The following is a 57,671-nucleotide window of genomic DNA, read 5'->3' as shown; positions in this document are numbered from 1 at the left end:
TGCGCGGCGAAGGTTTTGCTAAGCCAAATCCACAGCCCATGTTCCCGAATCCGCCTGGCCTGCTGCGGCCTGAGCCGCTCTCTGAAGGCCTGCGCGACCGCATCTGGTGGGGATCCGGCTCTAACGCCACCGCAGAATGGGCGGCAAAAATGGGTATGAACCTGCAAAGTTCAACCCTGAAAGATGATGAAACCGGCGAGCCGTTCCACATTCAGCAGGCTAAACAGATCCGCGCCTACCGTGAGGCCTGGAAAGCAGCGGGACATCAGCATGCGCCACGCGTCTCGGTCAGTCGCAGCATCTTTGCGCTGGTGAATGATATGGACCGCGCATACTTTGGCCGCAGCGGTAACGACCAGGATTCCGTCGGCTTTCTCGATGAGAAAACCCGCGCTATCTTTGGCCGCAGCTATGCCGCAGAGCCAGAGGCGTTAATTAAGCAGCTTGCGCAGGATGAGGCGATTGCCGAAGCCGACACCCTGCTGCTCACCGTGCCTAACCAGCTTGGTGTTGCCTATAATGCCCATGTGATTGAGGCGATCCTGAAGTATGTCGCCCCGGAACTCGGCTGGCGTTAAGTGACAGAGCGCCCTGAAGAGCAGGGCGCTGTGAGATCCACGGCAGGCGCAGATGACAAAGCGCCTGCCGTGATCCTGCTGTAAACGCGCTTCAACACTTCCCGTCTTTTCTGCTTTATCCTCCCTGAACTTCTCTCTGGCGTTTATTCGACTGACCCACCCGGTGTTCTGGGGAACGCTGGCCTTTATCCTGATTGATGGCACCCTGGTTTTCCTGCCCGAAATAGACGCTATCTGGTTCCGCATCCGCCTGCCGGGCAGCAAAACGGCAGTTGTGAAACCGGCGCTGCCGGAATAGTCTCAGGGTGACGGTTGCCGCTTCGCTACTCTTTGCAGCCCAACGGCAATCATCGATCCATTGTTTTAAGCTTTTGAAGAAGGTGTATAAAAAGGTAAAAGCTATCAAACAGATAGGATGAGACAGGTGTGCGTTCCTGAAAATCCTCTATAGAGTAGCGATGAAAATACAAAAAAGAGGTGTGACCATGAGCAATTCCATTGATGAAGATGCAAAAGATGCAAAGCCTATTGTCGAAGCCGATCGCGAAGCGCCCGAAGGCAAATGTCCTTTTCATGCGGGCAAGCCTTCTCAGGAAAATCAGGCGCCGGGCGGCGGAACAACCAACCGCGACTGGTGGCCTAATCAGCTTCGGGTTGACCTGCTGAACCAGCACTCATCGCGTTCGAACCCGCTTGATGAATCCTTCGATTACCGTAAAGAATTTGCCAAATTAGATTACTCAGCGCTGAAAGCTGACATCAAAGGGTTGCTCACCGAGTCACAAGCCTGGTGGCCCGCTGACTGGGGCAGCTACATCGGCCTGTTTATTCGTATGGCCTGGCACAGCGCCGGAACCTATCGCTCCGTGGACGGACGCGGTGGTTCAGGTCGTGGTCAGCAACGCTTCGCCCCCCTAAACTCCTGGCCAGACAACGTCAGTCTGGATAAAGCGCGCCGCTTACTGTGGCCGGTTAAACAGAAGTATGGTCAGAAGATCTCCTGGGCCGACCTCTACATTCTGGCGGGCAACGTCGCGCTGGAGAATTCCGGCTTCCGTACCTTTGGCTTTGGTGCCGGACGTGACGATGTCTGGGAACCGGATATGGATGTGAACTGGGGCGAAGAAGCCGCCTGGCTGGAACACCGTCATCCGGAATCCCTGGCGCAGTCGCCACTGGGCGCTACCGAAATGGGTCTGATCTACGTGAACCCGGAAGGGCCGGAACACAGCGGCGATCCTGCCTCTGCGGCCCCGGCTATTCGCGCCACTTTCGGCAACATGGGCATGAACGACGAAGAGATCGTGGCATTGATTGCTGGTGGACATACGCTGGGTAAAACCCACGGTGCCGCACCAGCCAGCCACGTCGGAGTTGATCCTGAAACCGCACCGATTGAAGCGCAGGGCCTCGGCTGGGTCAACAACCATGGCACGGGCGTTGGCGCAGATGCGATTACCTCCGGTCTGGAAGTGATCTGGTCTCAGACGCCAACCCAGTGGAGTAACTACTTCTTCGAGAACCTGTTCAAATATGAGTGGGTTCAGACGCGCAGCCCGGCGGGTGCCATCCAGTTCGTGGCAGCCGATGCCCCGGACATTATCCCGGATGCGTTTGACGCTGAGAAGAAACACAAACCGACCATGCTGGTCACCGACCTGACGCTGCGTTTTGACCCGGAATTTGAAAAAATTTCGCGTCGTTTCCACAATGATCCGCAGGCGTTCAATGAAGCCTTTGCCCGTGCCTGGTTTAAGCTGACTCACCGTGATATGGGGCCAAAAGCACGTTACATCGGGCCTGAAGTCCCGCAGGAAGATCTGATCTGGCAGGATCCGCTGCCTGCACCGGTTTATCACCCAACCGTGGCGGATATCGCGCAGCTGAAAGAGAAGATTGCAGCATCCGGCCTCAGCGTCAGCGAGCTGGTTTCCGTTGCCTGGGCGTCGGCTTCGACCTTCCGTGGCGGCGACAAACGCGGTGGTGCCAACGGTGCCCGCCTGGCGATGCTGCCGCAGCGTGAGTGGGACGTCAATGCCGTCGCAGCACGCGTGTTGCCGACGCTGGAAGCGGTGCAGCGCGAAGCGCACAAGGCTTCACTGGCAGATGTGATCGTGCTGGCGGGTGTGGTCGGCGTTGAGCAGGCGGCGAAAGCAGCTGGCGTTGAAATTGAGGTGCCATTTACTCCGGGCCGTGTTGATGCGCGTCAGGATCAGACGGACATCGGGTCGTTCGAACTGCTGAAACCGCGTGCAGATGGTTTCCGTAATTACGGTACTGGCTTCGGCAAAACCACCACCGAAAATCTGCTGATCGATAAAGCGCAGCAGCTGACCCTGACCGTACCGGAATTAACGGTGCTGGTTGGCGGAATGCGTGCGCTGGGTGCTAACTTTGATGGCAGCCAGCACGGTGTCTTCACGCACCACACAGGGACGCTGAACACAGACTTCTTCGTGAATCTGCTGGATATGCGCACCGAGTGGAAAGCCGCCGATTCGACCAATGAGAAATTTATTGGACGGGATCGCGTCACTGGCGAAACCCGTTTCACCGCCACACGCGCCGATCTGGTGTTTGGCTCCAATGCGGTGTTACGCGCCTCGGCGGAAGTCTACGCCAGCAGTGACGCCCGTGAAAAATTCGTCAAAGACTTTGTTGCCGCCTGGACCAAAGTGATGAATCTGGATCGGTTTGAACTCTGATTGCTGTTGACGTTGTAAAACCTGAAACCCGCTGATATTAGCGGGTTTTTTTATGGGGGCCGGTGAGTTATTCGACCGCTTAACTATCCTTTTACAACCCAGGCACAACAGGTTAATGGCATCATTTAAATTTCGGTCACTGCCAGTAACGTGATTCTTCGGGCCACGTAGTCAAGTACGGCTTCCCGCTGCGATTCAGGCATATGACTTTCATTATAAGTATCGATAATAAGCTGATGATGACTCACCACCTCGGAAAGCCATTTTCGTGCCAGTGTCGGATTAATATCCATACCCTGGGCAAGCAGGATAAAGTCTGTACCCAGATATTCTCCGTACTCTGAATTCATCCCCGGTGCGTTTCCTGCATCATTTTCTTCACGTTCCAGCAGGGGCAAAGCTAAATACTCTCCAAACGCTGCAGGGTAGGGCACAACGCTGATAAAGTCATATACCGGGGCCAGCCAGGGTGAACCCTGCGGAGGCAGCATAATCCCGATATTGCGCAGATGAAAATCATTGTTTCCCAGCACATAGGCATACACGATGCGCAAAAAGAGGTCACGTTTACTCTTTAAACTGCTGTTCACTCTGGTATTCAGGAATTTAGCGGCTTTCTCGTAACTGATGGCTTTATGATTATCAATCCTGCCATATTTATCGCCGAGACCCATCGCGCCATCCAGCTGTTCCTGATGTAATCTCGCGTTATCTGACGCTGTCCGGTCATACCTTTTAATGACAAACGCCAGTTCATCTGGCCGATTTTCATCGTGTCTGAATGGCATCAGCCCGAAAGGGGGAACGTCAAATTTCAGACGCTGCATAACGCACATAGTGGCATGCTCGTTTTCTGCCAGATGTGGGTATTCTTCCGGAGAGGGTTTCAGGATATAGGTACCATCATTGCTGACGACCTCCAGTTCTCCCTTTGCCAGGCGAAGCGACAGTTTGGGTTGATAGCCTGAAATGCTCATGCCTTTCTGACGTTCAGGCAGTTCCTGAATAAACTGACTGCGCGTAAACGGCAGGCTAAGAGCCACATTCAGACTACCCAGCAGATGCCGGATGCCTTTTGTTGAGTAGCCGGTTTTTAGCTCAGATTCTTTAAGCCGTTTTAATGTGATCAGGCAGCGTTCTGAATTCATGATGTTTTCTCTTTAAAGACGACTGCCCCAAGCAAATCGTTGCCATTTTCCATCAGTAAGCCGAACAGATCTTTATCATCAATTTTTTGAATTTCAGAATAGCGTTTTCGCAACCAGCCTTCCGGCGCTAAACCTTTAAAGAAGGGATGTAGCTCTTCACTTAAATAGGGCTCAGGTCTTACCGGCATGCTGAGAGATATTGCACAGCCGACATAAGTGGGCAGGTAGCAGAAAGTATAACCGCTTTGCCCTTCACTCAGCGTTCCTGCCAGCGTGTTGTAAAGCCACACCTCTATTTTTCGAGCCATACTTTTATACCCAGTTCTCTAAGCAAGGCGTGAAGATTTATTGCCTTTGCAGAAGATGGTTTAACAATCAGTCGTTTAAATGTTGAGAGTGATACACCAATCTGAATTGCCATCTCTTCATAGGTGATGTTTTGTCGTTTGAGTTCATTGGCCAGTAGTTGTGGCAGTGTCGGAAACGTCAGAGCACTCAGCACCGATCGGGTGTCCGGTTCGTCCGCTTCTGTTATGGCTTCTCTACTCAAAGCGAACCCCGCCAAAACCTTTCGACGATCTGACTCAGAAAGGTTTATCAGCGAAGATTTAATCTCATCAAGGTTCATTTTTGACCTTTTCTGCAATTTCAGTACGTTTTTGAAGCGATATGATCCGACTATAGTGCTAATAGGGTCATTTTTGAACCTATTAACGGCATCATCTTCTCATCTTACAGCCAGAATGCGAAATATGCTGATGAAAGGTCATTTATGACACTTTAAGTCACTGTTAATACATTCGTTAAAGAGAACAGGAGATGTAGGGTCAGAAATGAACCTTTAAGGCAGGGCGGAACCGAATGTGTAAGTATCAGGCAATAACGAAAAGAACCGGGAATTTGAAGAGGAAACAGACTTAGTAAGACGCAGAAATTCTATCAGAAGTATGAAAAGCAAAAAGCCCGCTTAGTTTCCTAAGCAGGCTTTTCTGATTTGGCTCCTCTGACTGGACTCGAACCAGTGACATACGGATTAACAGTCCGCCGTTCTACCGACTGAACTACAGAGGAATCGTTTGAACGGGGCGCATAGTAACGGCCACGCCGGGCCATGTCAAAGCTCTTTTTCATAAATTAGCACGACTGCTGAAATAGTCGCCACTATGGCGTTTTAAGCACTGAAAGAGCGGCCTGTGCGGCTGACTCATCCGGCAAAACGCCACGTGTAAAACTGAGGTGTTTATGAGGTGTTCTGGCGCTGTATTGTCCTTGTCAGGCGGCCGGGCGCGTGATTTAACCGGATAGTTTTTTACGGGCGTCACAAAGTCTCCATTCTGGCTTTGTCAGCAATAAAAACGAAACGTAGATTCCATTTCAACCCTGAACTGAATCTGTGGAGCGGAAATGAACAAAGTCAGAATCGGCATGATTGGCAGCGGCTATATCGGACGCTGCCACGCGATTGCTTATGCGCAGGCGCCCACCGTATTTTCGCTGAAAGGCGAAATCGTGCGGGAGATGCTGGCTGAAGTGAACCCGGAGCTCGCCGCCCGTCAGGCGGCGACCTTTGGTTTCGCCCGATCGACGGGTGACTGGCGCGCGCTGGTCAGCGACCCGGCGATTGATGTCGTGGATATCTGCGCCCCCAACTTCCTGCATAAAGAGATGGCGCTGGAGGCGATACGCCACGGCAAACACGTCTATTCAGAAAAGCCGCTGTCGTTAAGCGTGGCGGATGCGCAGGAGATGGTGGCAGCAGCCGATGCGGCAGGGGTCAAAACGCTGGTGGGCTTCAACTATATGAAAAACCCCACCAGCCAGTTAGCGAAAGAGATCATTGCCAATGGTGAGATAGGCGACGTGGTGCATTTCTACGGCACCCATAACGAGGATTATCTCGCCAGACCGGAAACGCCACTCGACTGGCACTGTCAGAAAGCGCTGGCAGGTCTTGGTGCGCTGGGCGATCTGGCGGCGCATATCGTTAATATGGCGCACTACCTGGTTGGTGACATTGCTGAGGTCAGCGGCGACATGATGACGGTGATCGCCTCCCGGCCCGACCCGAAAGCGCCTGCGCGGCAGTTACCGGTCGAAAACGAAGATCAGGCCAGCGCGCTGCTGCGCTTCCATAACGGCGCGCATGGCGTGATTGAAACCTCACGCATCGCCTGTGGCGCAAAAATGGGCCTGACTTACGTTGTCACCGGCACTAAAGGCACACTGCGCTACACCCAGGAGCGCATGGCGGAGCTGGAGCTTTATCTGCATGACGAACCAGCCGGGCGTCAGGGATTTAAAACTATCCTGACCGGACCCGCGCACCCTGATTACGCGAACTTCTGTGTTTCTGCCGGACACGGTATCGGCTTTAACGACCAGAAAACGGTGGAGATTCGCGACCTGATCAACGGCATCGCGGCGGGCGATCGCATGTGGCCCGATTTTGCAGAGGGATTGCAGGTTCAGAAGGTGCTGGAAGCGATTGCGCACTCAGCAGTGCAACGCCGCTGGATTGAGGTTTAGTGCCGGACGGAGGCAGTTGAAAGGGATACGATGTGAAAGACTACGGCTGATTAACCCAGGCGGGCAGGGCGGAAAACGTTGGCTTCCCGCCCACAGCCAATCAGATCAGACCGCTTTTTTCCCACCACAATTTATCCAGCGCATAAAAGCGATCGCGCTGACTCTCGGGCTGGCTGAGATCGCGTTTCCACGGTTTTGCCAGAATATAGTGCAGGTTCTTCACCTCTTCGCCACGCCAGAGACCGCTATGCTGAAACGGCAGCGTTTTCAAGGCATTGTAGATGTAAGAGAGCGGCTTCCAGCGATCGGCAAACACTTCATTCAGCAGATCCTGCTCGGAGAAGGGATAGTTACTGAGATCATCAATGGCGGCAATACGCTTTTCCAGGACGTCGAACACCGCATTATCGGGTTTCAGCACCAGAAAACCGCCGTTCAGGTAAAGATCCACACTCTCTGGCGCCTTTTCACCGCGCGCCTGCCAGGTATAGTGGCACTGCTCTGGCTGCCACTCTGCCGGATAAGAGGCAATCTGGTTGGGATTACAGCGACAGGCGTGGCAGGCGGCGAGCGGGTTGTCGCCCAGTTCCAGGGTAAACAGCTCATCCATGTTTTGAAGGACCAGCATATCGGCATCCAGAAACACGACGCGCTCATAATCGGTGAGCTGCCAGGCGCGCAGCTTGGTCCAGACTTCGCCGAACTGCGCCGAAGCGTAGTGCTGATCCAGATCGTCGCGCGGATAGAGGGGCTCGACCGGTTTAATCACACAGCCTTCATCCTGCAAAATCTGACAGTCAGACGCTGAAATCGCTGGCGTGGTCATCACCACCAGCGGCCACTGGCTGTGGCTCTTTTGCAGCGAACGGTGCAGCGCTTTCACGCCCACCAGATAATCGGGTTGTGTTAACAGCGTTACCCAGGCAAACATAGCTTTCCTCAATCAGTCAAAAAGTGGCGTGATGTAGTCGTTACCCAGTCGGCCCTGCGGGTCGAGCTGGCTGCGCAGGGCGCGGAAGGCGTCCCACTGCGGATAGATCTCACGCCAGTTGTAGCGTTCTTCATCGTAATATTTGCCCCAGTGCGGGCGTCCGCCCTCTTCGGCCAGCAGTTTTTCCACTTCAGTCAGGAAGTGCAGTCCTTCCTGTGACAGCGAGCCATCGTCGGCGTAATAGACCACGAAGCCGAAAAAGCAGGTTGGCTGGTCAGCGGCCGGACTGAGCCAGGCCGATGATGCACCGGTGCAGCGCAGGATAATCGGGTAGTGCATATGCGGACGATTCGTGGCATACCACTGCTTAATGCGGCGAATGATGGCCGGGGTTTTTGCCAGCGGCACGCCGATTTCCACATTGATCTGCGGCACCGCAATGCCGCGGCAGAAGAGCTGGTAAATGTCACCGGTAACATCGGTGAAATCGCGAAAACGGGTGACGGTGCGAAACTGTTTTCCCCCTTTGCCCTCAATCTGCGTATCGCGGTGCATATGCGCCAGCGTCTGGTCGATGGTGTCGTTGAGGCTTTCATCAACTTCGCCCTCATGTTCCACCACCTGACGACCCTGCGCTTCGTAGCGCTGACGCTCTTCGCCACTCGCCTCATGGGCATTCCAGACATGCACCAGATTGTCATCGACAAACCACCAGGCTTTGCTCAGCGGATAGTCGTTGTTCCAGCGCAGCAGATCCTCTTCAAGGGTATCGGCGGAGACGGCATTTTTGTGGCAGGTGAAGATGCTAAACGGCTGGGTACGCAGGGTTACCGCGGTGACAATCCCTAATGCCCCCAGTGAGACCTGCGCTGCCGGGAAGTCAGTGTCGCCACGAACAAATTCGCGCACGCTGCCATCGGCCAGCACCATCCGGATGGCCAGCGCTTCGTCGGCAATCGAACTCTGCTGCAATCCCTGGCCGTGCGTTCCGGTCGCCATCGCGCCCGCCAGCGTCTGAATCGCAATCACGCCTGGCGATGAAGCCAGCATGCGGTTCATTTCGGTCAGGCTGCGATAAACCTGCTCAAGCGGGGTCGCGCCACCAAAGGTCACGCTCTGTTCATCACTGGCAAGCTGGCCGCTCAGTGCGCTGAGATCGAGCAGCACATCGTTATCACTGACATGCAGCATACGACCAGGCGACAGCTTGCTGCCGATCACCCGAATCTGGCCGTGTGACTCCCGGATAAGTCTCTGTAATTCCGCTTCACTGGCGGGACGCTGAACCTGGTGACGGCTGCCGATTTGCGCATTCTGCGCCCAGTTCCACAGCGCATCATCATTGGGTTCAACATGGGTGTGGCGAAGCGGATAGAGGCGTGCGTCTCTGCTCACAACAGCATTCCTTATTATTGCATTTTAATGACAAGTGTTAGTAAGCGTAGACTATCGCTAAGCGGAGCCCGATCTGCGGGCATTTATTTGCGGATATAGCGTAACGTTGCGGTTACAGCCAGTTGACGATTGCGGCGAATACTCTCTGCTTCGCTGTTGTCCGGGCTGAACAGGGCGTTGAAGGTGTAGCGGTTTGAGACGTGATGAACGCAGATACTGCTGATCAGGCGATGGACATCGATGGTCTGCACATCGGCAGTGAACACGCCCTGTTGCTGACCGCGTGCCAGGATGTCATCCAGCAGATCCAGCGCGCTGCGGTTAAGGGCTTTAATCTGCGGCGACTGAGTGATGTAGCGCCCGCGCAACAGGTTCTCACTGCAGACCAGCCGGATAAAATCGGGATGTTCGACATGGTAATCAAAACTGGCTTCTACCAGGCGGGTCATGGCCAGTTCCGGCTCCATCGCTGCCAGATTCAGGCCGGTTTCATGCTGACGTATCTGCTGATAAACCTGCTCCAGCACGTGGATATAAAGCTGCTCTTTATTGCCAAAGTGATAGACCACCATACGTTTAGTGGTTTGCGCATGCTCAGCAATCTGCTCCAGCCGGGCACCCTGCATACCAAACTCCGCGAAGGTTTTCAGTGCGCCTGCGATGATGCGTTTTTTCAGCCCTTCAGGATCGTTTTTACGTTTTGTTAGCTCTGACATGGTGCTCAATAAGGTAATTATGACCGGGGAATGTTATCACAGTGTTGAGAGGCTGCCCGCAATCACGGGCACGGCAGATGCGGCAACCTGGCACAGCCAGGACGATTACAGGTATAATCCCGGACATTATTTCACAGGTTCAGAGACGACAATGACAAAACTCACCTTGCAAGAGCAGATGCTGAAAGCGGGATTAGTCTCCAGCAAAAAAATGGACAAGGTTCAGCGGACAGCGAAGAAATCCAGGGTTCAGGCACGCGAAGCCAGAGCGGCGGTGGAAGATAACAAAAAAGCGCAGCTTGAGCGCGATAAGCAGCTTAACGAGCAGCAGAAGCTGGCTGTGCTGTCGAAAGAGTACAAAGCGCAGGTCAAACAGCTGATCGAAATGAACAAAATTGACGTGGCAAGAGGCAACATCAGCTTCAACTTTACCGACAACAACCTGATCAAAAAGATTATGGTGGATAAACTGACGCAGACTCAGCTGATCAATGGGCGTCTCGCCATTGCCCGCCTGGCGGCTGATAATAATGGCGAGAGCCAGTACGCCATCATCCCGGCCAGCGTAGCGGATAAAATCGCCCAGCGTGATGCCAGTGCCATCGTATTAAACAGTGCATTAAGCGAAGAAGCACAGGACGAAGATGATCCTTATGCTGATTTCAAAGTGCCTGATGATTTGATGTGGTAACAGCGCGCTGACGCATTCAGAACGGGCTGGCGGCAGAGAGCTGCATCGTGCGGCCGCTGACAGGATGAACAAACGTCAGTCCGCTGGCGTGCAGCATCAGTCTCTTTATCTGCTCTGCGCCAGGCAGCAACAGCCCGCCATAGAGATCACAGCCCAGAATCGGGTGCTCCAGCTGCTGACAGTGAATGCGCAGCTGATGGGTGCGCCCGGTTTCGGGCATCAGTTCAACCCGCGTGACCGGCAATCCCTTTCCCTCTTTTTCCTGATAATAACATTCCTGATAATAACCGCGTTCCATGACCCGGTAGCGTGAGCGCGCGGGTTTCCCCTGGATCGGGCAAATCACCATCCGGGGGAACTGCGCCGGATCTTTCGCTATCGCGGCATCAATAACGCCTTCGTCATCGGCAAGGTGCCCGCACAGTAGTGCCTGATAAGTTTTACGCACGCTGCGCTGGCTGAATTGCTGGCAGAGGGCCGCGTTAATCGTTTTGCTGCGTGCGACGACCATCAGCCCGGAGGTGCCAAAATCGAGCCGATGAACCAGCGTGCAGCCAGGAAATAGCTTCACCAGCCGATGATGCACCGAATCGAGGTTTTGCGGATTTTTACCTGACAGGCTCAGCAAGCCGCTGGGTTTATTGATCACCAGCAGATGTTCATCCTGAAAGAGGAGGGTTATCTCATCAAAGCAGGGCGGGGCGATAAACGTATCAATAATGGCAGACATCGGGCAACCGGCAGGTAAGTGGCAACGGATCATAACCGATTGGCCGGTCACTGACGATGCCGCGCACAGCCCTTATTCTTCGCTGATCGTTTCCCCGCTTTGCGTGAAGAGTGACTGACCAGCCTGCTGCGTTTCAAATTTGCCATGGGCAGCAAATACGGAGCAGACCGTCGCAGCCAGCAGCGTGAGGAGAATGGAAAGTTTCATGGTGGCATCCCATCGTGAATTTAAATGCAAGCCTGACAGGAAGGGTGGCAGAGACAAACAGAACAATCCGGAAAAAAACATTTAGTATTTTCTATTAGCAAGTTACGCAGTTTTTAGTGATAAATTCGGGCAGTTCTCTCTTTTACGACTACAGTCTCTGGTGAGGTTGTCATCAATTCGTATCTAATGGAGGATTTTCTGTGTTATTTCAAAACAACGAGAAAGGCCACGTCATTATTGGCGAAGCGGCACTAAGCCTTGCCCTGGGGGAAAAAGAAATCAGTATCGCAACACTCTTTACTCAACTGGGTTATATGGCGAAATCTGAAAGCAACGCTGATCGGCTGACGAAAATCGCTGAAGCCAGAAGCTGGCTGAGTAGTTTTAAGTCACCGGCGATTGCACAACAGCAGGTGCCGTACCTGCAGACGCTTGCAAGCCTGAACGAAGGGCTGAACTAGCAGTAACTGAACTGATGCCAGTGGACGTAGCCCGGCTCCGGCCGGAAAACGACGAAGCGGACGACCTCATCGGTTGCGCGAAAGCGTATACCGGCCGGAGAAGCTGTCAGGGACGACAACCCTCTCGCCAACGCGTTCTGTACAGACCGATCGTGATTCTTTTCTCTCCTCATTTCAAAACCAGTCGAAATATAAAGCAGGATAATCAGGCGCGAGCCAGCTCGTTTCAACTGTCATGGCCGATAATATTATCTTCCTTCTGTTTACGGATGCTCGTCTGACAATGTCATTCCCGCGTTAACCGTTGCGGCTTTATATCTTCTGATTAATCAGATCACGTATTTGTCTGAAGAGGCGGTTATTTTAGCCAGCCTCAATCAATTAAGGCTGGCTCTGTTCACGTTCAGACAGAATTACAGACTCGCTAACCGTTAAAAGCTTTCCCAGCTTGAGTCTGCGGATGCCGTCACAGGCATCGCGGGCACTAAACGTGGCGCAGGGACAGGTGCGGTCCGGCTGACGCTGTTTTGCCCGGGAGAGAGACGGAATACGGCCACTGCTTTCTCCAGTTCGTCTGCCTGAGATTCCAGTGAGCTGGCTGCGGCGGAGGACTCTTCAACCAGCGCGGCGTTCTGTTGCGTCGTGGTATCCATCTCGGCCATTGCCGTGGCGATCTGCGAAATGCCGCGGTTTTGCTCGTCAGATGCGGCAGCAATTTCACCCATGATGTCTTTAACCTGACTGACAGAGCGGACGATGTCATCCATGGTGTTACCAGCGCGTTCCACAAACTCAGAACCATCATGAACCCGATCAAGTGACTCGCGTATCAGCGTTTCAATCTCTTTGGCGGCCAGTGAACTGCGCTGGGCCAGATTTCTGACTTCACCGGCAACCACCGCAAATCCGCGACCCTGCTCACCGGCTCGTGCCGCTTCAACTGCGGCATTAAGGGCCAGGATATTGGTCTGGAAGGAGATGCTGTTGATGACGTGAATGATCTCGCCGATTTTGCCTGAACTCTGGCTGATGTTGTTCATGGTTTTGATAACGTCACGGATAATCTCACCGCCGCGTCCGGCATTCACCGACGCGTCTGTCGCCAGCTGACTCGCATGGTGAGCGTTTTCCGCATTCTGTTTCACCGTTGAAGAGAGCTCTTCCATGCTGGCCGCGGTCTGAACCACTGCGGCAGATTGCTGTTCTGTGCGGGATGAAAGATCGGTATTACCTGCTGCGATTTCCGCCGAGGCACGCGCCACGCTGCTGACGCCATCACGCACGTTGGTGATGATGCTCTGCAGGCTGATGTTCATTGCATCTACCGCCTGCATCAGCTGACCTAACTCATCACCCCGTGTGGTTTTCAGTGAGGTTGTTAAATCACCCGCGGCAATACGTTGCGCTGCGTTCAGCGTCTCTTTTAATGGCAGCGTAATGTTGCGGGTGATCCGCCAGGCAATCAGCAGACTCAGAACAACACAAATCAGCGCCGCAAAAGCAATGCGCCACTCCGCCTGTTTGATAAATTCAGAGGATAGCTGGGACTGATAGGCAAAGGTATCGGATACCGCCGCATTAAGCCGCTCTGCGGTGGTGGTCAGGCCCGCCGATTCGCTCTTTTCTTTCTCTGTCGCATCGACATAGCGCGTTAAAGCCTGACGTTGCTGCGCCAGGGTGCTGAGCACATTTCGTGTTACGTCATTAATATTCTGCTGGGCGAAAATATCCAGTTGCTCGCTCAGGGTGTTGATCGCGGTGTATTCTTCTATAATCGCCTTTCTGCTGGCCTCAGACGGCTTATCGAGAAACGCTTTTTCCACATTGGCTGCATCAAACAGCGCTGCGGCCAGGTGCATAACCGGCAGCGCCGCGTCGGGTGTCAGGGCCATATCGAGTGATTCAAACTGATGCGCAAGCGCAATCAGGGCACCCGGTTTAATGGCATCAAAGGCGTCGTTTGTCACCTGCGCAGCAGTCACAAATGTCTGGCGCTGATTCTGATATTCGTTAAGTAACTCTCCCATCAGCGTGACTTTCTGCTGGCCCATCTCATCCCATTTAAATCCATCCAGCCGTTTATAAAGGGCATCTAACTCCTTCAGGGCCTGAACGTTCTGCGTGGCAAATTTGGGATCTTTGGTGTACTGGTAGAGAGTGCGGTTAAGGCGTGCCTTGCTTAACGTGTTTACCATCTCCACGGTAATCGTGCGCCGGGCAGAGTTATCTTTAATACTGCGAAAACAATCGAAAGCGATAAAGGTAATGGCGAGGGAGGCAGCAATGACGACGATAAAACCGACGCCCAGTTTTTTCCCAATTTTAATATCGGAGATGCGTTGAGCAAGGCCCATAAGGTTCACCTTTAGTGAGATATCAGAAGCAGAGAAGAGGCTGTTAAATATTTCAAAGATGATCTTCTTATCGTCAGTTTCAGGTGAAGCTTTAATATTATTTATGAGTAACTGAGAGACTAATTAATTAGATGTATACTGTTTTTTTGCGAAATTATCTGGCTGCTAATCGTTTTTAATTTTATTATTAACGTCATGAATAACGATGATATTTTATGATTTTTGCTTTTTTTTATAACATTAATCATATTTTTTTGATGTTGATCACAATGGTAATGGTGACAGCGTGAGTGGATGTGGCTGATTATTTTTAAAGTGATGTTTATTGGTGTGATTCATATTCAGATGATGAATAAATCTGTAAGGCTAATTAATTGCCTGCACTAAACGCTGAGCGTGAGGTTTGATGCTAAACGCTCGCCTAAGATCTGCTTTTAGCGTCAAAATTTCATGAAAATGATATTCAGATTAAGAAAAATAGCGCGAGGAAAACCGGCCAGCGCGCGCTTGTAACCCGGTAGCCTGCCCAGCGTTATCTGCATCGCGCCAGAAAATCTCAACGTGACCAGAAAGCAGGCATCACTTATAAAATTTTTCGGCCTTATCACTACTTACGATCTTCGCCAGCATCCGCTAGAGTAGAAACCCGCCTCTTAATTGAGAGTACAGTCAATGCCCGATTACTGTTTCTACACCCACGGCAAGCAAATCGTTGTTCTGGAAAGATCAGAGGTAAACCGCGCCCTTGACCTGATGGTGCAGGGTTATAAGAAAGAGATCGAGGAAGTCCATGCCATTGATGAAAAGCAGGCCATTGGGCGCTTTGCAGATATCAGAAAGAACAATGATATTGATCGACACAACTTTCTGGCAGGTGCAAGTGTGATGCCGCTGATCGGCGTGCTAACAGCGATGGCGGCGTTTCTCTTCTGGCGTAAAAAATAGTTCTGCGTCTATTCAGGTATTCAGAAAATCATTCACTGACTTACTGACTTCAACATCGCAGCGCACTAACACCGGAAGCTATGCCCGGGCATGACCCTAAAAGGATTTAAATGAAAAAGCGCATCCTTATACTACTTACTATCGCTTTAGCCGGTTGTGCGCCTCTCACACCACACGAATGCATTAAAAAAAGCGCACTCGAAACCTGCAGCTATAACCGTTCCGGAAAAGTCGGGGACAACGATATCTATGGTCAGCAGGCATCTGGCATTAAAAAAGCGCTGGATGCTGCACTATCAGAGCCGCACGCCTGGAAGGGGAAACGCTGTAATGCGCATCTGGATTTCAAAATTGATGGCACCCTGGATAATTTTATTATCAAAGGGGGCGATAAGGATTATTGCAACGCGCTTAACGTGGCGGCAAAACGCGCCAGATTTCCGGCGTTTACCGACCAGCATGTTTTCGATGTGATGGGATCAGCGCGCTGGAATATGGAAGGACAGCCCTGACACGCATCACGCCTGTTAAATCAGCACACCAGACAGCCCGCAATCGCGGGCTGTCTGGCCTCCCAGCACCACCATTATCAGAACTGATAAGAAACGCTGACATTCAGGTTACGTGGCTCACCGTAAACGTAGCTGTTCATATAGCTGTAATATTCACGGTCGAAGAGATTATCGACGTTGGCCTGTACGGCAACCTGCTTATTCACCTGATAGCGGGCAAACAACGAGGCCAGCGGGTAGCTGCCCTGATATACCCGTACGCTGTCGCCGCTGGCATTGGTCACATCTTTAAACACCCGGTTCTGCCAGTTAATTCCGCCACCAACGGTGAGCTCGGGGATCGTGGCTAACTGATAACGGGTGAAAAGCTTGAATGAGGTTTGCGGCTGATAGCTGTTGAACCGGCCACTTTTATCGCGTGCCACATAGCGGGTTGCGCCAAAGGTCAGCTGCAGATTATCGGTCAGCGCGCCATTCAGCTCGAACTCGGCACCTTTACTCACTGCACCTTTGGCGGCGTCATAGGCCTGCTCATTGCCGCTCAGATAAATGCCATCAATCGCCTGTCCAACGTTATCCTGCTCGATGCGGAAAATCGCCACGCTGGCGGTCAGCAGGCCATCGTTCCAGGCGGATTTCAGACCGGTCTCGTAACTTTTACCGGTCACTGGTGAGAGGTAACTGCCGTGAGTATCGCGATAAGTCTGCGGCAGGAAAATGGCGGTGTAGCTGCCATAGGCGGACCAGGTGTCATTAATGTCATACACCAGCCCTGCATAAGGCGTGGTGTTATTTTTAGTCATCTCTCCGCTGCTGCCATGGGTGCTCCACTGGGTATAGCGAGCGCCAATAATCAGCGACAGCGGATCGGCCAGCGACAGACGTGCAGCGCTATAGACCGATTTATGACGAACAATGTCATCATCGTTGAGATACCAGCCCTGCCATTCAGGTTCCGCTACGTTACCGGTCCAGCGATTATTGAAAATCCCCATATCGGCGGCAGTGATTTCACCGGCCTGCGCATCGCTGAATCCATCCTGACTGTAGGCGGCATTATGCTGGCGGCTGTAGCTTGTTCCGGCCATCAACAGGTGCTGACGTCCCAGCAGTTCAAACGGGCCGCTGGCAAAGCCATCGATTGAATCCATTTTACGCTTGCCGCGATCCATACTGCCGTAACCGGTGGTGCCGTCACCGCTCTCCTGATCGGGATTGCCCATCACATAGAGCAGCTTATCGCTGAAGGTATTCTCAGCATGCGTGCCGTTGATATGAATATTCCAGCCGTTATCGAAATTATGGTCGATATCCGCAAAAACTTTGCGCGAGTGAGTGTTGTAACGCGTCCAGTTAGCTGACGAATTCAGGCTGCGGTCGTAATGTGTCGTGGCGTTGTTACTGTAAAACATCGGCAGGCCACCCCAGGTTGGATTGCCGGTGTTGTCATCTTCATAGTCGTAGCCCAGTGATAGCGTCGTCTTCTCGGTAAGGTCCGCATCAATCACGCCATAGATGAACTTTTTGGTTTTTTGATAGCGATCCAGCCAGCTCTCCTGATCGGTATAACCGGTCACCACGCGGCCGCGCAGGCTGCCATCGCTGTTAAGTGGGGCAGAGAGATCCGCCACGTAGCGCTGCTTGTTCCAGCTGCCATAACTGGCACTCAGCGTACCGGTCGCGGTTTTGCTATCAGCATGTTTACGCACCATATTGATCGAGGCCGAAGGGCTGCCCGCTCCGGTCATCAGACCGGTCGCACCGCGCACGATTTCAATACGGTCATAGATTGCCGTGTCGGACGCCGCATCACCGTAATTCCAGCTATCGTTAACCGAGGTCGGAATGCCATCGAAAGTGAAGTTGCTGACTTTGAAGCCGCGTGAATAGTACTCGGAGCGTTCACTGTCGATCAGATTGGTTGAGATACCGGTGGCGTTGGTCAGCACATCATTAACCGATTGCAGATCCTGATCCTGCATTCGCTGCTGCGTCACCACGCTGAGTGACTGAGGCACATCTCGCGGTGTCAGCATTAATTTGGTGCCCGCGCGGGTGGTCTGCACCGCGTAATTCTGCTCACCGCTGTCACTGGTTTCGTCAGTCGTGGCGCTGACCACCATATCCTGCGATGTCTCCTCTGCCGCCATGGCGGGGTGGAAAAGGGCGTGTATCGCCAGCGTCAGTAATGAGACGTTGAAGCTGTTTCTGAAACCTGATTCCCTGCCACTACGAGCCATAAAATTTTCCATTAAAAATTGGTATTGAGTTAAACCGTTGTGTCTCTGATTGTTATTTTTTATCTACTCATATTCTGGAGAAAGACGCCCAGCCAGCCATGAGAACGCCAATGATAATCATTTGCTTTATAGATTCCGCAAAGGATTCAATCGAAAATGTAACTTTATGTTAATTATTTATAATTCAATGTGATAAGCAGATATAAAGCCTTTTAGTTGCTGATGTTTACGTAATTTCAAAGCAGAAAAAGGGCATTCAGGCGGTAAAAAACGGGGCAGTTAAGCGGTTTAACGCGGGTTAAATGACCGGACAGGCATGGATAGCAGCATCGTCATTTGATTACTGGCTGTTAATGCGTATGATTCTCATTCTTTATTCCCTGACGGAGTTCAGCATGAAATCGTTAAGCCCGCGCAAAGCCGCTGTTGCCATGGCAGTTGCCGCTGCCTTTAGCCTGACAGCGTGTCAGGCACCAGCTAAAAAAGCCGATGCGCCTGCCGCTGAAGCCCCAAAACCGGTTAATACCGCAGTGACACAACGCGCTCTGGGTGATGGTCTGTACGAAATGGCTTACTCCCCTGCGTCAAAAGCGTTGTTTGTCGCCAGCGCGCAGGCGTTTAAGGATGTGAACGGCGGCATGATCTATCGTCTCGATCCGGCCACGCTGACGACCAAAGGCGAAACGCATACCGACATGAAAAACTTCGGTACCGCTATCGATGAAAACGGTCAGGTGTTCTACACCACCAACTCACTGGATGGCGCGATCTCCAAAGTGGACGCCCGGAGTGGCAAAGTGCTGCAGCGTCTGGTATTCCCGGGCAAGATCAGTAAAGAGGGCTATCCGGCTGGTGCGCGTGAAGTCCTGTGGCACGGCAACGAGCTTTATGTCGGTCGCGTAGCCGAACCGGGGTATATCTCCGTCGTGGATACCCGAACCTTTAAGCTGAAAACCGAGATTAAAAACGCCGGGAAATGGGTCACCGGTATCATCTATTCCCCGCTGACTGAGCGCATCTATGCGGCCAATGGCTCGGGTGAAGTTCTGGTGATCAATCCACGCAGCCATAAAATCGAGAAGCGCTGGACCGCAGGCGATGGCAAAGAGTATCTGTTCCTGAACATGGCGGAAGATCCTGCGACCGGTCGCCTGTTTGTTACTGACGACTCCAAAGGCAAAGCCACGCTGATCTTTGATGAGCGCACCGGCAAAGTGATCAAGCGAATCGAAGGCGATGCGATGGGCATCAAGTTCAACGCTAAACGCAATGAGCTTTACATCAGCCAGCGCGAATCGAAGAAAGTGCTGCAACTGGATGCCACCACCTACGTGGTGAAAAACAGCTGGTCGTTTGACAAGAATCCAAACAGCCTGTTGATTGGCCCGGACAACAATACGCTCTATGTCACCCTGAAGGCGGAATTTAACAAAGACTCCTCCACCAAAGGCACTGACGAGATTGCCCGTATCGCGCTGCCGTAATCACGCGCTAATAGCGTCACTCTGCCCTGGCAGGGAAGCGATGCGAACAAAATTAAAGCCCGCTCCGGGAAGCCTGAGCGGGCTTTCTTATTGATAACAACGCCTCACATCCTCTCACCCCATAACCAATCCGGTACAGTTCGCAAAACGATGAAGGTTGTGTGGATTCATCACTGACCCGGCTGAACGCTTCTCTCACTTTGCACTAAAGACACAGGCATCCGAAATCCCTCTGCTTCACACTCAGTTATCGCTTTACACCTATATAGTATTTGACCTATATTAATAAGGAGATCCCGTGTGGATGATTAAAACGACGGAGAGGTTTGATCGCTGGTTTACCTTGCTTAATGAGAGCGATCGCGCCTGCGTACTGGCAGCATTAATGGTGTTGCGTGAAAAAGGGCCGGGGTTGTCCAGGCCATACGCGGATACGCTAAAAGGCTCTGTTTATATCAACATGAAAGAGCTGCGTATTCAGAGTCGCGGCGATCCGATAAGGGCTTTCTTTGCTTTTGACCCAAACCGAACGGCGATTGTGCTTTGTGCCGGAAATAAGGTGGGCAATGAAAAGCGTTTTTATCGGGAGATGCTTCCGGTTGCCGATCGGGAATTTACACACTGGCTGAATAGCTTTAAAGATGAGGAGTAACCAGATGGGCAGAACGCTTGAACAGCTTATTGCGGATGAAAAACCGGAAGTCGTTGCCGACGCACAGGCGATGGCGACGGATATCCTGCTCAACATTCACCTTGCCGAGCTGCGTGAGAAAGTGCAGAAAACACAGGTCGAAATGGCAAAGGCGCTGGGCATTACACAGCCTACCGTGGCGGGCATGGAGAAGCCGGGCCGCGACCTGAAGCTCTCCACGCTCAAGCGCTATATCGATGCGGCAGGGGGTAAGCTGCGGCTGGTGGTGGAACTGCCGGACGGCTCGCACTACGGGTTTGAGGTGTAAGCCATTCAGGCGGGGATGTCATGCCGCCGTGACCGAAAACATAAAAGCAAAAAGCCCGCTCAGGTTTCCCTGAGCGGGCTTTTCTAATTCTGGCTCCTCTGACTGGACTCGAACCAGTGACATACGGATTAACAGTCCGCCGTTCTACCGACTGAACTACAGAGGAATCGCTTGAACGGGGCGAATATTAGCGGCGCAGATCCCGCTTGTCAAAGCCCTGTTTACTGAATTGCGTTCAGATGCTCGTAAAAGCAGCGGATTGGCGATTTTTACCCGATTCTGCTGGATTTTCAAACTGCCAACAGGATCTCACTTTGCGGGCATTTCTCCGCAGATGTTAGAGGCATGTCAAAGTTTTGTTGTTTGCCGATGTTAAAACAACCGTTTCAGTGCTTTTATGATAAAAATTTCAAAACGTGATTATATGGAATAAATAAACTGCTTATCATCACGGTCGTCATTATCGTCTGAAAGTGAAACGCTATTTCGAAGTTAACTGTTTTCAGATCAAGTGATTGTGAAAAGGAGTGGTCGATCACAAAAATAGTCAGAACCTGAAGTCTTACCTCAAATTTCCCGAAACAGACGCCAGACAGGCTGGGTGAATGTAAAAGATATTTTTCATTCGCGGTCACAGCCGCTGAGCAAGTTAACAAATAAGAAGGGTCCCTATGAACATTAAAAAAACGATTGTCGCCTCACTGTTAGCCTGCATGTTACCTGCCGCGGTGATGGCAAAAGATATCTCGGTTGGCGTCTCCATGGCGCTGTTTGATGACAACTTCCTCACCATTCTGCGTACTTCAATGCAGAAAGAGATGCAGAAAGATGGCGTTAAAGGGCAGGTTGAGGATGCAAAAGGCGACGTTTCACAGCAGCTGCAGCAGGTTCAGAACTTTATCGGTCAGGGTGTCGATGCGCTGATCGTCAACCCGGTCGATACCAATGCGGTGAAACCGATTATGGACCAGGCGAGCAAAGCGGGTATCCCGCTGATCTTTGTCAACCGCCGTCCACAGGCTGAACTGACCGGCAAAATGGCCTACGTCGGGTCCGATTCGGAACTGGCCGGACGCTTACAGATGGAAGCGCTGGCTAAAGCAATGAACGGCAAAGGCAACGTTGCCATCCTGATGGGTGACCTGGCGAATGAAGCGACCCGTGACCGTACCAAAGGTGTGGAAGAGGTTGCGGCTAAATTCCCTGGCATCAAAATTGTTCAGAAACAGACTGCCAAATTTACCCGTAACGATGCGGTAGACGTAGTCAGTAACTGGATGACCGCCGGTGATGAGATCAATGCCATCGCTTCAAACAACGATGAAATGGCGATCGGTGCGCTGCAGGCGCTGGGTAAAAACCCGGACAAAATCCTGATCGCTGGCGTCGATGGTACACCCGATGCGCTGCAGATGCTGAAGCAGGGCAAGATGGTCGCGACCGTATTCCAGGATGCGCAGGGCCAGGGTGAAGGTGCGGTGCAGACCGCGGTCAAACTGGTAAATGGCGAAAAAGTCCAGAAAGTCATCAATATCCCTTACCAGCTGATTACCAAAGACAACATGGAACAGTTTACCAAGCGTAACCTGAAATAGTCGTTCCCGACCCAGCAGTACGGAGGTGATGTATGAACGCGTTTGCGCTTGAAGCCGAAGGCATCAGCAAGTTCTTCCCCGGCGTAAAAGCCCTCGACAACGTGTCGTTGCGGGTGCGTCCGGGAACGGTACATGCCTTGATGGGCGAAAATGGCGCGGGCAAATCCACTTTAATGAAGTGCCTGATCGGGATGTATCGTCCCGATCAGGGCACCATCAAAATTAAAGGGGAGCCGGTGCAGTTTCAGGACACCATGGACGCATTGCGTTCCGGTATTTCCATGATCCACCAGGAACTCAACCTGGTGCCTTACATGACCGTTGCCGAGAATATCTGGCTGGGTCGCGAACCGATGAGATTTGGCTTCGTCGATCATGCCCGACTTAATCAGAAGACGCAGGAATTGCTGAATCGCCTGAATATCCGCCTGAAAGCCGATCGGATGGTGGGCGAGCTGAGCATCGCGTCACAGCAGATGGTTGAGATTGCCAAAGCAGTTTCATGGGATTCAGACATAGTGATTATGGATGAGCCCACCTCCGCGCTGACAGAAACCGAAGTGGCGCATCTGTTTACCATCATTCGTGACCTGCGGGAGCAGGGTAAAGCGATCATCTACATCAGCCACAAGATGGATGAAATCTTCAACATTACCGATGAAATCAGTATTTTCCGCGACGGCACCTGGATCGCCAGCGATCAGACGTCGAAATATACCCGCCAGTCGCTGATTACTCAGATGGTGGGACGCGAACTGACCCAGCTATTCCCGAAATTTAACAGCGCCATCGGGGAAGAGGTGCTGACAGTGCGCAATCTCACCTGCAAAGATCGTTTTACCGACGTCAGTTTCAGTGTGCGACGGGGTGAAATCCTCGGCGTCGCCGGACTGGTGGGTGCGGGCCGGAGCGAGGTGATGGAGAGCCTGTTCGGCATGGAGAGCTTCGACAGCGGCGAGATCTTAATTGATGGCGTGCCGGTGACGATCGACTCACCCTCAACCGCGATTGAAAAGGGCATGGCGTTCCTCACCGAAGACCGTAAAAAGTCCGGCCTGTTTCTGGTGCTATCGGTGATGGAGAACATGAGCATCGTCAATATGCCGGAGTACAGCGGTAAAAGCGGATTTGTCAGCCATGTGAAGATGGCGCAGGACTGCATGGACCAGATCCGTCGTCTCAACATTAAAACGCCGACCATGGATCAAATCATCAATAACCTCAGCGGCGGTAATCAGCAGAAAGTCCTGATTGCCCGCTGGCTGCTGGCGCAACCGAAGATTCTGATTCTGGACGAACCGACGCGCGGCATTGACGTCGGCGCAAAAGCGGAGATTTACCGCTTAATCAGTGAACTTGCCAACCGTGGCGTAGCTATCATCATGGTCTCCTCTGAACTGCCGGAAATTCTTGGCATGAGCGACCGGGTGATGGTGATGCACGGCGGGCGTATAACCGGCATCCTCGATAAAGAAGAAGCCGATCAGGAAACCATTCTGTCGTTGGCATCCGAGTGAGGCGCGAGACCACTATGAGCAATATGAAAGCTACTGCCACCCCGGCAGCCCCGCAGCAACCCTCTTTTTTTGCCAGCCTGCGTCATAAATTGCCGAAAGATACCGGCATTTTCGTGGTGATGGTGGGGATTGCGTTGATTTTTGAAATGTTTGGCTGGTATGTGCGTGACCAGTCTTTCCTGCTTAACACCAACCGTCTGATCCTGATTGTATTGCAGGTGGCCATTATCGGGATTATCGCCGTCGGCGTGACCCAGGTCATCATCACCACCGGTATCGATCTCTCCTCCGGGTCCGTTATCGCCCTGGCGGCGGTGGTGGCCGCGAGCCTGGCGCAGACCTCTGACAGTCTGTCGCCAATGTATCCTTCGCTGGTGAATATGCCTGCGGCAATCCCTATCGCGGCCGGTATCGGCGTCGGTTTGCTGGCGGGTGTGGTCAATGGTGTACTGATTACCCGCACCGGTATTCCACCCTTCATTGCCACGCTGGGCATGATGGTGTCGGCACGCGGTCTGGCGCAGTATTACACGCAGGGCAATCCAATCAGCTTCCTGTCCGACGGCTTTACCTCAATCGGGCAGGGTGCCATGCCGGTGGTCATTTTCCTGGTGGTGGCATTTCTGTTCCACATCGCCCTGAAACATACCCGCTACGGTAAATATGTTTACGCCATCGGCGGTAACATGACCTCGGCGAAAGTCTCCGGTATCAACGTTAATAAGTACCTGATCATTGTTTATTCCATCGCCGGCGGACTCTCTGGTCTGGCGGGTGTGGTACTGGCGGCACGCGTCAGCAGTGGTCAGTCGAGCATGGGGATGTCGTACGAGCTGGATGCGATTGCCGCAGCCGTTATCGGTGGCAGCAGCCTGATGGGGGGTGTAGGCCGTATCACCGGCACCTTAATTGGCGCAGTGATCCTTGGCCTGATTAAAAGCGGATTCACCTTCGTCGGTGTCGATGCGTACATTCAGGACATCATCAAAGGGATGATTATTGTGGCTGCGGTCTCTATCGATATGCACCGTAACCGCAAAAAACGTTAATCAGCAGGCGTTGCCTTCTTCCGGATGCGGGAGAGGGCAACGGTTGCTTTTTATCATCCGGCATCCGCCAGCGATAAGAAATCCCGCTGATAGCGGTTACATTCACTCCCTGTTTTTCACGCTTCTTTTCAGGCCCTGCCAGACTCTATCAGGTGCAATGCGCTTCCACTGCACTCAAACTGCACAGCCTGTCATCACTTTTCTGCACGTCTGACTCGCAGCGTCTGCACTGTCACAGTGCGCCTGACTGCATTACTCTCTCTTCTCAGCTATTCCTGATCCTTATTAACCCATAAGAGGTAATCAGAAACGCTTATTTTCCGGGTCGTTAGGAAAAATCTGGCTGCTTGTTGGCCTGAATTTTTTAAACCTGGCCTGCATCTTGCAAAATCTCTGTTATCAGGGCGATGGGATCAGACCCATTTCGCTATTCGGGGTGAGTGACGGAGGCAAGATGAATTTAAGACGACTGAAGTACTTTGTGAAAATCGTCGATATCGGCAGTCTGACGCAGGCAGCAGAAGTGTTGCACATCGCCCAGCCTGCACTCAGTCAGCAGGTCGCGACGCTGGAAAATGAACTGGATCAGCAGTTGCTGATTCGCACCAAGCGCGGCGTTACGCCAACTGAGGCTGGTAAGATTCTCTATGGTCATGCGCGCACTATTCTGCGCCAGTGTGAGCAGGCCCAGACTGCGGTGATCAATGCCGGTCAGGTGCTGAGTGGGCAGGTATCGATTGGGCTTGCCCCAGGCACCGCGGCTTCATCGCTGACCATGCCGCTGTTGCAGACCGTTCGCGATCAATTTCCGGAAGTGCTGGTTTACCTGCACGAAAATAGCGGCAGCGTGCTGAATGAGAAAGTGATGAACGGTCAGCTGGATATGGCGGTGCTGTACGATCGCGCCCCCACTGCCGGGATCACCAGCATGCCGCTGATGAAAGAGGATCTCTTTCTGGTAGGCGCCACCGATTACCCGGGTGCCAGCGTCGATCTGGCCGATGTGGCGCAGATGAGTCTGTTCTTACCGCGCGATTACAGCGCAGTGCGCAAGCGGGTCGATGAGGCCTTTTCGCTGCGTCGGCTGAGTGCACGCATCATCGGTGAGATCGAATCGATTTCAACCCTGACCGCAGCCATTTCCAGCGGCATGGGCGTGACCGTATTACCTGAGTCCGCCGCCCGTTCGCTGGTAGGTTCCACCGATGCCTGGATGTCACGCATCAACAGTCCGTCATTGAGTCTGCCACTGTCACTGAACGTCTCCGCCCGTTTGCCGCTGTCACCTTCAGCGCAGGCAGTGAAAAACATCCTGCTGTCGCTGCTGAATAAGCCGCTGAGTGAGGAGCGGGAGTTGATGTTAGTGAGTTAAGAGGGCGCTTGTAGCGGGCTGGCAACCAGCCGGTTTCGCTTTGCAGCGGGCTGACGCTGAGCGGATTTCGCCCGCCAGGCGTATGGGAGTTTCAGGTCATTTAGCCGCGCGTTAGCACTGAGCGGGTTTCGCCCGCCAGGCGATGGAGGCTGTGAGCCTTTAGCAGCGGGTATGCACTGAGGAAGTTTCGCCCGCCAGGCGTTGGGGAGTTTCAGGTTGCCTGTGCAGGCGGACGCGTCAAGGGGCGGACGCCCGCCCCTTAACAATCCCGGCGTCCGGCTGCCTGCGCGCCCCGCTGTGCGGGGTGCCTTCGTCACGCCCTGCGGCCGACGGACCGTCCGGACTCGCCATCCCTGGCTCGTGCCGTTCTTTCGCCGACGTCCTGTCGGCTCTTCCTGGCCTCCGGTTGTTCCTCAGCGCTCCGGACCCCTCTGGTAAACCTTCGTCTGTAATTTCTGTATTTATTTGCTGCACAGAGCTGTTTACTGGCTGGACAGGAAGAGGTTCTATCTTTCCATTTCGACACAATGTGAACTTCATAGCACGAATGATAAATCCATGTTGGCGTGAAGAATTGCTGATGCGACTTTTAAATTATTCTGAATAGCTTTTGGGCACGTTTTTATTTCTCTGATACCGGGTTATTCCGCGATCTCTATATCTGAAACAATAAAACTTCAATCAGGTTGATTTCACGCTGTATGAAAATTGATCTGATATTTGCCGGAAGATAGTTTAATCAGGCTGTGAAAGCAGTGGGCCTGCCAGCAGAAAACAGGCTGGCTTTCTCTTTTTAAAATGGAGTTTAAAACGATGGCTATTCCAGCTTATCTCTGGCTTAAAGATGACGGTAACAACATTATTGTCGGATCCGTCGACGTGGCAGGTCGTGAAGGCGCTATTGAAGTTCTCGGCCTGAATCACGGCGTCATGCTCTCCACAGACAACATGACGGGTAAAACAACCGCTATCCGCGAACACGCTTCTTACAGTTTTGATAAAGAGATCGATAAGTCCAGTCCTTGTCTTTACAGGGCTGTGACCTCAGGTCAAAAGCTTTGCTCAGCGGAAATAAGATTTTACCGGATAAATGACGCGGGGCAGGAGGTGGAATATTTCAATACTTTGATGGAAGGCGTAACCGTTATCTGTGTGGGTCCGATGATGTATGACGTTAAATCCCGCTATGGTGAGGCGCGGGATCATCTGGAAACTGTAGAGCTGATTTACGAAAAAATTACCTGGCGATATGCAGACGGAAATATCGTCCACTCGGACAGCTGGAATGATCGAGTGACAGCATAAAGGAATATAACGATGACATGGACATATGAGCAAAGCACGGGTCACTTATACCACAATAGTGAATTTATTGAGGCCGGCTACTCAGGTAGTCTGACTAACAAAAATAATCCCGATCGCCAGCATGTAAAAGGGATGGGGCCCCTTCCTCAGGGAACGTACAGAATTGCAGGGCACTCCACATCAAAAGGACCCCTGACCATTATTCTGGTGCAGACTTCCGGAGAGTCTTTTGGCCGTTCGGCATTTCGCATTCATGGCGAAAGGGTCAATAAGCCAGCGGGCTTCGCCTCAGAAGGCTGCATCATTATGTCACTTGCAACCCGGCGACGCGTGCTGCGTGAAGGCGGGACGCTGGAGGTGGTCCGATGAAATATCTGATATTGATTGGCCTTCTGCCCTTCGCGGTCTGGGCTGGAGCGAATACATCCGACTGGGAAAATTCGCTGAAGGGCATCGCGTCAGGAGAGCAAGCCTGGCTTGCAAAAGTGCCCCAACTGGCAGTTACGGCTGATGTTCAGCAGGCAACCCGGATGGAGGATGCTCTTGCCTCGGCGTTAGCAAAGAATACCCCGGGCGTGCTGGAGACGCTCCGGGTTATTGACGCCAGATCCTGGCCCCATATGGCAGGTACAGACATTGTCTGCAGCGTTCCGGCTGAGCAACCTACAGCCTTTATAGAGGATTTTTATCAACAAACCCGTCTGGCGCTACTGGCAACTGACCAGGGTGCGACCTGTCTGTGGATCCTGGAAGCAAGCTATGAAGAGATGAAAGCAGAGAGCGCCAGAATACGTAATCTATCGCCTTCTGTAAAATAGCCTCTCCCCCAGGCCGGGTTTCAGTCAAACTCTGAAGTCCGGCCGCCCATCTCAAACCTCTCTGCACCCAAAACCCACCCCGTTATTCCCTAAAGTCATAAATCTGAATTTTTTAGTATTTCCGGTTATCAATAATAATTCTTACCATCAGGTAATCAGATTAGGTAAAGGGAGGTAAATACCGTGAATTTCCAGCAGCTTAAAATCATCCGCGAGGCGGCCCGCTGTGAGTTTAACTTAACGGAAGTCGCTAACACACTGTTTACCTCCCAGTCGGGAGTAAGTCGGCACATTCGTGACCTGGAAGATGAACTCGGGGTTGAGATCTTTATCCGTCGCGGCAAGCGCCTGCTGGGGATGACCGAGCCGGGCAAAGCGCTGCTGGCCATCGCTGAGCGTATCCTGGATGAAGCGGGCAAAGTGCGACGTCTGGCCGATGTCTTTACCAATGAAACCAGCGGCATCCTGACCATTGCCACTACCCATACTCAGGCACGCTACAGCCTGCCGAAAGTGATCAAAGCATTTCGTCAGCTCTATCCCAACGTCCGGCTTGAACTCAATCAGGGTTCGCCGCAGGAAATTGTCACCATGCTGCTGGCGGGTGAGGCGGACATTGGGATCGCCAGTGAATTACTGGTCAACAACAGCAGTCTGGCGGCCTTTCCCTGGTTCAGCTGGCATCACGCCTTACTGGTGCCGAAAGAACATGAACTGGTGCAGACCCAGCCGGTTTCACTGAGCACGCTCAGCCGCTATCCATTGATCACCTACCGGCAGGGTATCACCGGACGTTCGCGGGTTGACCGCGCCTTCCAGACGGCCGGTTTAAAACCAGATATCGTGCTCAGCGCTCAGGACTCCGATGTGGTGAAAACCTACGTCAAACTCGGTTTAGGCGTCGGGATACTGGCCGATCAGGCATGTGAAACTGAAGAGAGTGAAGAGCTGGTGCGCCTCGATGCCACGCATCTGTTCGATGCCAGCACCGTATGGCTCGGCCTCAAGCGCGGCCAGTTGCAACGCAACTACGTCTGGCAGTTCCTGGAACTCTGCAATGCCAACCTGTCGCTGGAAGAGATCAAACGTCAGGCGCTCTCTTACAGCAATGACGACGAACCGGTTATCGACTTCCAGATTTAAGCACACAGCGCATCCACCCGGATGCGCGCCTGTTTCCGCACGGCATAAAATTTCAAATCACCGCAAAAAACTCGCTTACCGACCTTTCTCACCCCGCACAACAACATCCTGCGCTGACCCGGCGCGATAAAGTGGAATCAGCTGACCACAAGGGGATGATATGACGCGATTAAAACTTAACGATAGCGATCTGCTGCGCCAGCAGGCGCTGTTTAATGGACGCTGGCAGAATGCGCATCAGGGCGCCACACTGCCGGTTACCGATCCCGCCACGGGCGAAACGCTGGCCACCATCCCGGCACTGGGCCGTGCTGAAACCGATCAGGCAATAGCGTATGCGGAAACGGTGCGCATCAGCTGGGGCAAAACCCCCAACGCCAGCCGCGCCGCGCTGCTGGAAAAGTGGCATCAACTGATTATTGAACACGCAGACGACCTGGCGATTATCATGACCGCCGAGCAGGGCAAACCGCTGGCGGAAGCCAGAGGCGAAGTGCTCTATGGCGCCAGCTTCGTAAAATGGTTCGCGGAAGAGGCTCGCCGTATTTATGGCGACACCATTCCCGCGCCCAGCGAGGACCGGCGCATCCTGGTGCTGAAACAGCCGGTGGGCGTTGCCGCCGCAATCACGCCGTGGAACTTCCCGATTGCGATGATCACCCGCAAGGTTGCCCCTGCGCTGGCCGCCGGATGCCCGATTATCGTTAAACCTTCTGAGTTAACGCCGCTCTCGGCGCTGGCACTGGCGGTGCTGGCAGAGCGTGCCGGCTTCCCGTCTGGCGTGTTGCAGGTGCTGACCGGCCTGCCCACAGAGATTGGGGCGGCGCTGACCGAAAGCCGCACGGTACGTAAAATCTCCTTTACCGGTTCAACCCGCATCGGACAGTTACTGATGCAACAGAGCGCCGACAGCATCAAGCGACTGAGTCTGGAGCTGGGTGGTAACGCACCGCTGATCGTGTTTGATGATGCGGATATTGAGATTGCCGTCGCGGGGGTCATGCTCAGCAAGTTCCGCAACGCCGGGCAGACCTGCGTCTGCGCTAACCGTATTCTGGTGCAGCGGAACATCTATCCACGCTTCACCGCCCGGCTGCTTGACGCGGTTGCCACCCTGAAAGTGGGCGATGGCTTTGCACCCGACAGCACCATTGGCCCGCTGATCAACAGCCGTGCGGTGGAGAAAGTAAATGGCCACATTGATGATGCGCTCAGTCAGGGAGCAACGCTGATGACCGGCGGCATCAGCCAGGGCAACGGCACCTTCGTGCAGCCCACGGTGCTCGGTGAGGTCACCGCCGCCATGCGCATCGCTCATGAAGAGACGTTTGGTCCGGTCGCGCCGTTGTTTATCTTTGATGATGAAGAGGAGGCGATCGCGATGGCGAATGACACGCCTTATGGCCTTGGAGCCTATTTCTTCACTGAAAATATCCGACGGGCGTGGCGGGTGGCGGAAGCACTGGAGTTTGGCATGGTCGGCTTTAATACGGGCGCGATTTCCCTGGAGGTTGCGCCGTTTGGCGGCGTGAAACTCTCCGGTATTGGCCGGGAAGGATCACGTTATGGGATTGATGAGTATCTGGAACAAAAAACATTTCATATCGGCAGTCTCTGAATCATTCCACTCTATTTACCGCGTCAGCCTGTTTTTGGGCTGGCGTTTTTTTTTGCGTGAATCCTTGTTCCCGCCTGTCGTTAATTATCTGCACCCTGAATAACAGGGAAATTTATCAACGATGTGAAGCAGGTCGATTATTTGACGGTGAAAATCTGTCATCGGATGCAACGCTGACTCATTGATATCCGTCGTGGTGCAATTTCCGTGCGCATTGCACTCGCAGAGTGCATAAATTTTGTGAAGTAAATCATCTGTTTAATTGTTCGGCAATTCCGCAAAAATTCCTTCATCAATACGGCAGAAAATTTTTTTGCGCTGTTTGAAACGCATTTTTATTTTTTGCCCGGCTGGCATACTTTCTGCATTAGCTTATTAACACAGCAGAAATCTGCCGTTGAATACGCTAATAAGTCAGCAACTGATGGGTGTAACAAATAAGGAATTCTTCCATGTTAAGTTTCGACCCTGAAAAAGTTTCTCTTCCGGCTGGGCATTATATTGGCGGCCAGCACTGCCAGAGCCAGGGCGCATCCTTTGAGGTTAAACGTCCGTCGGATGGCAGAGTCTATGCCACGTTGCAGGACGCTACGCCACAGGATGTCGATCGTGCCGTCACCGTGGCGCACCAGGCGCTGAAAACCAGCGGCTGGTCCGGCTGTCCGCCGCGTGAACGCGGACGGGTGTTGCGGCGCTGGGCCGACCTGATTGAGCAGGATACGCTGCTGGCACAGCTGGAAGCGCTGGGTTCAACCCGGCCGATCAGCGACGTGGTGCTGCATGAAATCCCCTTTACCGCCGAAGCGATTCGCTTCTATGCCGAATGCGCCGACAAATACAGCGGGGATCTCTTTCCTACCCGCGACAGCAGCCTCGGCATGCTGATTGCCGAACCTTATGGCGTTATCGCCGCGATTACCCCGTGGAATTTCCCGCTGTCGATGGCGTCGTGGAAATGCGGACCGGCGCTGGCGGCCGGCAATGCCGTCGTGCTTAAACCCTCTGAACTGACCCCGTTTTCTACCGTGCGCATGGCCGAACTGGCGATCCAGGCAGGTTTACCGGCGGGCGTGCTGAACATTGTACAGGGCAGTGGCGCGGTGACGGGCAGCACGCTGGTAAAACATCCGCTGGTGCGCAAAGTCTCGTTTACCGGCTCGACGCTGACCGGTCAACGCATTATGAGCGATGCCGCGCAGCACGGCATGAAACCGGTGACGCTGGAACTGGGCGGCAAAAGTCCGCAGCTGGTGTTTGATGACGCGGGTGACCTTGAGGTGCTGGCCCAGCGTATTCTGCGCGGCTTCACCGCCAACGGCGGTCAGGCCTGCGTGGCGGGCACCCGTCTTATTGTGCAGCGCAACATTGCCGATCCGCTGGTTGAGCGGCTGGCTCAACTCTGCCGGGAAGTTAAACCGGGCGTCACCTGGCAGGAGGGCAGCCGCTACGCGCCGCTGATCGATGAACGCCAGGGCAACAAAGTCTGCTCGGTTATTGAGGCGGCGAAAGTGCAGGGTGCTGAAGTACTGGTGGGCGGTGAGCGTTTTGCCGACACCGACGACGGCTGGTTCTGGCAGCCCACGCTGCTGAGCCACGTGACGCAGGACAACCCGGCGGTCCAGCAGGAAATTTTTGGCCCGGTGCTCACAGTGCAGACGTTTGATGATGAAGAGCAGGGCCTGGCAATGGCGGCCCATGACACCTATGGCCTCTGCGCCGGTGTCCACACCCTGAGCCTGCCGCGTGCGATGCGGGCAATGCGCGCTATTGACGCGGGCACCGTCTGGATCAACCGCTATGGCCGTTCCGGCGACTTCATCATTCCGACCGGCGGCTTTCTCGGCTCCGGCATTGGTAAAGATTTAGGCCGTCAGGCGTTTCAGGCCTGCCAGCGCCAGAAGAGTGTACTCATCGATTTCTAAGCGCAACTGACAATGACGAGGGTGTTACATGGCACTGTTTAAACCGAAATTCATCACGTTCGACTGTTATGGCACGCTGATTCGCTTTGATATGGCGGGTGCAGCGCAGCGCTGTTTCAGCGACCGCGTCGACCCTGACGCAATGCACGCGTTTACCACCGACTTTTCCAGCTACCGGCTGGATGAGGTACTCGGCGCGTGGAAACCCTATTACGACGTGGTGAGTAATGCCCTGCAACGCACCTGTAAAAAGTGGGGCGTCCGCTGGGACAAAGCTGACAGCGACTTTATCTACACCGACTGCGCCAGCTGGGGTCCGCATCCCGACGTACCTGCCGGGCTGGCGAAGGTCGCTAAAGAGTTTCCGCTGGTGCTGCTGACCAACTCGATGAAAGACCTGATTCCGCATCACGAACCGCGTCTGGGCGCACCAATCTATATGGCTATCACGGCAGAAGAGACGGGGGCCTACAAACCACAGATGAAGGGCTTCGAGTACATGCTGGATAAGCTCGGCTGCGGCCCGGAGGAGATCCTGCACGTCTCCTCCAGCTTCCGCTATGACCTGATGACTGCCCACGATCTCGGCATCAAAAACAAAGTCTGGGTCAATCGCGGTCATGAACCGGCGAATCCGTATTACCAGTACACCGAAATCAACGATATCGGCGGCCTGCCTGGCGTCGTCGGACTCTGAGGAACACCCCATGAAACTGGAATCGTTCTGGCAGTCCACCGCTCCGGCCTTTACCGGTGCCGCACGCGAACCGCTGCCCGCACAGGCGGACGTGGTGGTGATTGGCGGCGGCTTCACCGGCATCTCGGCGGCCCTTAACCTGGCGCGTAGCGGTGTCAGCGTGGTGCTGCTGGAGAGTGGCGACGTGATGAGCCAGGCCTCGGCGCGTAACGGCGGCCACTGCAACACCGGTGTGGCGCAGAACTTCGCCTCGCTGGTGGCGAGCCAGGGGCTTGAGCAGGCCAGCCGCTTCTATCGGGCGTTTGACGACGCGGTGAGCTATGTCCAGCAACTGATCCAGGATGAAGCGATCGACTGCGATTTCCGGCTGTGCGGCAAACTCAAGCTCGCCAGTAAGGCGTCGCATGTGGCCGCGTTGCAGGAAGCATATGAACTGATGCGTCGCACCGTTGACCCGGAGATAGAACTGCTCGACAAAACGGCAGTGCGTGACGAGATCGCCAGTGATGATTTCCACGGCGGCCTGCTGCAGAAGCGTGGCGGTCAGATGCACATGGGCAAGTTCGGCATCGGGCTGGCTGAGGCCGCGGCCCGCAGCGGCGCGAAGATTTTCCCGCACCACGCCGTGACGAAGTTAGAACGCCTGAAGGGTTATCAGCATCGGGTAGAGACCGCACAGGGCACCATTCTGGCGGACAAAGTGCTGATGGCGACTGGCTGCTCCAACGTCGGCCCTTTTCCGTGGTTCCAGCGCCGCATTGTGCCGGTCGGCAGCTTTATTGTGGTGACGGAAGCGCTCGACCCGGCCCTGTTGCGCCAGGTGCTGCCAAACGATCGCACCTACGTCACCTCACTGAATATCGGCAACTACTTCCGTACCACCGCCGATCGCCGCCTGGTGTTTGGCGGGCGGGCGCGGTTTGCCGTCAGCAACCCGACGTCGGATTCGCGCAGCGGCGAGATCCTGCGCCACGCGATGACGCAGATGCTGCCGCAGCTTGGCCAGGCGCAGGTGGATTACTGCTGGGGCGGCATGGTCGACATGACCGCCGACCGTCTGCCGCACGCGGGTGAACAGGAGGGGCTCTTCTATTCACTGGGCTACAGCGGCCACGGTACTCAGATGTCGGTGTGGATGGGACGGGTGATGGCCGATCTGCTGGCCGAAAAGCGCACTGAAAATCCCTGGCAGCGCGACACATGGCCCGCGCTGCCCGGTTATCACGGCAAGCCATGGTTTTTACCGCTCGCAGGACTCTATTACAAAGCAAAGGATCGCCTTTCATAACGACCCGTCGGGTGCTGGGCGCCAGATTGCCAGCACCGCCAGAACACGATCCCCGGTTTGCCTGACTATTGAGGGTACAGAGATGAGTAAATTTGATAATAACGACGCTGATGCGGTAAATCCGGCACTGACGCGCATGATCACCGAAGGCTCACTTTCACGTCGGAGTCTGATGAAAATGCTCTCCGCGGGTGCGGTGATGAGCAGCGGCCTGATTGGTTTTTCCGGGGCGGCACTGGCGGATGACAAGCCGGTCAAAGGCGGTAAACTGCGGGCGGCGATGTCGAATGCCTCTGCCACCGACACGCTCGACCCGGCCAAAAGCAACAACAGCGCGGATTACACCCGACAGTTCATGTTTTACAGCGGCCTGACCGAGCTGGATAAACATCTGATGGCGCAACCGGCGCTGGCTGAATCGCTGGACTCCAGCGACGGCATTACCTGGCATATCAAACTGCGTCAGGGTGTCACCTTCCATGATGGCAAACCGCTGACCGCCAAAGATGTGATTTACTCGCTCAGCCGCCACAAAGATCCGGCCATCGCCTCTATCGCCTTTAAGCTGGCCGACCAGTTCAAAAGCTTCAGCGCGGTCAATGACAATGAGGTGCAGCTGGAGTTGAGCAGCGCTAACTTCGACGTCCCTTATATGCTGGCGACACCGCCGTTTCTGATCGTGCCGGACGGCACCAAAGATTTCAGCAAAGGCATCGGCACTGGTCCTTTTGTCTGCAAAGCCTTTATGCCGGGTGTGCGCACCATCGGCACCAAAAACCCTAACTACTACAAGCCTGGTCTGCCACATCTGGATGAGGTAGAGCTGATTGGCGTTACCGACGGCGCGGCACGCGTCAATGCCCTGATGTCAGGCGATCTGCAGATGGTCTCCACCCTGACCGCTGCCGACTGCAAGCGCATCAAAGCCAGCAGCGAATTTGGCGTGCTGGAGAGTAAATCGGGTATGTACACCAACCTGATTATCCGCACAGACGTGAAGCCGGGTAACAACGAAGATTTTGTGCTGGCGATGAAATATCTGCAGCCACGTGAAATGCTGGTGAAAACGGTGCTGCAGGGTTATGGCGACGTCAGTAATGACACGCCGGTGCCGCCGTGGCATCCGCTCTATAACGCCGATCTCAAACCGCGTCCGCTGGACATTGAAAAAGCGAAGTTCCACATCAAAAAAGCGGGCATGGCCGGCTCCACGGTGGAGATCATTACCACGCCGAATATCGAAGGGGCGAACGAAGGCGGTCAGATGATCCAGCAGATGGCGCGCGGGGCAGGGCTGAACGTCAAAGTGCGACGCGTGCCGTATGACGGTTACTGGTCTTCGCACTGGATGAAAGATCCGGTGGGATATGGCTCGATAAATCCGCGTCCGACGCTCGACATGCTCTTCTCACAGTTTTATCTCTCTACCGCCCCGAATAACGAATCGGGCTGGAAAAACCCCCAGTTTGATCAGCTGGTGATTGCCGCACGCGGTGAGCGCGATCAGGCGAAACGCAAGCAGATGTATGGCGACATGCAGACGCTGATTTATGACCACTGCGGCACCCTTATCCCGACCTTTATCAGCTCCACTGATGGTTACAACAAAAAGGTCAAAGGGGTGGAGGCCTGGCCATCGGGCATGATGATGGGCTATCGCTTCCATGAGTTTGCGTGGCTGAGCGCCTGATACGTTATTTGAGGAAGGAGTACGCCGATGAACCGATACATGCTGTTCCTGATTGCCCGGCGGATTGGCGCCGGCATCCTGACTTTGCTTATCGTCTCGGCGGTGGTGTTTTTCATCACCAGCCTGCTGCCGGGTGACGCGGCGCAGATGATCCTCGGCCAGAACGCCACACCGGAAACGGTGGCGGCGTTACGGCAGCAGCTGGGTCTCGATCAGCCGTTGCTGATGCGCTACCTCCACTGGCTGACAGGCATGGTTCAGGGCGATTTTGGCACCTCGTTTGCCAGCCATCTGCCTGTCTCACAGCTGGTGGCGCAACGGATTCCCGCCACCTTTGAACTGGCGGGCATCACCACGCTGATCTGCGTGCCGCTGGCGCTGATTATCGGGATTATCGCCGCGATGAATCGCGGATCCCGTCTCGATCGGGCGCTGGTCATTGGCACCATGGCGACGGTTGCCGTGCCGGAGTTTCTGGTGGCGACGGTGGCGGTGCTGATTTTTGCCGTCAAGCTGCACTGGGTGTCAGCGATGTCGTTCGGCAGCCCGGACAGCGACCTGCTGAGTTACCTCAAAGCCTATGCGCTGCCGGTGCTGACGCTCTGCTGTGTACTGGTGGCACAGATGGCGCGTATGACGCGGGCAGCCATTATCAACCAGCTCGACAGTCCTTATCTGGAGATGGCGCTGCTGAAAGGGGTTTCGCCGCTCAGAGCCGTGCTGCGTCACGCACTGCCTAACGCGGTCGGCCCCATCGCCAATGCCATTTCACTCAGCCTCTCCTATCTGTTTGGCGGGGTGATCATCATTGAAACCATTTTCAGCTATCCCGGCCTTGCCAGCCAACTGGTGGATGCGGTCAGTAACCGCGACCTGCCGGTGGTGCAGCTCTGCGTAATGCTGTTCGCCGCCTGCTACCTGGTCCTGCTGCTGGCGGCTGACATTCTGACTATCGCCTTTAACCCGAAATGGAGAAGCGCATGAATATTCTCTCGTTGCCCTGGCGTTTCTTACAGTCGCTCTCCTGGTCGGGACGGCTGGGTCTGATAATGTCGCTGTTCTGGCTGCTGATGGCGGTATTCGGCACCCCGCTGGCCCCGCACAGCATTGATGACATCGGCGGCGGCCCACTGATGGGCGGCCTGACGTCTGATAACCTGCTGGGCACCGACTACCTTGGGCGCGACATGCTGAGCCGTATTCTCTACGGCGCGAAGTTCTCTATCGGTCTGGCGCTGAGTGCGGCGCTGCTGGCCAGCCTGATCGGCACGCTGCTGGCGCTGCTGGCAGCAGTGGCGGGGCGCTGGCTGGAGGAGTTACTGGGCCGCGTCAACGACGCGCTGCTGGTGCTGCCGGGCAAAGTGCTGTCGCTGATGATTGTCGCAGTATTTGGCTCCTCACTGCCGATGCTGATCCTCACGGCGGTGTTCACCTACTGGCCGGGCGCGTTCCGCATCGCGTTTGCTATGGCCAGCTCGCTGCGCAGCATGGACTACGTCCGGGCATCACGGCTGCGGGGCGAAAGCCGCTGGTATATCGCCATTCACGACATCCTGCCCAACATGGTGCACCCGATGCTGACGGATTTCGGTCTGCGCTTTGTGTATATCGTGCTGCTGCTGAGTGGCCTGAGCTTCCTGGGCCTGGGTGTTCAGCCGCCCTACGCCGACTGGGGTACGTTGGTGCGTGAAAATATGCAGGGGCTGTTTGACGGTTCGCCTGCGGTGCTGATGCCTGCACTGGCGATTGCCAGCCTGACCATTGGCGCCAACCTGTTTATAGACAGCCTGCAGGCGATGCGTCCGATGACGCTGGCGAAGGAGGGAGCATGAACGTGACACCACATACCGCCATGCCGGTGATTTCGGTGGATAAACTGCGGGTTACTGCGCAGACCGATCGCGGCGAAGAGATTGACCTGGTTTCCGACATTCACTTCACCGTGCAGAAGGGTGAGGTGCTGGCGCTGATTGGCGAATCCGGCTCGGGGAAAACCACTATCGCGATGGCGCTGATGGGTTACGCCCGCAGCGGCTGCCGCATCGCCGAGGGTAATATTCACGTAGCCGGCACCGACGTTAACAGCCTGACACCGGGCCAGCTGCGCGCGTTTCGCGGCAATAAAGTCGCCTATATCGCCCAGAGTGCGGCGGCGTCGTTTAACCCGGGCATGAAGATCCTCGACCAGGTAATTGAGCCGGTGGTCATCCACGGTACCCTGACCCGCAAAGCGGCGAAAGAGAAGGCGATTGGCCTGTTTCGTGAGCTGGCGCTGCCGAACCCTGAGACTATTGGCGACCGCTTTCCGCACCAGGTGTCCGGCGGACAGCTGCAGCGTCTGATGACGGCGATGGCGCTGATTGGCGATCCTGACGTGGTGATCCTCGATGAACCTACGACCGCGCTGGATGTGACCACGCAGGTGGAAGTGCTGAAGGCGTTTCGCCGCGTGGTGGTGCAGCGCGGCGTCACTGCCATCTATGTCAGTCATGATTTAGCCGTGGTTGCACAGATGGCAGACCGGATTCTGGTGCTGCTGCGCGGCAAAATGGCGGAGTATGGCAGCACCGAAAATCTGATTGGCGCGCCAAAGGCGGAGTACACCCGTTTACTGATGGAGGCAGCGCGGCAGAAAGAGCGGCCCAGCAACTGGTGTCCGGTTGCCGCCGATATTCAGCCGCTGCTGGAGGTACGCGACCTCAGCGCAGGCTATGGCCCGCGCGGTAATGACGGTCATCCGAAAGTGCGCATTCTGGAGGAGATCAACCTCAGGCTGTGGAAGGGTCAGGCGATTGGCATTATCGGTGAGTCAGGTTCGGGCAAAACCACCCTGGCACACGCCATTGCCGGACTTAATGCCCCGAGTCACGGCCATATCCTGTTTAACGGCCACTACATTGCGGGCGATATGCAAAAACGCCCTGACAACGAGCTGCGGCGCATTCAGTATGTATTTCAGATGGCTGATACCGCACTGAATCCGGCCCATAGCGTTGAACGCATATTGTCACGACCACTGACGCTTTTTCACGGCCTGAGCGGTGCGGCCCGGCAGCAGCGACTTTATCAGCTGCTGGATCTGGTGCAGCTGCCGCGCAGCGTGCTGTGGCGACGTCCCTGGGCGCTCTCTGGCGGACAGAAGCAGCGCGTCAATCTGGCGCGAGCCCTGGCGGCAGAACCGGACCTGATTCTGTGTGATGAAGTGACCTCGGCGCTGGACACCGTGGTGGCCGCCGCTGTACTCGACTTAATCAGCGAACTGCGCCGTGAGCTGGGCCTGTCGGTGATCTTTATCAGCCACGATATGCATGCCGTACGTGCGGTGTGCGACGAAATCGTGGTGATGAAGAGCGGTCGCATCGTTACCCAGCTGGCGCGCAACGACTACGACAAGCCGACCAGCGAGTTGTATTTCGAGCGGCTGAAACGCGCGGTGCCGGAGTTGCGTCAGGGCTGGCTGGATGAGCATGAAGAGATTTTAAAAGCAGAGTGAGTTGCCTGAAGCAACTGGCACCCTGATCAATCCGCCTGCACAGCACTGATGCATTGTGCAGGCGGCACGGGTCAACGCACAGTGGCCGTGTTGCCCTGTGCCAGACCGGATACTGACAACAGAGGTCATCTTGTTATGCCTGCACCGATTCGTTATGTACAGGACAGTGCGAATTTCCCCGATTCCGCCGATGTGGTGGTGATTGGCGCCGGTATCGCCGGTGCCGCTGCCACCTGGGAGCTGGCGAAACAGGGACTAAAAGTCGTGCTGATTGAAAAAGGCCTGGTAGGGGCGGAGCAGTCCAGCCGCAACTGGGGCTGGTGTCGCCAGCAGAACCGTGATGAGCGCGAACTGCCGTTGATTATCTATGCGCTGCAACGCTGGGGTGAGCTTAACGAGGAAACCGGCGAAGAGCTGGGTTTCCGCCGTAGCGGACTGGTTTATGCCACGCAGGAGGAGTCAGACATTGCGGCCTGGGATAAGTGGAACCAGATGGCAAAAGGCTATGGCGTAAACAGTTCAATTCTCACGGCTGAGCAAGCCAAAGCGATGACGCCCGGCAGCACCACAAGCTGGCGGGGCGGCCTCTCATCGCCCACTGACGGTCACGCCGAGCCACGTCTGGCCGCGCCGGGACTGGTAGCCGGCGCACAGAAAAAGGGGGCGTTGCTGTTTCAGCAGTGTGCGGTGCGCGGGCTGGATATCGCCGCCGGACGGGTCAGCGGCGTCTGGACTGAACGCGGGCTGATCAAAACCAGCCGGGTAATCTGTGCCGCCGGGGCCTGGACCTCGATGTTCTGCCGTCGTCACGGCATCGACCTGCCGCTCGGCAACGTGATTGGTACGGCCTTCCGCACGCAGCCAATAGAACAGGCGATTGCGATGCCACTCTACACCCCAGGCTTCGCCTGTCGGCCACAGATGGACGGCAGTTACACCGTGTCAGTCTCCGGGCGTGGGCGTCTGGAGCCGGGCGCGCAGGGGCTGCGTTATGCCCGACAGTTCTACCCGACGTTTAAAAGCCGCCGCAAGAATCTCACCCTGAATCTTGGCCTGTCACCCTTCTTCAATGGCCCGGAAGCGATGGGGGGCTGGGCATTCGACCGCGAGTCGCCGTTTGAGCGCATGCGCATTCTTGATCCGGCAGCCGATGCAAACATCGTGGAAGAGGGACTGGCGGCGATGCGTCGTGAATACCCGGCGCTGGCGAACCTGCGGCTGGCGCAGTCCTGGGGCGGCATGATTGACAGCACCCCGGACGCGATTCCGGTGATCTCCACCGTGGCGAAACTGCCGGGGCTGGTGCTCTCGGCGGGCTACAGCGCCCACGGCTTCGGTATCGGACCGGGTGCCGGACGACTGGCGGCCGATCTGGCGACCGAAGCTACGCCAGTTGTTGATCCCACCCCTTATCGCTACAGCCGTCTGGTTGACGGCAGCGGACTTGAAACGCCAGGCATGATGTAAGGAGACCTGCAATGAGCCTGAAAATACGCGCAATGACGCCGGACGATCTCGACGCCTGTTTCACCTTAACGCAGGCACTCAAATGGCCCCACCGACGTGAAGACTGGGCGCTGGCGCTGCAACTGGGCGAGGGCACGGTGATTGAGGAGCAGGGCAAGCTGATTGGCAGCGCCGTGCTCTGGCGCTGGGGCGACAGTGCCGCCACGCTGGGACTGATCATTGTCGATAACCAGCAGCAGGGGCGCGGCCTGGGCAAGCAACTGATGCTGGCGCAACTGGAAAAACTGCCTGACTGTAATGTGCGTCTGCACGCCACTGAAATGGGCAAAGGGCTGTATGAAAAGCTCGGGTTTGTCAGTTGCGGTGAGATTCGCCAGCACCAGACCCGCGCACTGACCACGCTGCCAGAACCCGTGATCCCGGCTGGGCTGCAACTGCGTCCGGCAACACTGGCCGATCACACCACGCTGGTGAGGCTGGATCAGCAGGCGCACGGCATGTACCGCCCGGCACTGTTCGACCATCTCCTGGGAGACACCCAGACGGTGCTGTTGCAGGATGACCATCAGCAGATTCAGGGCTTCGCCAGCCTGCGCCGCTTTGGTCACGGCTGGGCGATTGGCCCAGTGATCGCAGCGGACTTCCCGGTGGCGCAGGCGCTGGTCGCCACGCTGATGCAGTCGCTGCAGGGGGAATTTCTTCGCATCGACACCGATGCCGCGCTGCCGATGGCCGCCTGGCTACAGAGCCTCGGCATCCCTCAGATCGATGCGCCCACCACGATGGTGCGGGGTACGCCCTGGACGCCGCAGGGTATGCAGGCGTTTGGACTGATGACGCAGGCGATGGCCTGATGCATATCGTCTATAAATCGGAGCCGGAACGTGGCCGCATCTGGCAGCGCTGGCTGGCAGCACATGCGCCTGACATTCAGCTGCATATCTGGCCTGAGACCGGCGATCCAGAGCAGGCTGAGGCGCTGGTCGCCTGGCAGCCACCGGCTGACATCACCGCGCTCTTTCCCCGGCTGAAACTGCTGTTCTCGGTGGGTGCCGGGGCCGATCAGTTTGACTTCACTGCGCTGCCGCCTGATTTGCCAGTGATAAGAATGATCGAGCCAGGCCTGACGCAGGGCATGGTGGAATATGTCACCTTCGCGGTGCTCGGGCTGCACCGTGACATGCCGCGCTATTTCCATCAGCAGCGCCAGCAGCAGTGGCTGGCACATGCGGCATTACCGGCCGCGCAGCGCCGGGTGGGTGTGATGGGGCTGGGGGAACTGGGTCGGGCGGCGTTAACGCAACTGGTGGCGCTGGGCTTTGACTGTGCCGGCTGGAGCCGCACACCACGCCAGATTCCCGGCGTCCGCTGCTGGCACGGTGACGATCAGCTCGGGGCGTTTCTGGCGCACAGCGAGATTCTGGTCTGCCTGCTGCCATTGACTGACACCACACAGGGTCTGCTTAACCGCACCCTGTTTAATCAGCTACCACAGGGCGCGGCGCTGGTGCAGGCCGGGCGCGGTCCCCAGCTGAATCAGGACGATCTGCTGCAGGCGCTGGAGAGCGGGCAGCTCCGTGCCGCCGTGATCGATGTGACCGACCCGGAGCCGTTACCGTCGGGCCATCCCTTCTGGCACCATCCCGCCATCTGGCTCACACCCCACATTGCCAGCCAGACGCAGAATGAGAGTGCCATAGCGGCACTGCTGGAAAACCTGCGGCGCTATCAGCGTGGCGAACCGCTGCACGGTGAGATTGACCGTTCGCGAGGATATTAAAATGGAACATCTGGTGGCACTTCGCCGCGACCTGCATGCGCACCCGGAACTGGGCTTTAAGGAGCAGCGCACCAGTGACATCGTGGCCAATTTTTTGCAACAGCTGGGCATTGAGGTGCATCGGGGCATCGGCAAAACCGGCGTGGTCGGAATACTGAAAAAGGGCAGCAGTGAACGCATGATCGCCCTGCGGGCTGATATGGATGCGCTGCCGATGCAGGATCAGAGCGGCACCGACTGGCAAAGCAGGACAGAGCAGGTGAGTCACGCCTGCGGCCACGACGGTCACACCGTGATGCTGCTGGGAGCCGCAGAAAAACTGGCGCGCGACGTCAGCTTTGATGGCTGCGTCTGCTTTATCTTCCAGCCCGCCGAAGAGGGGCTGGCGGGCGCACAGGCGATGATCGACGACGGCCTGTTCAGTCGTTTTCCCTGTGAGGCGGTTTACGCCATTCATAACTGGCCAGAACTGCCGCTTGGCCAGGTGCAGACCCGGCCCGGCGCAATCATGGCGGCGGCTGACCGCTTTGATATTCGGGTGCTGGGCGGAGGCGGTCATGCCGCGCAGCCTCATCTGACACGCGATACTCTGCTGGCAACCAGCGAGCTGGTGGTTCAGCTGAATACCCTGGTGTCACGCGCCCTGGATCCGTGCGAAACGGCGCTGCTCACCGTTACCCGGATGCAGGGCGGCTTTTCGCACAACATGATCCCGGCGGAGGCGAGCATCACCGGCACGGTACGCACCTTCAGCCCGGCAGCGCAGGCGACGATTGAAGCGCGCCTGCGTCAGATGGCGGAGCACATCACTGCCGCCCACGGCCTGCACGCAGAGGTCAGCTATGTGCGCTACTACCCGGCCACCCTGAACAGCGCTGCTGAAGCACAGTTTTGCCTTGAAGCACTGACACAGGCAACCATCCCGGCTGAGGCCGCGCCGCAGCCCGCGCTCACCTCGGAAGATTTTGCTTTTATGTTGCAGGCGCGCCCCGGTGCCTATCTGTGGCTGGGATCGGCACCCTGCAAGCCATTGCACCATGCCGCTTACGACTTCAACGATGCATTGATCCCGCATGGCGTTAATGTCTTTGTCACCCTGATTCGTCAGGCACTGGCAGAGAAATTTCCCTGCTGAATGCAGCGGGATTTTGACAGGAAATGCCGCTGCCTGGGGAATTACGGCAGCGTGAGGCACCAGCGGGTTGCGATACTTGAGCCAACCGAACGTTACGTGGATGAGGGTTTAAAATGCAGAATGTCATGGCAGAGCAGCAAGCATACTCCGATAACAGCCTGTTACTGGATGCACGCGAGCAGAACGTGCCGCGCGGTATCGTTACCGCCCATCCGCTGGTGATCGAACGCGCCAGAGGCAGTGAAGTATGGGACGTGGAGGGCAATCGCTATCTCGACTTCGTCGGCGGCATCGGCGTGCTGAATGTCGGCCATAATCACCCTGCGGTGGTCAATGCGGTAACCCGCCAGCTCGGTCTGGTGTCTCACGCCTGTTTTCAGGTGGTGGCCTATCCGGGTTACATTGAGCTGGCGCAGCGGCTGAACAAACTGGTGGGCGGCGATGAGGCGTACAAAAGCGTCTTCTTCACCAGCGGCGCTGAAGCGGTAGAAAATGCGGTGAAGATCGCCCGCTCACATACTCAGCGTTCCGGCATCATCGCTTTTGATGGTGCCTTTCATGGACGCACACTGTTGGGTGTCACCCTGACCGGCATGTCCGCGCCTTACAAACAGAATTTTGGCCCGTTCCCTGGCGATATTTACCGTCTGCCCTTCCCGAATCCGCTGCACGGTATCACCGAAGCGGACTGTCTGAAGGCGATGGACCAGCTGTTCGCGGTACAGATCCTGCCGGAGCGCGTCGCGGCGATTATCATTGAGCCGGTTCAGGGCGACGGTGGCTTCCTGCCCGCTGGTCCCGCCTTTATGCAGGCGCTGCGTCGCATTACCAGCCAGCACGGTATTCTGCTGATTTGTGATGAAATCCAGTCCGGCTTCGGGCGTACCGGCACGATGTTCGCCTTCCAGCAGCTGGGTATCAAACCCGATCTGGTCACGCTGGCGAAAAGCCTGGGTGGCGGTCTGCCGATTTCCGGCGTAGTGGGGCGTGCAGAGATCATGGATGCGCCGACGCCTGGCGGGTTAGGCGGCACCTACGGCGGCAATGCGCTGGGCTGTGCGGCGGCGCTGGCGGTGCTGGATCTGTTTGAGCAGGAAAATCTGTTGCAGCGCTCCTGTCAGCTCGGCGAACAGCTGAATGCCCGTCTGCGACAGCTGGCGGATAAATATGCCTGCATCGGTGATGTGCGCGGCGTGGGCTTTATGCAGGCGGTGGAAATTCTCGATTTCGAAACCGGTCGTCCCGATGCGGCGCTGACTCAGAAGATCCTCGATAGCGCCTGCCAGGAAGGATTGTTGCTGATCAAATGCGGCCTGCATCGCAACACTATCCGTTTCCTGGCACCGCTGGTCACCACCGACTCACAGCTGGAAGAGGCGCTGCATATCTTCGATATTGCGCTGGCTCGCGCCACTGGCCGGTTGGGTTGAACCAGTATTCCTCATTGATTTTGCTAGAGTAATTTGAAAACCTCCCGCTGGTATAACCACTGCGAAGCGCTGGCGCGTTTACGGTAAAGCGTGATATACCTTCGGGAGGTTCTGCACATTTAATTAATAGCCTGGCCATCAGGCTATTTAATTTGTCAGTCTGAACCTGGGCAATGCGCATAATCCTCCCGTACGCCATGTACGCGCCGGTAGTTGCGCGCTGTCCGTCTCCAGACTGCCTGCAACAATGACGCCTGGCGGGATAGGCTCTGACAATGAGGGGGTGCTATGAACGGCTTAATGAAACTCGACCGCATCGACATCAACATCCTGGTGCAACTCCAGAAAGATGGCCGTATCAGCAATGTTAACCTCGCCGACGCCGTAGGCCTTTCGCCCAGTCCCTGTCTGCAACGGGTCAAGCGTCTGGAACAGGCCGGTTTTATCACCGGTTATGAAGCGCACATTAATCTCACCCGCATTACCGATTCGGTGACGGTCTTTACCGAAGTCACCCTGTCAGGCCATCGCCGCGAAGACTTTATGAAATTTGAAAGTGCGATGCGCGACGTCGATGAGCTGATGGAGTGCCATCTGATCACCGGCGGCTATGACTATTTGCTGCGCTTTATTACCCGCAGCATCGAACATTACCAGGAAGTGATTGAAAAGATGCTCGATGCCCAGATCGGCATCGACAAGTACTTCAGCTATATCGTAATCAAATCCCCGATCATGAAAAGCAGCGTGCCGTTGCGATCGCTGATCGGCAAGCACAATTCAGTGGAGTTCGGCGTGTAACGGGCGGCCTGGCGTCGCTCTCGCCACCTTCATCGGTGGAGAGAGGGCCGTCAACTGCCTTGTTTCTGCTTACTCTTTCGCGATTCACCCCAGCCGCACTTATGTTCGCCCATCCGCTTTATTTCTCCCGTTAATCTGCAAGATGTCCCCTCAGCATAAAATTTCTTCATGACGCAAAATTCAGTCGCAACAGCCGGTTCTGTAGCGCGCTACAGCCTCAACCGTTGGGCGAACCCTTTTACACTGTTTTCAACCGATACAAGGAGTTGTCATGGACTCATTGCAAATTGCTGACCAGCAGTGGCAGCGCGAGGCGTTCACTGTCTCCACCAGCCGCCAGCGGCTCGACCTGGCGTGGATCCACATCCAGCTGGCGGAGAAGTCGTACTGGGCCAAAGGCCAGCCGCTGGCCAAAACCGTGCGGGCGATTGCCGGTTCGCTGCCGTTTGGCCTCTATCACCAGCAGAGACAGATTGGTTTTGCCCGCCTCATCACCGACTACACCCGCTTTGGCTGGCTGTGCGACGTAATGATTGATGAAAACTGGCGCGGTCACGGGCTGGGCAGCTGGCTGGCGACCTGCGTCCGTGAACACCCGGAGCTGCAAACGGTGCATCGCTGGATGCTCTCAACCCAGGATGCCCATCAGGTCTATCAGCGGCTCGGCTGGCGTGTGGTGCAGCATCCCGAGGCACTGATGGAATTTCCCCCTTCCTGACACTGGAGTTACCCCGATATGCGATACCGCGTTGGCGTGGATATTGGCGGATCCTTTACCGATTTCGCCGTGCTCGATCAGCAAACGAACCAGATTCACACCCTGAAAGTCCTGTCACGACCGGATCAGCCAGGCAGCGAAATCGTTACCGGGCTGGCGCAGTTTCAGCAGCATCAGGGTATTGACCCCGCTGAGATTGGCTACTTCACCCACGGCACCACGGTAGGCATTAACGCGGTGATCCAGCGGCGCGGCGTGCGGCTGGCACTGTTCGCCACGGAGGGCTTCTGCGATGTCCTGGAGCTGGCCCGGCTTAAAATCCCGCATATCCACGATCTTTTCTCCCGGCGTCCTGCTCCGCTGATTACCCGCGATCGGGTGTTTGCCATCCGCGAACGCAGCGACGCGCACGGCAACGTGCTGCAACCGGTGGATCGCCAGAGCGTGCTCGACGCGATAGACCAGGCGCGAGCGGCAGGCTGTCAGGGCATTGTGGTGTCACTGCTGCACAGCTATCGCAACCGGCACAATGAAGCGGCGGTGAAGGCGATTATCGACGAGGTGGCTCCTGAACTGCTGACCTCCTGTTCCGCCGACATCTGGCCGATCATCCGTGAATATGAACGCACCATTACCGCCACCATTAATGCCTACGTGCAGCCGATGGTGATCCACTATCTGGAGTCCTTTGAGCAGGCGCTGCACCGGCTCGGCGTCAGGCCGCCGCCCCGCATCACCAAATCCAACGGCGGAGTGATGGGCGTCGATCAGGCGAAACGCGAATGCGTGCAGATGGTACTGTCCGGCACCGCATCCGGGGTGATTGGTGCCAGCTATCTTGCCAGCGCCTGCGGTTTTGACAAAATCCTCAGCCTGGATATCGGTGGCACCAGCGCCGACGTGGCGGTGATCATCGACGGCAAAGTGGCGCAGGGCAATGGCGAAATCATCGGGGATTTCCCGATCTTTATTCCTTCTGTCGCCGTCACCTCGGTGGGTCAGGGCGGTGGCTCGCTGGCGTGGATCGATGGTCAGGGCGTGCTGCAGATGGGGCCGGACAGTGCCGGATCGCTGCCTGGCCCGGTCTGCTTCCAGCGCGGCGGCACACAGCCCACCGCCACCGATGCCTTTGCCGCCTGCGGCATGATGGGCCATGGCGCGTTAGGTTATAACGCCGTCACTGTTGATGTAGACGCCGCCTGTGCGGCCTGGCAGCCGCTGGCCGATGCGCTTGGCGTCACGGTGCAGGAAACGGCGGAAACCGCCATCCAGCTGGCGATCTCCAGCATGTACAGCGATACCAGCGGCCTGCTGTCGCGCTTTGGTCTCGATCCGCGTGAATTCTGGTTCCTGGCCTTTGGCGGTGCCGGGCCGATGATGGGCTGTTTTCTGGCCCGCGAACTGAACATGAAGGGCGTGATCGTGCCGCCGACGCCGGGCGTGCTGTCCGCGCTGGGCGGGTTGGTGGCGGACATTCGCAACGACTTTATCCGCACGCTCTACGGCGATCTGACGCCCGCACTGGCCGACACCTTAGCCAGTGAAGCCGACGCCTTACAGCAGCGCGCCTGTGGCTGGCTGGCACAGGAGCACGGCAGCGATATGCCTTACAGCCTGCAGTTCAGCGCGGATATGCGCTATCGCGGTCAGTCGTTTGAGATCGATGTGCCGCTGGAGGCGAACTGGCTGGCGCAGGCGGATTTCACTGCGCTGCATGACGCATTTGACCGGCAGCACCAGCAGCTGTTTGGTCACTGTGACCCGCAGGCTCCCGTGCAGTTGATCAACCTGCGGCTGGTGATTGCCTCACCGACGCCGAAACCGGTGATTAACCCACTGGCTCCGGCCACAGAACCGGTGCCGGTACTGAAAAAGACCAGGGCGTGGATCGACGGCGGCTGGCATCAGGTTGATTTGGTGCTGCGTTCGGCGCTGCGCGCCGGACATCAGCTCAGTGGCCCGGTCATTATCGCCCAGGATGACTGCACCACCTGCGTGCCGCCCGGCATGGGCGTCACGGTCGATTCTTTCGGTAATCTGCTGATCACGGCGAACGAGGCATAACATGGCGATTGATGGACGTAACTTACAGATCCTGGCGAACTACTGCGCCGCCGCTGCCGATGCGATGGCCTTTACCCTGATGCGCACGGCGCACTCCACCTTTGTGAAAGAGACGGAAGATTTCTCCTGTCAGATTGTCAGCCGCAGCGGCCTGGCGTTTGCCTCGCCGCGCAGCTTTGGCGCGCCCTGGTACAGCGGCATCGACTATGCGCCGGTGCTGGCGCTGATTGAAGAGTACGCTGACGGCGACATCTGCATTACCAACGACGCTTACGCCGGCAACGTGGCGACCCACTCGCCCGATATCCACATCTGGAAACCGGTGTTCCACCAGGGTGAAATTGTCTGCTTCGTGGTGGGCCACATTCATAACACCGACGTCGGCGGCGCGGTGCCCGCCTCGCTGTCACGCTCGCTGACCGATATCGTGCAGGAGGGGATTCGCATCCCGCCGCTGAAGATCATGCGACAGGGGCAACTCAATGAGGAGGTCGCCAGCATCATGCGGCTTAATGTGCGGGTGCCGGATCAGAACTGGGGCGATTTCAAAGCCCAGCTGGCGTCGGTGAACGTCGGCGAGCGTAAAATCCACGACATTATTGCCCGCTTTGGCATCGCCGATTTTTTGCAGGGCATTGAGGGCATTCTCGATTACGCCGAAGCGCAGGCGCGCAGCATTATCAAAACCATTCCCGACGGGGAATACTTCTATGCCGACTACGCCGATGAAGATGGCGAGGGCGGTTATCCCTGCCGTATCGCCATTACTCTGCGGGTGCAGGGCGATCAGCTGGAGCTGGACTACACCGGCAGCGACCCGCAGCTGGCCTCGTCGCTGAACATGCCGACTGGCGGACGTGAGCGGCATCCGCTGGCGCTGGTGGGCGTCACCTATGTGCTCTCTACGCTCGATCGCTCGCTGCTGCTTAACGCCGGTACGCTGCGACCCACTCGGGCAATCCTGCCGCCTGGCACGGTCATGAACTGTGAAGCGCCCGCAGCGGTGGGGATGCGCTCCCTGACCTGTGCACTGTCGCAGATTGCCACTGTCGGCGTCTTCTCGCTGGCGATGCCGGAGCGTTTGCCCGCGAATTCACCGGGCGGCAACTCAATCATGAACATCCGCACCCAGACGCAGAACCGCAGCGTGGTCGCCTCGTTGGGTCCGGTGGGCGGTGGCGCGGGCGGCACGCCACGTCACGATGGGCCTGACGGCTCCGGCGGGCTTTCAGCCTTTCTGAAAAATACCCCGATTGAGATCAACGAAGCGGAAGTGCCGATCCGCTTTCATCGTTACGGACTGGCCCAGGACAGCGCCGGAGCCGGTCGCTATCGCGGCGGCTTAGCCACCGAAATGGCGTTTGAGATTTTCTCGCCCAATACCACTATTACCGCGCGCAATCGTAACCGGTCGGTGTTTGCCTCGGCGGGTGTCGTCGGCGGCCAGAGTGGGGCGCTCTCTTACTTCCGTACCCGGCGCGACGGTGAGGCCATCAATCACGGTAACACTGATGTGATCCACTGCCTGCCGGGTGACGTGGTCGAAGTGCGCGGACCCGGCGCGGGCGGTTATGGCCTGCCGACACAGCGCGATGCCGATGCGGTGATGCAGGATGTGCGCTGCGGTTATCTCAGTGTCGCGGCAGCCAGGACGCAGTATGGCGTGGTGGTGACAGATAACTGCGTGGATCAGGCGGCAACAGAGCGCCTGCGCGCCTCGATGCCGCAGCAGGCTGCGCACCATTTTGAGCACGGCGAAGCACGGAGTCGCTTCGAAACGCTCTGGACGCCGCAGCGTTATCAGTTACTGACCGCCTTTCTGGCAAGCGCGCCGGTGAGCTGGCGTCACTTCCTGAAAACGCAGGTATTCCGGGCGGTGGCAGAGATAGGCGAAACGGCGGATATGGCACAAATATTCAGTGATTTGCGTCAGCGATACCCTGCAATGGCGAACAATTAACGGCGATTGCCCATCGTCTACTACGCTTTAAGTCTGCATGGACTACAAGGGGAAACGCGACGATGAGCATGAAAACCAGTGATTTTTTTGTCCAGCGCCTGAAAGAGTGGGGCGTCACACGCATCTACGGCTATCCGGGAGACGGGATTAACGGGGTGCTGGGCGCCATTCAGCGTGCTAACGCCAAAGGCGACGGCATCGAATTTATTCAGGTGCGCCATGAAGAGATGGCGGCCTTTATGGCGGCCGGGCACGCGAAGTTCACCGGCGAGCTGGGCGTCTGCCTCTCGACCGGCGGCCCGGGCGCAACCCATCTGCTGACCGGACTCTATGATGCCAAAATGGATCATGCCCCGGTGCTGGCGATTGCCGGACAGGCGGAAGCGACCGCGCGGGGTGCCAGTTACCAGCAGGAGATGAACCTGGATCGCATCTTCTCGGACGTCGCCAACTTCGTTCAGGAAGCCTCAACCACGACCCAGGTTCGCCATCTGCTCGACCGGGGCGTGCGCATCGCCAAAGCGCAAAACGGCGTGGCGGTGATCATTATCCCAAAAGATATTCAGGATGAGGAGTGGCAGCCGCCACAGCATCTGCACGGTTTTACCCATTCCGGCAGCGGCTATCAGCGTCCTAAAGTGATCCCTTATGAAGCCGATCTGCAACGCGCCGCTGAGGTGCTTAACGCCGGTAAAAAAGTGGCAATTCTGATTGGCGCAGGCGCACGCAACGCCGCCGTCGAGGTGGTACAGGTTGCGAATGTGCTGGGTGCGGGCGTGGCAAAAGCGCTGCTGGGCAAAGATGTGCTGCCGGACGATGCGCCATTTGTAACCGGCTCGATTGGTCTGCTCGGCACTAAACCCTCATCCGATTTAATGCAGAACTGCGATACCCTGCTGATGATCGGCAGCGGCTTCCCGTGGACGGAATTCCTGCCGGAAGAGGGCAAGGCGCGTGCGGTGCAGATCGACATCGATCCCGCCATGCTCGGCCTGCGCTATCCCAGCGAAGTGAACCTGCATGGCGATGCGGCTGAAACCCTGCGCGCTTTGCTGCCGCTGCTGGAGCACAAAGAGGATCGCAGCTGGCAGGAAGATATCGCGCTTCAGGTGCGCGACTGGTGGACGCTGATGGAAGAGCGCGCCATGGCACCGGCTAATCCGGTCAACCCGCAGCGGGTAGTGTGGGAGATGTCGCCACAACTGCCGGATAACGCCATTGTCACCTCGGACTCCGGTTCCTGTGCCAACTGGTTCGCCCGCGACTATCGGGTTAAGCAGGGACAACGCGCCTCGCTCTCCGGCGGCCTGGCCTGTATGGGCGCGGCGGTGCCTTATGCGATTGCCGCAAAATTTGCCCATCCCGACAAACCGGTGGTGGCGCTGGTGGGTGACGGTGCGATGCAGATGAACAATATGGCAGAGCTGATCACCATCCAGAAATACTGGCAGCAGTGGGCCGATCCGCGGCTGATCGTCTGCGTATTCAACAACCAGGATCTCAATCAGGTTACCTGGGAGCAGCGGGTCATGGAGGGAAATCCCCGCTTTGACGCCTCGCAGCAACTGCCGGACGTGAAGTATGCGGAGTTTGCGCAGTCGCTGGGGATGGTCGGTATTTTTGTCGATAATCCTGACGATCTGGCGGCGGCCTGGCAGCGCGCGCTCGGCGCCGATCGCCCGGTATTGCTGGAGGTGAAAACCGATCCGGAAGTTGCCCCGTTACCGCCGCACATCACCTTTAAACAGGCGAAAGCTTTTATGGCGTCGATGGTGAAAGGCGATCGCGGCGCGGCACAGATCATCAGCGACACCGCCAGCCAGCTGTTCAATAAAAAGCATTAAGGGCTAAATGGGGCAGCCGCGCCTCGCTAACCTTAAATCCCGGATGCACTCGCGTCCGGGTCTCCAGTCACTTCATCATCAACGGGAGTCTTACCATGACTGCTCACTCCAGCCCTGTCTGGTTAATATCGGGATGTTCGACCGGATTTGGTCGTGAACTGGCGCAGCAGACCATCGCGCGTGGTTTTAAGGTCGTCGTGACGGCACGTGATACCTCTTCCATTGCCGATCTGGTTGAGGGACACGACAACGCGCTGGCAGTAACGCTGGATGTCACCCACCAGGCGAGCATCGACCAGGCCGTCAAAGCGGCGCTGGACACGTTCGGCACCATTGATGTGCTGGTAAACAACGCCGGTTACGGCTATCAGAGCTCGGTGGAAGAGGGTGTGGAAAGCGAAATCCGCGCGCAGTTTGATGCCAATGTTTTTGGCCTGTTTGCCCTGACCCGCGCCGTGCTGCCCACTATGAGAAAGGCGCGCAGCGGCCACGTCATCAACATTACCTCGGTGGCAGGCTTAATTGGTTTTGCCAGCTCAGGCTACTACTCTGCCAGCAAACATGCGGTGGAAGGCTGGTCAGATTCACTGGCGCTGGAAGCGGGACCACTGGGCATTCGCGTTACCTGCGTTGAGCCAGGTCCGTTCCGCACCGACTGGGCCGGACGCTCCCTGCATCAGACGCCGAGCACGCTGCCGGACTATGCAGAGACCGCCGCCGCACGCATGAAAGCCACCGCCGAATACAGCGGCACTCAGAAGGGCGATCCGGCGCGGGCCGCCACGGCAATGATTGCTATCACTGAGCATGACAACCCGCCACGCCATCTGGTGATGGGCGCCTGGGGCCATGATGCCGTGACCAGTAAGCTTAAAGAGCGGCTGGCTGAGATCGAAGCGTGGAAACAGACGTCGGTGGAGACAGATTTTCCGGAGTAGAGGTTAATACTGTACGGGTGGCAGAAAGCCGCCCGCGTATGAGCCAGAAGCTGATAAAAATACGAAAGGCCCGTTTATCGGGCCTTTAAGCGTTAAGCGCTGATCTTAGCTTTCTGCATTTCGCGCGCATTGAGCTCTTTCAGCTTACGGCGCAACAGGGCAGATGAGGAGCGTTTTTTCCTCTGAGCTAACTGGGCTTTAATGGCGGGCAGATCGGGTCTGGCCAGCCATTCCGCTATCAATAGTGCCCTTAACTCTTTATACCTGATTTCGACCGGAGCCAAAGGGGTTATTTCATCGTGTTTATTGTAAAACGACATAGCAAGCTCTCCCTGTAGTCACTACTTTATAAGCCCGGAAACAGTCCGGGATTAAAGGTTGCGGCGCTTTCTTTGGCAACCCTGTCCGGCGATTGTAGCGTAGTTCATTTTTTAACCCAAGCAAAGCATCGTAGATCTCCTCAAGGGGTGTCGGGCGATTGCGGTCAACGATCTCTCCTGATGCAGCCTGGAAAACAAAACCGCCTGTAAAGAAGCTTTCATGGTGTGCCATTAACGCCAGGAGTACGCTTTTGAAAACGACAGCACTGCCTAATCCTGCAAAGCTGATATGGCGGAAATCGCCCAGGCACTCCAGACCATCGAACACGTCAAAACAGACTTCAGCCAGCCCGTTAACCGGAAAGGCGATACCGGGTGGCATCCGGTATCCGATGCGGTTAAAGGTTTGTTCATCTATCCGGTCGCCAACGATGACGGTGTAAGTCTCATTACCGACAACAAACACGTAGCTGTGATAAACCTGACGATCATAAATGAATCTTTTTCGCCTGATTTCGTAGTTTTCGAGATAAATATCTTCTTCAATGCGCACTTATCATCCCTGCAGGCTGCATGTGAATCTTTAAGCCGTGATTTTTCAGTGCCTGCTCAGACCGGTCAAATATCCATGATAAAAATGCGGTTATTCATTCCAGCATATCTGTTGCTGTTGCTGATAACTGACATCGTTTTGTAAACCAACCCGCAAACCATTCAGCTATTACGCCCCCTTATCGCGCAGGCCTGCGCCATCATCGTGCTTGAAAAATAAACAGCCGCCTCCGCCTGGCATCATAAGAATTCGATCTTGTATCCCAGCCCGTATTCCATCTGGCATCCTCGTCTCAGACCGGATGATTCACCGCTAACTGGCACGCTTCATGCACTAGCCGAGAGGTAAACTTTTGGCGAGGTAACCCATGTTTGACTCCTTATTAGACGAAGATGCCACCACGATGGCCGCGCTGATTCGCAGCGGGGACGTGTCGGCGTGCGAGCTGACCGGGGCGGCGCTGGCACGGATGGAACAGCGGGAACCGGCGATACAGGCTTTTTGTACCCCGACGCCTGAACTGGCGATGGCACAGGCCAGCGCCGTGGATGCCCGACGGGCACGCGGTGAAACACTGGGCGCGCTGGCGGGCGTACCGCTGGCGGTGAAGGACTTAATCTGCACCGCAAACGTCAGAACCACCTCCGGTTCGGCGGCGTACAAAGATTTCGTGCCGGATGATGACGACATCACGGTGGAGCGGTTGCTGGCCGCCGACGCCATTCTGCTTGGCAAAACCACCGCACCGGAGTTTGGCTACAGCGGGGTCGGGCACAATCCACTGTTTCCGTCGCCCCGGAATCCCTGGGATTTGAGCATGACGCCAGGGGGGTCCAGCGCCGGTTCAGGTGCGGCGGTGGCGGCGCGGCTCTGCCCGATTGCACTGGGCAGTGACGGCGGCGGGTCGGTACGCATTCCGGCGGCGCACTGCGGTATTTTCGGCTTCAAGGCGTCGATGGGCCGGGTGCCGCTCTGGCCCGGCTGTCGTGATGAACGCTACCCCGGCGTGTCGAGTTGGGAGTCACTGGAGCACATCGGCCCGATGACGCGCAGCGTGCGCGATGCCGCGCTGATGATGTCGCTGATGGCCGGACCGGATATGCGCGATCGCCACTCGATTCCCTGCAATGATGTGGACTGGCTTGGCGCGCCACACCATCTGCCCGGTAAATTACGTATCGCCTTCAGCGCGGATTTTGGCTATGTGGCCGTTGACCCGGAAGTGCGGGCTGTGGTCAGCGCGGCGGTGCAGCGTTTTGCCGCTGAAATCGGTGCTGAACTGGAACTGACCGATCCGGGCTTCACTGATCCATCGGCGGCTTTTGGCGCGCTGGTGGCGATGGAGAGCGATCTTACCGGCATGCGCCAGATGATGGCGGAGCAGGGCAGCGAGATGTCGCCGCATCTGGTCGCCATGCTGCAGCGCGACTGGCGGGCGGAAAACTTCACCGATGCCATCACCACCCGCAAAGCAGTCAGCAACTGCCTGTGGCGCTTTATGCAGCGCTTTGACCTGCTGATTACCCCGACGCTGGCGGTGCCGCCGTTTCCGCTGGGGATGCAGGGACCGGAGATCATTGATGACCGCATGGTCCGCAGTGATCACTGGCTCTCGTTCTGCTACCCCTTCAACTTCACCGGTCAGCCTGCCGCGTCCGTACCCGCCGGCTTTACCGCCAGCGGCTTGCCCGTTGGTCTGCAGATTGTCGGACGTCATCTTGATGATGCCTTAGTGCTGGCTGCCAGTGCCGCTTTCGAGCGCATTCAGCCGTGGAATCACCTTCAACCCGGAATCGCCCAATGAAAACGTCGACTACGCCTGCGCTGGAGCAGGAGTTTGAACATGAGCCAGTACCGCTGTCGCACCGTCATTCTACCCGCTCCGTCTCGGCCGTCTGGTTTGGATTTCCGATGATCCTCACCAATGCGCTGTTTGGCGGCATCATCACCTGGCATCTGGGGTTCTGGCCTGCGCTGATCGCCATTCTGCTGGGAAACCTGGTACTGTTCGCCTATGTCGGCGCACTGAGCTGGTACGCCGGTAACAGCGGAATGAATTTCGCCCTGCAGGCCAGACGGACCTTTGGCAGCAAAGGCTACATCCTGGTCTCGGGTTTTCTCTCGACGGTGGTGATCGGCTGGTATGCCTTCCAGACGGGCCTCACCGGCACGGTGATTAATCAGACCTTTGGCTGGAACGCGCTGGCGGTGACGGCCTTTGCCATGATCCTCTACACCGGCATCACATTCCTGGGCGTGCGGGCGTTGTCGGTGCTGGGGATGATCGCCGCGCCGCTGTTTGTGGTGCTGGGAATGGTGGCGCTGTGGCTGATTAGCAAACAACACGACTTCTCCGTGGTGACGCAGTGGAAGGGCAGCGCCAGTGCAGCGGGGGCGATGAGTATGGGCACCGCCGTCACCATGGTGGTGGCTGGATTTGCCGACTCCGGCACCATGACCGCTGACTTTACCCGCTGGTCGAAGAATGGCCGTTCGGCGGTGATCGCCGCGTTCTCTGCCTTCCCGGTTGCCAACGTCATCTCCTACCTGTTCGGTGTGGTGATTGTGGCCG

General features: G+C 56.1%; 52 protein-coding genes and 2 tRNA genes (2 of these 54 cut by a window edge). 40 read left to right on the top strand and 14 right to left on the bottom strand.

Going from position 1 to position 57,671, the window contains the following annotated elements; all coding sequences use genetic code 11:
• From AC0T7J_RS04575 to katG, 3 genes are all read left to right on the top strand, one after another.
• On the top strand, positions 1-578 hold the 3' portion of the coding sequence (locus tag AC0T7J_RS04575) for an LLM class flavin-dependent oxidoreductase (protein ID WP_010247994.1). 445 nt of this gene lie to the left of the window's left edge; 578 of the gene's 1,023 nt are visible here — the last part of the coding sequence; its start codon lies beyond the left edge, outside the window; it ends in the stop codon at positions 576-578.
• 163 nt (positions 579-741) lie between these two features.
• Positions 742-876: a hypothetical protein gene (locus tag AC0T7J_RS04570; RefSeq protein ID WP_473792451.1), complete on the top strand. Its 135-nt coding sequence runs from the start codon at positions 742-744 to the stop codon at positions 874-876.
• Between the two features lie 187 nt (positions 877-1,063).
• A complete protein-coding gene (gene katG, locus AC0T7J_RS04565) occupies positions 1,064-3,283 on the top strand; it encodes a catalase/peroxidase HPI (protein WP_473792449.1) in 2,220 nt (739 codons plus the stop codon).
• Positions 3,284-3,408: 125 nt separating this feature from the next.
• On the opposite strand, the gene AC0T7J_RS04560 is transcribed toward katG, so the two are convergent.
• The 4 genes from AC0T7J_RS04560 to AC0T7J_RS04545 all read right to left on the bottom strand — a co-directional run bounded on the left by AC0T7J_RS04560 (position 3,409) and on the right by AC0T7J_RS04545 (position 5,502).
• Positions 3,409-4,431: a type II toxin-antitoxin system HipA family toxin gene (locus AC0T7J_RS04560; RefSeq protein WP_473792447.1), complete on the bottom strand. Its 1,023-nt coding sequence runs from the start codon at positions 4,429-4,431 to the stop codon at positions 3,409-3,411.
• The gene (locus AC0T7J_RS04555) at positions 4,428-4,739 is read right to left on the bottom strand and encodes a HipA N-terminal domain-containing protein (protein WP_473792446.1); all 312 of its coding nucleotides are present in this window, start codon (positions 4,737-4,739) and stop codon (positions 4,428-4,430) included. The genes AC0T7J_RS04560 and AC0T7J_RS04555 overlap by 4 nt, the downstream gene beginning before the upstream one ends.
• Positions 4,724-5,059, bottom strand: a complete 336-nt coding sequence (locus AC0T7J_RS04550; protein ID WP_473792444.1) for an XRE family transcriptional regulator — start codon at positions 5,057-5,059, stop codon at positions 4,724-4,726. Before AC0T7J_RS04550 ends, AC0T7J_RS04555 begins: the two co-directional genes overlap by 16 nt.
• 367 nt (positions 5,060-5,426) lie before the next feature.
• A tRNA-Asn gene (locus AC0T7J_RS04545) sits at positions 5,427-5,502 on the bottom strand.
• A gap of 333 nt (positions 5,503-5,835) precedes the next feature.
• On the opposite strand from AC0T7J_RS04545, the gene AC0T7J_RS04540 reads away from it, so the two are divergent.
• Positions 5,836-6,957, top strand: a complete 1,122-nt coding sequence (locus AC0T7J_RS04540; protein WP_473792441.1) for a Gfo/Idh/MocA family protein — start codon at positions 5,836-5,838, stop codon at positions 6,955-6,957.
• 100 nt (positions 6,958-7,057) lie between these two features.
• Here AC0T7J_RS04540 and AC0T7J_RS04535 read toward each other — a convergent pair whose 3' ends face one another.
• The 3 genes from AC0T7J_RS04535 to AC0T7J_RS04525 all read right to left on the bottom strand — a co-directional run bounded on the left by AC0T7J_RS04535 (position 7,058) and on the right by AC0T7J_RS04525 (position 9,999).
• Positions 7,058-7,888 (bottom strand): glycosyltransferase family 8 protein, encoded by an 831-nt coding sequence (locus tag AC0T7J_RS04535; protein WP_473792440.1) that lies wholly within the window; start codon positions 7,886-7,888, stop codon positions 7,058-7,060.
• Between the two features lie 12 nt (positions 7,889-7,900).
• Entirely contained in the window at positions 7,901-9,283 is a 1,383-nt protein-coding gene (locus AC0T7J_RS04530) for a D-arabinono-1,4-lactone oxidase (RefSeq protein WP_473792438.1), read from the bottom strand.
• A gap of 83 nt (positions 9,284-9,366) precedes the next feature.
• Positions 9,367-9,999, bottom strand: a complete 633-nt coding sequence (locus tag AC0T7J_RS04525; RefSeq protein ID WP_473792436.1) for a TetR/AcrR family transcriptional regulator — start codon at positions 9,997-9,999, stop codon at positions 9,367-9,369.
• Between the two features lie 151 nt (positions 10,000-10,150).
• On the opposite strand from AC0T7J_RS04525, the gene AC0T7J_RS04520 reads away from it, so the two are divergent.
• Positions 10,151-10,690 carry a DUF2058 domain-containing protein gene (locus AC0T7J_RS04520; RefSeq protein WP_010247968.1) on the top strand — a complete coding sequence of 180 codons (540 nt, stop codon included), beginning with the start codon at positions 10,151-10,153 and terminating at the stop codon, positions 10,688-10,690.
• 16 nt (positions 10,691-10,706) lie between these two features.
• On the opposite strand, the gene AC0T7J_RS04515 is transcribed toward AC0T7J_RS04520, so the two are convergent.
• Together AC0T7J_RS04515 and AC0T7J_RS04510 are read right to left on the bottom strand one after the other, a co-directional pair.
• Positions 10,707-11,420 carry an RluA family pseudouridine synthase gene (locus AC0T7J_RS04515; protein WP_473792433.1) on the bottom strand — a complete coding sequence of 238 codons (714 nt, stop codon included), beginning with the start codon at positions 11,418-11,420 and terminating at the stop codon, positions 10,707-10,709.
• 72 nt (positions 11,421-11,492) lie between these two features.
• Positions 11,493-11,627: a hypothetical protein gene (locus tag AC0T7J_RS04510; RefSeq protein WP_022624981.1), complete on the bottom strand. Its 135-nt coding sequence runs from the start codon at positions 11,625-11,627 to the stop codon at positions 11,493-11,495.
• Positions 11,628-11,827: 200 nt separating this feature from the next.
• Between AC0T7J_RS04510 and AC0T7J_RS04505 the strand changes: the two genes are divergently transcribed.
• Positions 11,828-12,088 carry a hypothetical protein gene (locus AC0T7J_RS04505; protein ID WP_064703676.1) on the top strand — a complete coding sequence of 87 codons (261 nt, stop codon included), beginning with the start codon at positions 11,828-11,830 and terminating at the stop codon, positions 12,086-12,088.
• 431 nt (positions 12,089-12,519) lie between these two features.
• On the opposite strand, the gene AC0T7J_RS04500 is transcribed toward AC0T7J_RS04505, so the two are convergent.
• The gene (locus tag AC0T7J_RS04500; RefSeq protein WP_473792431.1) at positions 12,520-14,442 is read right to left on the bottom strand and encodes a methyl-accepting chemotaxis protein; all 1,923 of its coding nucleotides are present in this window, start codon (positions 14,440-14,442) and stop codon (positions 12,520-12,522) included.
• A 672-nt stretch (positions 14,443-15,114) separates the two neighbouring features.
• Here AC0T7J_RS04500 and AC0T7J_RS04495 point away from each other — a divergent pair.
• Positions 15,115-15,387 carry a hypothetical protein gene (locus AC0T7J_RS04495; RefSeq protein WP_473792429.1) on the top strand — a complete coding sequence of 91 codons (273 nt, stop codon included), beginning with the start codon at positions 15,115-15,117 and terminating at the stop codon, positions 15,385-15,387.
• A gap of 110 nt (positions 15,388-15,497) precedes the next feature.
• Positions 15,498-15,899, top strand: coding sequence for a cell envelope integrity TolA C-terminal domain-containing protein (locus tag AC0T7J_RS04490; protein ID WP_473792427.1), 402 nt, complete (start codon positions 15,498-15,500; stop codon positions 15,897-15,899).
• Positions 15,900-15,976: 77 nt separating this feature from the next.
• On the opposite strand, the gene fhuE is transcribed toward AC0T7J_RS04490, so the two are convergent.
• A complete protein-coding gene (gene fhuE / locus AC0T7J_RS04485) occupies positions 15,977-18,139 on the bottom strand; it encodes a ferric-rhodotorulic acid/ferric-coprogen receptor FhuE (protein WP_473792425.1) in 2,163 nt (720 codons plus the stop codon).
• A 395-nt stretch (positions 18,140-18,534) separates the two neighbouring features.
• Between fhuE and AC0T7J_RS04480 the strand changes: the two genes are divergently transcribed.
• From AC0T7J_RS04480 to AC0T7J_RS04470, 3 genes are all read left to right on the top strand, one after another.
• Positions 18,535-19,623, top strand: a complete 1,089-nt coding sequence (locus AC0T7J_RS04480; protein ID WP_473792423.1) for a YncE family protein — start codon at positions 18,535-18,537, stop codon at positions 19,621-19,623.
• A gap of 298 nt (positions 19,624-19,921) precedes the next feature.
• The gene (locus AC0T7J_RS04475; protein ID WP_069025145.1) at positions 19,922-20,275 is read left to right on the top strand and encodes a type II toxin-antitoxin system RelE/ParE family toxin; all 354 of its coding nucleotides are present in this window, start codon (positions 19,922-19,924) and stop codon (positions 20,273-20,275) included.
• 4 nt (positions 20,276-20,279) lie between these two features.
• Positions 20,280-20,582, top strand: a complete 303-nt coding sequence (locus AC0T7J_RS04470) for a helix-turn-helix domain-containing protein (protein ID WP_010247918.1) — start codon at positions 20,280-20,282, stop codon at positions 20,580-20,582.
• Positions 20,583-20,672: 90 nt separating this feature from the next.
• On the opposite strand, the gene AC0T7J_RS04465 is transcribed toward AC0T7J_RS04470, so the two are convergent.
• Positions 20,673-20,748: transfer RNA gene (locus AC0T7J_RS04465), tRNA-Asn, on the bottom strand.
• A gap of 505 nt (positions 20,749-21,253) precedes the next feature.
• On the opposite strand from AC0T7J_RS04465, the gene AC0T7J_RS04460 reads away from it, so the two are divergent.
• The 27 genes from AC0T7J_RS04460 (at position 21,254) to AC0T7J_RS04330 (ending at position 54,226) form a co-directional block, all read left to right on the top strand.
• On the top strand, positions 21,254-22,177 hold the full coding sequence (locus tag AC0T7J_RS04460; RefSeq protein ID WP_031591254.1) for a sugar ABC transporter substrate-binding protein: 924 nt from the start codon (positions 21,254-21,256) through the stop codon (positions 22,175-22,177).
• Between the two features lie 32 nt (positions 22,178-22,209).
• Entirely contained in the window at positions 22,210-23,694 is a 1,485-nt protein-coding gene (locus AC0T7J_RS04455) for a sugar ABC transporter ATP-binding protein (protein ID WP_039389407.1), read from the top strand.
• A 23-nt stretch (positions 23,695-23,717) separates the two neighbouring features.
• Entirely contained in the window at positions 23,718-24,743 is a 1,026-nt protein-coding gene (locus tag AC0T7J_RS04450; RefSeq protein ID WP_181016808.1) for an ABC transporter permease, read from the top strand.
• Positions 24,744-25,197: 454 nt separating this feature from the next.
• On the top strand, positions 25,198-26,115 hold the full coding sequence (nac, locus tag AC0T7J_RS04445; protein WP_010247899.1) for a nitrogen assimilation transcriptional regulator NAC: 918 nt from the start codon (positions 25,198-25,200) through the stop codon (positions 26,113-26,115).
• A gap of 813 nt (positions 26,116-26,928) precedes the next feature.
• A complete protein-coding gene (tssD, locus tag AC0T7J_RS04440) occupies positions 26,929-27,420 on the top strand; it encodes a type VI secretion system tube protein TssD (protein ID WP_473792419.1) in 492 nt (163 codons plus the stop codon).
• A 12-nt stretch (positions 27,421-27,432) separates the two neighbouring features.
• Positions 27,433-27,789, top strand: coding sequence for a tlde1 domain-containing protein (locus AC0T7J_RS04435; protein ID WP_039389566.1), 357 nt, complete (start codon positions 27,433-27,435; stop codon positions 27,787-27,789).
• Complete coding sequence (locus AC0T7J_RS04430) at positions 27,786-28,238, top strand: hypothetical protein (RefSeq protein WP_473792416.1); 453 nt, start codon at positions 27,786-27,788, stop codon at positions 28,236-28,238. The genes AC0T7J_RS04435 and AC0T7J_RS04430 overlap by 4 nt, the downstream gene beginning before the upstream one ends.
• A gap of 183 nt (positions 28,239-28,421) precedes the next feature.
• On the top strand, positions 28,422-29,381 hold the full coding sequence (gene cbl / locus AC0T7J_RS04425) for an HTH-type transcriptional regulator Cbl (protein WP_473792415.1): 960 nt from the start codon (positions 28,422-28,424) through the stop codon (positions 29,379-29,381).
• A gap of 160 nt (positions 29,382-29,541) precedes the next feature.
• A complete protein-coding gene (locus AC0T7J_RS04420; RefSeq protein ID WP_473792413.1) occupies positions 29,542-30,999 on the top strand; it encodes an NAD-dependent succinate-semialdehyde dehydrogenase in 1,458 nt (485 codons plus the stop codon).
• Positions 31,000-31,451: 452 nt separating this feature from the next.
• A complete protein-coding gene (locus AC0T7J_RS04415) occupies positions 31,452-32,921 on the top strand; it encodes an aldehyde dehydrogenase family protein (protein WP_473792411.1) in 1,470 nt (489 codons plus the stop codon).
• A 28-nt stretch (positions 32,922-32,949) separates the two neighbouring features.
• Positions 32,950-33,618 carry a haloacid dehalogenase type II gene (locus AC0T7J_RS04410; RefSeq protein WP_010247881.1) on the top strand — a complete coding sequence of 223 codons (669 nt, stop codon included), beginning with the start codon at positions 32,950-32,952 and terminating at the stop codon, positions 33,616-33,618.
• A 10-nt stretch (positions 33,619-33,628) separates the two neighbouring features.
• Complete coding sequence (locus AC0T7J_RS04405; protein WP_473792409.1) at positions 33,629-34,906, top strand: NAD(P)/FAD-dependent oxidoreductase; 1,278 nt, start codon at positions 33,629-33,631, stop codon at positions 34,904-34,906.
• Positions 34,907-34,988: 82 nt separating this feature from the next.
• Positions 34,989-36,596, top strand: coding sequence for an ABC transporter substrate-binding protein (locus AC0T7J_RS04400; protein WP_473792406.1), 1,608 nt, complete (start codon positions 34,989-34,991; stop codon positions 36,594-36,596).
• A 27-nt stretch (positions 36,597-36,623) separates the two neighbouring features.
• Complete coding sequence (locus AC0T7J_RS04395; protein ID WP_473792404.1) at positions 36,624-37,580, top strand: ABC transporter permease; 957 nt, start codon at positions 36,624-36,626, stop codon at positions 37,578-37,580.
• Complete coding sequence (locus tag AC0T7J_RS04390) at positions 37,577-38,428, top strand: ABC transporter permease (RefSeq protein WP_031591097.1); 852 nt, start codon at positions 37,577-37,579, stop codon at positions 38,426-38,428. The genes AC0T7J_RS04395 and AC0T7J_RS04390 overlap by 4 nt, the downstream gene beginning before the upstream one ends.
• Positions 38,425-40,089, top strand: coding sequence for an ABC transporter ATP-binding protein (locus tag AC0T7J_RS04385; protein ID WP_473792402.1), 1,665 nt, complete (start codon positions 38,425-38,427; stop codon positions 40,087-40,089). The genes AC0T7J_RS04390 and AC0T7J_RS04385 overlap by 4 nt, the downstream gene beginning before the upstream one ends.
• 135 nt (positions 40,090-40,224) lie before the next feature.
• Entirely contained in the window at positions 40,225-41,556 is a 1,332-nt protein-coding gene (locus tag AC0T7J_RS04380) for an NAD(P)/FAD-dependent oxidoreductase (RefSeq protein WP_473792400.1), read from the top strand.
• An 11-nt stretch (positions 41,557-41,567) separates the two neighbouring features.
• A complete protein-coding gene (locus AC0T7J_RS04375) occupies positions 41,568-42,410 on the top strand; it encodes a GNAT family N-acetyltransferase (protein ID WP_473792398.1) in 843 nt (280 codons plus the stop codon).
• Entirely contained in the window at positions 42,410-43,336 is a 927-nt protein-coding gene (locus AC0T7J_RS04370) for a 2-hydroxyacid dehydrogenase (protein WP_473792396.1), read from the top strand. Before AC0T7J_RS04375 ends, AC0T7J_RS04370 begins: the two co-directional genes overlap by 1 nt.
• A gap of 1 nt (position 43,337) precedes the next feature.
• The gene (locus AC0T7J_RS04365) at positions 43,338-44,471 is read left to right on the top strand and encodes a M20 aminoacylase family protein (protein WP_473792394.1); all 1,134 of its coding nucleotides are present in this window, start codon (positions 43,338-43,340) and stop codon (positions 44,469-44,471) included.
• Positions 44,472-44,584: 113 nt separating this feature from the next.
• Complete coding sequence (gene gabT / locus AC0T7J_RS04360) at positions 44,585-45,901, top strand: 4-aminobutyrate--2-oxoglutarate transaminase (RefSeq protein WP_473792392.1); 1,317 nt, start codon at positions 44,585-44,587, stop codon at positions 45,899-45,901.
• A gap of 288 nt (positions 45,902-46,189) precedes the next feature.
• Positions 46,190-46,702 (top strand): Lrp/AsnC family transcriptional regulator, encoded by a 513-nt coding sequence (locus AC0T7J_RS04355; protein ID WP_010247853.1) that lies wholly within the window; start codon positions 46,190-46,192, stop codon positions 46,700-46,702.
• A gap of 271 nt (positions 46,703-46,973) precedes the next feature.
• Complete coding sequence (locus tag AC0T7J_RS04350) at positions 46,974-47,420, top strand: GNAT family N-acetyltransferase (protein ID WP_033772121.1); 447 nt, start codon at positions 46,974-46,976, stop codon at positions 47,418-47,420.
• Positions 47,421-47,438: 18 nt separating this feature from the next.
• The gene (locus AC0T7J_RS04345) at positions 47,439-49,484 is read left to right on the top strand and encodes a hydantoinase/oxoprolinase family protein (protein WP_473792390.1); all 2,046 of its coding nucleotides are present in this window, start codon (positions 47,439-47,441) and stop codon (positions 49,482-49,484) included.
• Position 49,485: 1 nt separating this feature from the next.
• Positions 49,486-51,444, top strand: a complete 1,959-nt coding sequence (locus tag AC0T7J_RS04340) for a hydantoinase B/oxoprolinase family protein (RefSeq protein ID WP_473792388.1) — start codon at positions 49,486-49,488, stop codon at positions 51,442-51,444.
• A 62-nt stretch (positions 51,445-51,506) separates the two neighbouring features.
• The gene (locus tag AC0T7J_RS04335; RefSeq protein WP_473792386.1) at positions 51,507-53,288 is read left to right on the top strand and encodes a thiamine pyrophosphate-requiring protein; all 1,782 of its coding nucleotides are present in this window, start codon (positions 51,507-51,509) and stop codon (positions 53,286-53,288) included.
• Between the two features lie 95 nt (positions 53,289-53,383).
• On the top strand, positions 53,384-54,226 hold the full coding sequence (locus tag AC0T7J_RS04330) for an oxidoreductase (protein WP_473792384.1): 843 nt from the start codon (positions 53,384-53,386) through the stop codon (positions 54,224-54,226).
• A gap of 92 nt (positions 54,227-54,318) precedes the next feature.
• Here the strand turns inward: AC0T7J_RS04330 and AC0T7J_RS04325 are convergent, their stop codons facing one another.
• Positions 54,319-54,546: a hypothetical protein gene (locus tag AC0T7J_RS04325; RefSeq protein WP_473792382.1), complete on the bottom strand. Its 228-nt coding sequence runs from the start codon at positions 54,544-54,546 to the stop codon at positions 54,319-54,321.
• Complete coding sequence (locus tag AC0T7J_RS04320) at positions 54,530-55,099, bottom strand: hypothetical protein (RefSeq protein WP_473792380.1); 570 nt, start codon at positions 55,097-55,099, stop codon at positions 54,530-54,532. Before AC0T7J_RS04320 ends, AC0T7J_RS04325 begins: the two co-directional genes overlap by 17 nt.
• Positions 55,100-55,466: 367 nt before the next feature.
• Between AC0T7J_RS04320 and AC0T7J_RS04315 the strand changes: the two genes are divergently transcribed.
• The gene (locus AC0T7J_RS04315) at positions 55,467-56,903 is read left to right on the top strand and encodes an amidase (RefSeq protein WP_473792378.1); all 1,437 of its coding nucleotides are present in this window, start codon (positions 55,467-55,469) and stop codon (positions 56,901-56,903) included.
• On the top strand, positions 56,900-57,671 hold the 5' portion of the coding sequence (locus tag AC0T7J_RS04310) for a purine-cytosine permease family protein (protein WP_473792376.1). The gene runs 539 nt beyond the window's last position; only the first 772 of its 1,311 coding nucleotides appear in the window; it begins with the start codon at positions 56,900-56,902; its stop codon lies off the right edge, out of view. The genes AC0T7J_RS04315 and AC0T7J_RS04310 overlap by 4 nt, the downstream gene beginning before the upstream one ends.

The sequence above is a fragment of the Pantoea sp. E956-1 genome (assembly GCF_982223955.1).
The sequence above is the reverse complement of the archived record's forward strand: the minus strand, read 5'-3'. Positions and strand labels throughout refer to the sequence as shown.

Bases quoted from the DNA above. Each gene is read 5' to 3' on its own strand.
- katG (WP_473792449.1), top strand. From the start codon at position 1,064: ATGAGCAATTCCATTGATGAAGATGCAAAAGATGCAAAGCCTATTGTC.
- AC0T7J_RS04560 (WP_473792447.1), bottom strand. From the start codon at position 4,431: ATGAATTCAGAACGCTGCCTGATCACATTAAAACGGCTTAAAGAATCT.
- AC0T7J_RS04555 (WP_473792446.1), bottom strand. From the start codon at position 4,739: ATGGCTCGAAAAATAGAGGTGTGGCTTTACAACACGCTGGCAGGAACG.
- AC0T7J_RS04550 (WP_473792444.1), bottom strand. From the start codon at position 5,059: ATGAACCTTGATGAGATTAAATCTTCGCTGATAAACCTTTCTGAGTCA.
- AC0T7J_RS04540 (WP_473792441.1), top strand. From the start codon at position 5,836: ATGAACAAAGTCAGAATCGGCATGATTGGCAGCGGCTATATCGGACGC.
- AC0T7J_RS04535 (WP_473792440.1), bottom strand. From the start codon at position 7,888: ATGTTTGCCTGGGTAACGCTGTTAACACAACCCGATTATCTGGTGGGC.
- AC0T7J_RS04525 (WP_473792436.1), bottom strand. From the start codon at position 9,999: ATGTCAGAGCTAACAAAACGTAAAAACGATCCTGAAGGGCTGAAAAAA.
- AC0T7J_RS04520 (WP_010247968.1), top strand. From the start codon at position 10,151: ATGACAAAACTCACCTTGCAAGAGCAGATGCTGAAAGCGGGATTAGTC.
- AC0T7J_RS04515 (WP_473792433.1), bottom strand. From the start codon at position 11,420: ATGTCTGCCATTATTGATACGTTTATCGCCCCGCCCTGCTTTGATGAG.
- AC0T7J_RS04510 (WP_022624981.1), bottom strand. From the start codon at position 11,627: ATGAAACTTTCCATTCTCCTCACGCTGCTGGCTGCGACGGTCTGCTCC.
- AC0T7J_RS04500 (WP_473792431.1), bottom strand. From the start codon at position 14,442: ATGGGCCTTGCTCAACGCATCTCCGATATTAAAATTGGGAAAAAACTG.
- AC0T7J_RS04495 (WP_473792429.1), top strand. From the start codon at position 15,115: ATGCCCGATTACTGTTTCTACACCCACGGCAAGCAAATCGTTGTTCTG.
- AC0T7J_RS04490 (WP_473792427.1), top strand. From the start codon at position 15,498: ATGAAAAAGCGCATCCTTATACTACTTACTATCGCTTTAGCCGGTTGT.
- fhuE (WP_473792425.1), bottom strand. From the start codon at position 18,139: ATGGCTCGTAGTGGCAGGGAATCAGGTTTCAGAAACAGCTTCAACGTC.
- AC0T7J_RS04480 (WP_473792423.1), top strand. From the start codon at position 18,535: ATGAAATCGTTAAGCCCGCGCAAAGCCGCTGTTGCCATGGCAGTTGCC.
- AC0T7J_RS04470 (WP_010247918.1), top strand. From the start codon at position 20,280: ATGGGCAGAACGCTTGAACAGCTTATTGCGGATGAAAAACCGGAAGTC.
- AC0T7J_RS04460 (WP_031591254.1), top strand. From the start codon at position 21,254: ATGAACATTAAAAAAACGATTGTCGCCTCACTGTTAGCCTGCATGTTA.
- AC0T7J_RS04455 (WP_039389407.1), top strand. From the start codon at position 22,210: ATGAACGCGTTTGCGCTTGAAGCCGAAGGCATCAGCAAGTTCTTCCCC.
- AC0T7J_RS04450 (WP_181016808.1), top strand. From the start codon at position 23,718: ATGAAAGCTACTGCCACCCCGGCAGCCCCGCAGCAACCCTCTTTTTTT.
- nac (WP_010247899.1), top strand. From the start codon at position 25,198: ATGAATTTAAGACGACTGAAGTACTTTGTGAAAATCGTCGATATCGGC.
- tssD (WP_473792419.1), top strand. From the start codon at position 26,929: ATGGCTATTCCAGCTTATCTCTGGCTTAAAGATGACGGTAACAACATT.
- AC0T7J_RS04435 (WP_039389566.1), top strand. From the start codon at position 27,433: ATGACATGGACATATGAGCAAAGCACGGGTCACTTATACCACAATAGT.
- AC0T7J_RS04430 (WP_473792416.1), top strand. From the start codon at position 27,786: ATGAAATATCTGATATTGATTGGCCTTCTGCCCTTCGCGGTCTGGGCT.
- AC0T7J_RS04420 (WP_473792413.1), top strand. From the start codon at position 29,542: ATGACGCGATTAAAACTTAACGATAGCGATCTGCTGCGCCAGCAGGCG.
- AC0T7J_RS04415 (WP_473792411.1), top strand. From the start codon at position 31,452: ATGTTAAGTTTCGACCCTGAAAAAGTTTCTCTTCCGGCTGGGCATTAT.
- AC0T7J_RS04410 (WP_010247881.1), top strand. From the start codon at position 32,950: ATGGCACTGTTTAAACCGAAATTCATCACGTTCGACTGTTATGGCACG.
- AC0T7J_RS04405 (WP_473792409.1), top strand. From the start codon at position 33,629: ATGAAACTGGAATCGTTCTGGCAGTCCACCGCTCCGGCCTTTACCGGT.
- AC0T7J_RS04400 (WP_473792406.1), top strand. From the start codon at position 34,989: ATGAGTAAATTTGATAATAACGACGCTGATGCGGTAAATCCGGCACTG.
- AC0T7J_RS04395 (WP_473792404.1), top strand. From the start codon at position 36,624: ATGAACCGATACATGCTGTTCCTGATTGCCCGGCGGATTGGCGCCGGC.
- AC0T7J_RS04390 (WP_031591097.1), top strand. From the start codon at position 37,577: ATGAATATTCTCTCGTTGCCCTGGCGTTTCTTACAGTCGCTCTCCTGG.
- AC0T7J_RS04385 (WP_473792402.1), top strand. From the start codon at position 38,425: ATGAACGTGACACCACATACCGCCATGCCGGTGATTTCGGTGGATAAA.
- AC0T7J_RS04380 (WP_473792400.1), top strand. From the start codon at position 40,225: ATGCCTGCACCGATTCGTTATGTACAGGACAGTGCGAATTTCCCCGAT.
- AC0T7J_RS04375 (WP_473792398.1), top strand. From the start codon at position 41,568: ATGAGCCTGAAAATACGCGCAATGACGCCGGACGATCTCGACGCCTGT.
- AC0T7J_RS04370 (WP_473792396.1), top strand. From the start codon at position 42,410: ATGCATATCGTCTATAAATCGGAGCCGGAACGTGGCCGCATCTGGCAG.
- AC0T7J_RS04365 (WP_473792394.1), top strand. From the start codon at position 43,338: ATGGAACATCTGGTGGCACTTCGCCGCGACCTGCATGCGCACCCGGAA.
- gabT (WP_473792392.1), top strand. From the start codon at position 44,585: ATGCAGAATGTCATGGCAGAGCAGCAAGCATACTCCGATAACAGCCTG.
- AC0T7J_RS04355 (WP_010247853.1), top strand. From the start codon at position 46,190: ATGAACGGCTTAATGAAACTCGACCGCATCGACATCAACATCCTGGTG.
- AC0T7J_RS04350 (WP_033772121.1), top strand. From the start codon at position 46,974: ATGGACTCATTGCAAATTGCTGACCAGCAGTGGCAGCGCGAGGCGTTC.
- AC0T7J_RS04345 (WP_473792390.1), top strand. From the start codon at position 47,439: ATGCGATACCGCGTTGGCGTGGATATTGGCGGATCCTTTACCGATTTC.
- AC0T7J_RS04340 (WP_473792388.1), top strand. From the start codon at position 49,486: ATGGCGATTGATGGACGTAACTTACAGATCCTGGCGAACTACTGCGCC.
- AC0T7J_RS04335 (WP_473792386.1), top strand. From the start codon at position 51,507: ATGAGCATGAAAACCAGTGATTTTTTTGTCCAGCGCCTGAAAGAGTGG.
- AC0T7J_RS04330 (WP_473792384.1), top strand. From the start codon at position 53,384: ATGACTGCTCACTCCAGCCCTGTCTGGTTAATATCGGGATGTTCGACC.
- AC0T7J_RS04325 (WP_473792382.1), bottom strand. From the start codon at position 54,546: ATGTCGTTTTACAATAAACACGATGAAATAACCCCTTTGGCTCCGGTC.
- AC0T7J_RS04315 (WP_473792378.1), top strand. From the start codon at position 55,467: ATGTTTGACTCCTTATTAGACGAAGATGCCACCACGATGGCCGCGCTG.